The sequence below is a fragment of the Actinoallomurus vinaceus genome (genome assembly GCF_039542055.1).
GTDB lineage: Bacteria > Actinomycetota > Actinomycetes > Streptosporangiales > Streptosporangiaceae > Actinoallomurus > Actinoallomurus vinaceus.
This window is the reverse complement of sequence record NZ_BAABHK010000015.1, coordinates 1-57671: the sequence shown is the minus strand read 5'-3', so window position 1 is coordinate 57671 and position 57671 is coordinate 1. Positions and strand designations below refer to the sequence as shown.

The window sequence follows — 57671 nt, the reverse complement described above, 5'->3', positions numbered from 1 at the left end:
TGTGTCGCCGCCGCTGCCGTAGGGGCCGGGGCCTTCGTCGGTCCAGGCCTTGCTGAGCGCGGTCCAGTGGTGGTCCGGGACGGCCCAGCGGGGCTGCCCGGCCGCGGGCCGCGGGAACGCAGTAGCCGCGCGGTGCGGCTGGGGAACCTTCTCGCCGGGATCCTGGTGCTCTGTACGCCTGACCGCGAGGCCGACGGCGACCAGCGCGGTGGTGACGATCACGGCCCCGCCCACGATGACGAGCCGCATCCGCCCGCGGCCCCTAAGCCGCGACGGTGGCTCCCTGTCGCCGGGGCCGGTCGGCGACTGCGCGGGCGTTTCGGAGGATGCGGCCATGCGGGGAAGATACCGACGCGTCCGAGTGGCCCACCGACGTTTCGAGGGTTGTTGAAACCATCGCCGATCTCGTCGGGAACGCGGGCATCGCAGTGACCGAGAAGGTCTACCGGCACCAGCTCAAGGCGGTCATCACCAAAGGTGCCGAAACGATGAACACTATCCTCAGTCAGTACAAGTCCGCGTTGGGCCGGCTACCGGTTTGGCTACCGCCGACCGACCAGGATTGAAAAAGGGTCCCGGCGTGACCTCCGGAACCCTCTCTGACCTGCTCTCACACTGGGTGGGCGATACTGGGTTCGAACCAGTGACCTCTTCGGTGTGAACGAAGCGCTCTCCCACTGAGCTAATCGCCCCAGGCGGCTCAACCGCTGCCAGCACAGACTAGCGCATCCCCACCCCTCTCCGCGCATCGATGATCAGACGTGCCACGGCAGGTTTAGACCGAATGCCTGGAGGTAGGCCACGATCGCGGCGGCGACGATGACGCCGGCGCAGATGGCCAGGAGCTGGTTCCGGCGCCTGACTCTGGGGTCGAGGGCCTTCTCCTTCGCTTTGCTCGCGGTTTGCTTCGCGGAGGTGAGGGCACGTTGCGCCCAGGCGAACTCGGTCGCCAGGATGGCAAAGCCTACGAAGATCGCTGCCCATCCCGGTCCCGGCAGCACGAGCATGGCGACGCCGGCCGCGAGGACCGAGACCCCCACGGTGAACACGGCCAGACGCCACACGTTGTTGAGCAGGCGGCGTTCGCGGATGCGCTCGCGCCAGGCCTTCAGTGTGTCCTTCATGCGATCGACCATAGATCACCTCGCTTCCGCGCAGGTCAGAGCGGGTATGACTTCGATGAGGTAGGTCACATGACGTACGGGGGGCGGAATGTTCTTAGGACTTTTGACAGTTACCCGTCACAGAGCCAGGGGGACACCCGTTGGAGGGAGCGACGTCCTCACCGAGAAACCCGCGACGCGGGACTGACGCCTGAAGGATGACCGATGAACAGCAGCAGCACCACTGCCTCCGCCGAGGTCGGCCTTCGGCTCATCGTCCCGGATAAAACGATCATCCCGTTGCTCGCGACCTGGGACTACTCCGCCGACGATCCATATGCCGTCCGTGTGGCGTTTCATGTTGGAAACGACGCGCCGGTGGAGTGGATCTTTGCTCGCGAGTTGCTGACCGTCGGAATTGTGCGCAAGGTCGGCAGGGGTGACGTGCGGGTGTGGCCGGCGGAGAAGGACGGCGAACGGATCTTGAACTTGACGTTGTCGTCGCCGTTCGGCCGGGCGCACTTCGAGGTCCCGCTGACCCCCCTCACGGACTTCCTGGACCGGACCTATGAGATCGTTCCGGCCGGCCGTGAAGCTGACTTCATCGACATTGAAGCGGAACTCGACGACCTCCTCTGGCACACCTGAACACCCCCCGCACGGACCGTACGGCCCCGCACCAGGCGCCTCCCAGCGCTGGCCCACACCCATGGCGCGGGGCCGTACGCCTGTCACGGGTCGAGGTCGGCGGCGCCGCGTTCGGCGAAGACCTCCATGGCCTTGCGGGTGACCGGTCCGGGCGCGGCGGGGAAGACCTTGCCGTCGACGGCGCGGATCGGCTGGATGTCGCGGGTGGTGGAGGTCAGGAACGCCTCGTCCGCGGTGGTGAACTCCTCCAGCGGCAGGTCCTCCTCCTCGCCGCCGAACCATTCGAGCACGAGCGCCCGGGTCACCCCGGCGAGGCAGCCGGAGGACAGCGGCGGGGTGGTCAGGCGTCCGCCGCGTACGAGGAAGACGTTAGAGCCGGTGCCCTCGCAGAGGTTCCCGGCCAGGTTGCCGAAGATCGCCTCTGCCCCGCCGCGCTCGTGCGCGTAGTCGAGGGCCTTGGCGTTGTCGCCGTACGAGGTCGTCTTGAGGCCGGACAGGGCGCCGCGTTCGTTGCGGGGCCACGGCACGACGGAGACGTCGGCGGTCGGCGGGAAGGGCTTCTGCTCGGCGACGGCGACGATGGCGGTGGCGCCCTCCGAACCGCGGTCGGAGCCGAGGGGGCCGACGCCGCTGGTGTAGGTGATCCGGATCCGGGCGAGGTCCCAGGACGGCGCGGCGGCGAGCAGGGCGAGCGTGCCCCGGTGGATGGCGTCGAGATCGGGCTCGGCCAGGCCGAGGCCGGCCGCCGAGACGGCGAGCCTCCGGAGATGGCGGGTCAGCGCGAACGCCTGGCCCCGTACGGCCTTGACCGTCTCGAACACGCCGTCACCGACGAGAATGCCGTGATCGAACACTGACACCCGCGCGTTCTCCGGGGCGTACAGTTCTCCATTGATCCAGACCGGGACGTTCCCGTTCTGTGGGCTGATCTCGACCACTGTGAAAGCCACCTCTCCAGGCCGGGCCCTGGCCCGGTCATCCCTGCGCCACCGGGGCCGGCGGCCCCGGCCGATGGCCCCACACTACGACCCGCCGGTGCGCGGTTCGAGTCAATACCCGCCGTCACCCGTCACCGGCCGGGAGGCACGGGTCCGCACATCCCGGCACCAAGACGGGAGAACCGGGAACGCCTGCGGGCTTCCCGACGTCGATGGTCACGGCGGTACGGCCCGTGGCCGCCGGAAGACCTCGAGAGTGAGCGCTGATCACTCGATGAGCGGACGGAAACAGGCATTACCATCGACACGAGACTTCCCCGCAGCCCCAACCGCCCCGACGAAGAAGAGACCGAATGATCGACCAGGTGCCCGGCTACCGCATCCTGGAGCGGGTCGGCGAAGGCGGGTTCAGCGTCGTCTACCGCGCCCAGCAGGAGCGCCTGGACCGCGTCGTCGCGCTCAAGGTGCTGTCCGTGGACGCGGTCGACGCCGACACGATGCGCCGGTTCGAGCGGGAGTGTCAGATCACCGGGCGGCTCACCGGCCACCCCAACGTCGTCACCGTCCTGGACACCGGGATGACGAGCGGCGGACGGCCGTTCATCGCGATGGACTACTTCGAGCGCGGGTCGCTGCGGGACCGGCTGTCGCGGGAGGGCCCCCTCCCCCTGCCGGACGTCCTGCGGGCGGGCGTGAAGATCGCCGGCGCGCTGGCTGCCACGCACGAGGCGGGCGTCCTGCACCGTGACGTCAAGCCGCAGAACATCCTCGTCTCCAAGTACGGCGAGCCCGCGCTCGCCGACTTCGGGATCGCCCGGCTGACCGGCTCGTCGGAGGCGACGCACACCACCGCGTTCACGCCCCACCACGCCGCGCCGGAGGTGGTCAACGGCGAGCAGCCGGATGAGACCGCGGACGTCTACTCGCTGGCCTCGACGATGTACCAGCTCCTCGCGGGCAGCCCGGCCTTCAAGGCGGGCTCGCCCGCCGGGATCGGCGCGCTGATGATGCGGATCCTCAACGATCCGCCGCCTCCGATCTCTCGCACGGACGTCCCGTACCAGGTCTACGACGTCATCGCCAAGGCGATGGCGAAGACCCCGCCCCAGCGCTACACCAACGCGGTCGCCTTCGCGACGCGGTTGCAGCAGTTGCAGGCCGAGCTCGGGTTGCCGGTGACGGAGCTGGCCGGCAGCGACTCGGTCACGGGACCGCCGCCCGCGCCCACCGCGTACATCCCGGAGACCGACCATTCCGGCCTGACCGGACCCGGCTTCGAACTGCTGGCGCAGCAGTACGGTCCGCCGCACCTGCCGGCGGTGCATCCCGACGCCGCGGCACCGGGCACCCCGGCACCGGCCGCGGGATCGGGCACGTCCGCCGCCGCGCCACCCTCGCCGCCCGCGGCCCCGCCGTCCCGGGCCCCGAGCTCCGGCCCGGCCCGGGGACCGGCGCCGCGTCCGTCGGCGGCTTCGCCGGCGCCCCCGCCGCAGTTTCGCGAGGCCACGCCCCGGACGCTGCCGAAGACCGCCGAGCAGCCCGACCTGTTCCCTCCGCGTACGGAGGACCGGAAGAGCCGGCAGGGCGCCGTCGTCGCCGGGGTGCTCGCAGCCGTGGTCCTGGGGGCGGGCGTCGGCATCGGCGGGTTCCTGGTGCTCGGCAACACCGGTGGCGAGAAGAAGAAGCACGACACACCGTCATCGGCGTCGAACTCGACCCCTCCGCCGACGGCCGGTTCGTCCGCCCCGGTCCCCGTTCCGGCCCAGGTGATGCGCGCGGCGAAGCCACGTGACCTGCGGGCCTTCGACAGGGGCCAGATCGTCGTGCTGCGCTGGAAACTCGCCAAGGGCAACGACTACCCGATCTGGGTCCAGCAGTCCGACGGCTCGCCGGTGAAGACTCCCCCACAGGCGTTGGCGCCGCACTCGACGACCGTGACGCTGTCCGGCCTCGACGCCCGGAAGGGGTACTGCTTCACGGTCGGCGCGCTGGTCGCCCTCGGGCAGAGCGACGGGCAGGCCGCGACGATGGCGTGGTCCGCTCCGAAGTGCATCCGCAACGCCACCGCGCAGTGACCCACCACCGGCCCTGACGGCTGCTCGGCGCGGGCGCTGAGCACCCGGAGGGTACGAACGGCGCGTACGGGCGCTCGGAGCGGGCGCGCAGGACCGGAGGGGGAACGGCCCGCCGACCGGGTTCAGCGCAGGCTCAGGGAGCGGGGGTGCAACCGGCGGCCGAGACGCCGGAACGGGCCGGCCGTGCGCCGGACCAGGCGGGCGATCGCGTCGGCATGCCCCCAGGCGGCCTGGGCGGCCGCGGGGGCGGGTGGCGTCGCGGCGTACTCGGACCGGTTGACCAGGTCGGCGAGGGGGCGCAGGTGGGGTTCGGCCCCGGCGACCCGTTCGGCGCCGAACTCGGCGACCTCGTGGGCGGCCAGGGTCGACGTGGCGGGCAGGCCGACCGCGCGCAGTTCCTCGCGGGTCTGCTCCCAGGCGCCGGTGATCCGCTCGGCGGGCGTGTCGCCGCCGCGCCTGCGGCGGCGCCGGAGCACCGGGACGATCAGCACGCCGAGGACGTACAGGGCGGGCAGCGCCGGGCTCGCGGCGAGAACGTACACCCACCACGGCGTCGACGCGGCCGCTGGCGCCCGCCGGGGCTGCGTCGGGGGCGGGGACGCGCCCGGGCCGTTGGCGGATCCGCCGGCCTTCTTCCGGGCCGCGGCGTTCTTCTGCGCCGCCTCGAGCTTCTGCTGCGTCTCCCCTGCCGGCACGCCATCGGACTTGCTCGAGGTGCCGGCCTGTTCGGGCGTGGGGAAGAACGGCACCCAGCCGAGACCGGCGAAGTCCACCTCGGGCCAGACCAGCACGTCGCCGGAGCGGACCTGCCAGGAGCCGTTGCCGCCGACGCCCGGCCGGAAGCCGACGACGATCCGGGTCGGCAGCCCGATCGAACGCGCCAGGACGGCGTACGCGGTGGCGAACTGTTCGGACGTGCCGCGCTTGGACCGGGCGAGGAAGTAGCGCAGCTGCGCGTACGTGTGGCCGGGCAGACCGGTCACGTCGTACTTGGCCGCGGTCCGCAGGTAGTCCGCGAGCGTCGCGGCGCGCTGGAACGTCGTGTCCTGGTCCTTGGTGATCTGCTCGGCGAGCTTGCGGAACGCGGGAACCTGGGCGGTCTTCGCGGTGGTCCCGGGCGACTCGGGCAGTGCGGTGGCGGCCTGGGCCTCGGCGTCCCGGGCGGGTTCGGCCGCGGCGAGCCGGTCGGGGTCGTAGTCGCGCACCATCGAGGTCACGGTGTACGCCTGGCCGGAGCGCAGCGGCTGCCCGGCGGTCAGTACCCCGCTGATGGGGTCGGTCGTCACGCCGAGACCCTCGATGGACCGGGGACGGTCGGCGGCGGGCACCCACACGCCCGGCAGGTCCTGGATGGCGAAGTGCTGGACGACGCGTGTACGGCGGACGTGGTCGTCGTCGGGGATACGGCTGCCGGCGGGGACGAACCGCGCGCCGGAGGTCCAGGTGACGCCGTCGAAGCGGTCGAGGGCGGCGAGCCGCCAGTCCTCGGGCGCGTCGGCGCGGACGGTGAACATCTGCTGGTCCGGGGTCTGCAGCCAGGCCGACACCCGGTCGAGGGGGCTGATGCTGTCGCGCTGCTGCGGCGGCGGGGCCTTGACGGTCGCCCGCGGGTCGTACGCCTCGCCCTTCATGGGCAGGTACGGTCCGACCGCCGCGGCCAGCAGGCCCAGGGCGGCCGCCGCCGGGACTCCGGTGAGCAGCCACAGCGGCCGCCCGCCGCTCCGTACGATCGTGAGCGCGCCGACGAGGCCGACGAGGGCGGCGGCGACGGGCAGGTTGGAGCCGGGGCCGCCCACGCCGAGCAGCAGGGCGACGCAGAAGACGGCGACCGAGGGCAGCGCGGGCGCGGCCTTCGTCTCCGAGCGCAGGGTGAGCTCGGCGCCCGCGAAGCCCGCGAGCCAGACGAGCACGTGCGGCAGGACGAGGAGCTCGGGCCGCCCGGGGGCGGGCAGCAGCGAGGTGAGCGTGCCCTTCCACGAGTCGCGGAGCGCGCCGCCGATCACCGTGAAGTCGCCGTGGAACAGGGTCAGGCCGGCCACGAGTGTCCAGGCCACGGCGGTGGCCACGATCGAGGTCCACAGCGGCCAGGTCCGGCGGCGCGGCCAGGACGGCAGCGCCGCGAGCAGGACGGGCGTGACGGCCGCGACCGTGATGACGGGCACCAGGTCGCCGAGCGCGAAGACCCGGTGGAACGCGAACCCGCCGGTCGCCGCCAGCGCCACGACGATGACGAGCGCGGTGATGAGCCGTACCCGCAGGCCGGGGCCCGGCTTCGGCGGGAGCGGCTCGTCGGTGCGCGGTTCCGCGGGGGCCGTCGTCGTCATCGCGCGGCGCCCTTCCACGCCGCGCGCAGCTCCTCCAGGTCGGAGATCTCGATGAGCGCGACGCCGGGCAGGCCCGGACCGGGCGCCTCGGGACGGATCCGGACGCACACCACGCGGTCGAACCGGCGGCGCAGCGCCCCCGCCCCCGAGATCTCGCCGCGACCGCCGGTGACGAGCACGAGCGCCCCGCCCGCCCGTACGCGGCGCGCGACCTCGACCGCGGCGTGCGCCATGTCCGTACGGGACAGGCGTGCCAGCCGGTCGAGGATGGCCTCGACGTCGTGGGCACCGCCGCGCGTCTCCACCAGCGGCCCCTCGCCGGTGAGGACGCGGACCGGGAAGTTCATGCGGGCCGCGCCGGCCGCGACCGACGCCGCCGCGTCGATGGCGAGCTCGAAGTCGTCCGGGTCGGTGTACGCGGCGGCACCGGTGTCGACGACGATCGTCGTCTGGGGCATGCTCGCGTCGACGAGCTGGCGGACCATCAGCGTGCCGGTGCGCGCGCTGGAGCGCCAGTGGATGTGGCGCAGGTCGTCGCCGACGACGTACTCGCGCAGCGCGTGGAAGGTGACCGTGCCCGCCGGCGCGGTGTCCGACGTGGGCCCTTCCAGATGGTGGTTGCGCCCGGAGGGCAGGAGCGGCAGCGGGATCGTCTTCGGGCGGACCAGGAGCGTCCGCGGCTCGCCGTACTCCCGGACCCGGCGGGCGAGCCCGAACGGGTCGGCGCGGACGAGCCGCAGCGGACCCACCGGGATCTCCCCGCGCCGGTCCGTGGGCAGCCGATAGTCGACCGTCTCGGTCGCGCCGGGCCGCAGAACGGGCACCCGGACCTCGATCCGCCCGTCGCCGCACGCGTCGTACGCCCGCATCCCCGCCCGGCGCGCCCGGCCCGTGTTGGTGACGTGCAGGATGCCGGAGGCCGGCTCGCCGCGCGCCACCCGCAGCGGCGTGATCTCCCGCTCGACGGTGAGCTTCGGCTGCGGGAGCGTCCACAGCAGCGCCGCCGCGACGGCGAGGAGGCCGCCGACCGCGAGGGCGACGGGTTCCGGGTAGCCGAGGAGGGCACCGGCGGCGTACAGCACCACCGACACCGCGGCGACCCCCCAGCCGACCGGCGTGAGCACCCTCAGACCCCGGCGGACTGCGGCACCGGGACCCGGGACAGGGCCTCGGCGACCAGCTCCGGCGCGGTACGGCCGCGCAGCTCCGCCTCGGGCGTGAGCATGAGCCGGTGCGCGATCACGTGGGCGGCGAGGGACTTGACGTCCTCGGGGACGACGAAGGACCGGCCGGCGGCCGCCGCCCGCACCCGTACGGCGCGCAGCAGCGCCAGGCTCGCCCGGGGACTGGCGCCCAGGCGGACGTCGGGGTGGTGCCGGGTCGTCGCGACGATCTGGACGAGGTAGTCGTACAGCTGCGGCGCGACGTGGATCCGGCTCGCGAAGTCGATCATGTTCTTGACGTCGTCGCCGCGCGCGACCTTCGGCAGCTGGTCGATCAGCGGCCCGGTCGGTGTGCCCGCCAGCACGGCGACCTCCGAGGCGTGGTCGGGGTACCCCATCGAGATCTTCATGAGGAACCGGTCGAGCTGCGCCTCCGGCAGCGGGTACGTGCCGTCCATGTCGACCGGGTTCTGCGTCGCGATCACCATGAACGGCCGCGGCACCGGATGCGGCCGCCCGTCCACGGTCACCCGCCGCTCCTCCATGACCTCCAGCAGCGCCGACTGGGTCTTCGGCGAGCCGCGGTTGATCTCGTCCGCGACGACGAGGTTGGCGAAGATCGGGCCGGGGTGGAACTCGAACTGGCTGTTGGACTGGTTGAAGATCGACACGCCGGTGACGTCCGACGGCAGCAGGTCGGGCGTGAACTGGATCCGCGTCCAGCGCGCGTCCACGCTCGCCGCGAGAGCGCGCGCGAGGGTCGTCTTGCCGACCCCCGGCACGTCCTCCAGCAGCAGGTGCCCCTCGCTGAGCAGGCACAGCAGGGCGAGCTCGACGTTCTCCCGCTTGCCGCGGATGACGCGCTCGATGTTGCCCGCGAGCGCGCCGAACAGCTGCGCGAACCGCCCTGCCAGTGCCTCCGCGTCAGGCGCCCCATACGCCTCCGCCGTCATCAGCCGGCACACTCCCAGAGCGGAAGCCCGTTGTAGTTCTGCCAGTCGGGCTGCCGCGGCGTGTTGATCAGGTAGCCGATGATGTAGCCCTGATGGCCGCCGTAGTGGATGTAGTCCCAGAGGCTGCCGGAGTAGTACGGGTCCTTGGACGTGGGGTGCTGGTAGTGGCCGCCGATCTTCTGGCAGTCCACCGTCACGGACTGGTCGTTGTAATTGGTGATCGAGTTGCTCTTGTCGCCGTCGTCACTCGGGACCTTGTGCAGGAAGCTCTTGTCGCCTGGGTTGCCCGCATGCTGACCGACGTAGTGCTGCGCCGGGCCGGTGAGCGTCTGGTCCGCGCTGGCGGACCTGCCGCCGGCGCCGTTGGAGGCGGTCACCTTGATGGTGTACGAGCCGTTCTTCCAGATGCTCGGGATCGTCAGCGACGTGCCGGAGAAGTTGTCCTTGGTGAAGGTCTTCGGGCCGGTCATCTGGACCTTGTAGGTCACGCCCTTGGCGTTCGGCGGGGCCTGCCAGCTGACCTTCGCGCCCTGCGCGGTGCCGGTGCCCGTGATGCCGCTCGGCGCGTCCGGCTGCGTGCAGGAGAGCGTCGGGTCGGTGTATTCGGACTGAATCTCGGACTGATGGTCGCCGTTCTTGTACACCGCCGCGACCGCGAACTCGTACTCCTGGCCGCAGGTGCCGCCCTTGGCGGTGAACGTGTAGTCCGGTCCGTCCGCGGAGATCCGCGCCGGCGTGGCGGTCAGGCCGGCCGGCACGACGAGCCGGTAACCGGTCGCCGCGCCGCCCCCGCCGGGCTGGAAGTCGACCTTGATGCTCCCGTCGGGCTGCGCTGCCGCCCGCAGGTTGGTCGGCTGGTTCGGCGGCGTCACCTTCGGCGGGTCCGGCTTGTGCTTCGGCGGCGTGATCGGCGGCTTCGGCAGCTTCGGGTGGACGGGCAGCCGAGGCGTCGGCAGACCGCCGTCGTCCCCGCCGCCGGTCTTCGGGATCGGGTTCTCGGCGCCGCCGGGCACGGCGCCGGTGTACTTCTGGACCGGCTTGTGCGCGCCGGAACCGTCGACGACGACCGCCTTCGGGTCATTCGGGTTGTTCGCCCACAGCAGGCCGTCCTTGACGAACACGTCCAGCGAGCCCGGCTTGCCGGTGACCGGCACCTGGGCGTCCATCCGGTTGGTCGCGGCGTCGTAGACGAGGAGGTTGCCCGAGCTCTGGTCCGGGATGTAGACCTTCTGGCCCAGCACCTGGGGCGTCCTCAGCTCGTGGTTCGGGAGCTGAAGCGCGACGCTGCTGAGCGAGCCGTTGCCCGAGTTGAGCACGATCAGCGACTTGCCGGCCAGCAGGGGCACCAGCTGCCCGTCCGTGCTCGTCGGCGCGTACACCCGGCCCTTGCCGAGCTGGGACACGACCGAGGGCAGCTTCACCTTCACCTGCACGCCGTTCGCGCCGAGGATGAGGCTCTCGGCGGTGGTGAAGTCGGTGACGACGGCGGATCCGCCGGCGACGGTGAGCGCCAGGTCGTCGCCGGCCCGGCCGACGCCGATGGGCTGTCCGGCACGGCCGCTCTGCACGTTCGCCGCCTGGCCGTCGGCGGGCACCGGCACCCACAGAGTCGCCTTGGCATCGATGGCGGCCGCGCCCAGCGGCCCGGTGAGACCGATCGGGTCGCCCTGGGTGGCCAGCGTCATCGGGTCCAGGCGCTGCACGCTGCCCTTGCTCTGGTCGAGCGCGTACGCCGCCCCGGACCCCGACACCACCTGCATGCCGGCCGCGCCCCGGTAGGCGATGCCCTGGACGACGTTGAGGTGCGCCGGGTCGACGCGGCTGACGACACCGGTCGTCTCGTCGACGATCAGGACGACGCCGCCCTGCTGGACCACCTTCATCTTGTGGCCGGCCGTGCCCGACAACGTCACCTTGCCGTCGACCTTGCCCGACAGGCCGTTGACGTGGACGACCTCGCCCTTCTTCGACGACGTCAGCCAGCCACCCACGTCGGCGAGGTGGTACTTGGCGCTGGCCATACCCACGCCGAACACGACGGCGGCCACGGCCAACGCCCCGACCGCACCGATCGCGATCAGCCCGGTCAGCCGATCACGACGGAAGAACTTACGCTCCCCGCTCACCGCTTTGTCACCTCTCCGCGCCCGTACGTCGCTGGGGCGCATGCGACACCTTAATGTGTCCAGGCCTCCCAAACATCGTGAGTGCCAGATATCGGACGCAACGACGTGACCAGTGGTTCAGCCATTCCCGCGGACAGGCGCGTACGCCGGGCTCCCGAGCGCCGCGCTCACCGTGCCGGGTCGGCGCCCGGCGTGGCCCCGCCCGGGCGCGGCCGGCTCAGCCGAGGACGCACCCGAACACGTCGGCCAGGCGGCCGCGCCCCTTCTCCGTCACGAACAGGGCCCGCCGCGTCGACCCGCGCTCGAACCAGCCGTCCTCGATCATCCGGGCGGTGAGCGCCGCGCCGAGCGCACCGTTCAGATGCGGGCGGCGCTCGGTCCAGTCGAGGCAGTGCCCGGCGAACCTCCGACGCGCCCGGCGGACCGCGCCCACGTCGACGCCGATCGACTCGAGCTGCCGCTCCCCCTTGTCGGTCACCTCGTACGCGGAGTTCGCCGGATCGTCGTACGACGTGTCGACGGCTTCGAGGAGGTCCCGGCTGAGCATCGCCTCGAACAACGCGGAACCGGCCCGGCCGGCCAGGTGGTCGTAACACGTGCGGGCCTCTTGCAGGGCACGCGCCTGCCGCGACTGGCGGAGACTGCGGACCTCGACGTCGGGACTGATCCGGCTGATCGCCTCGATGACGGCGGCCACCTCGGCGCCCTTCAGGCGGTAGTACCGGTGCCGCCCCTGCCGTACGACGGTGACGAGATCACCGTCGAGTAGCTTGGCCAGGTGAGAGCTCGCCGTCGCCGCACTGACCCCCGCCGTCCTGGCCAGCTCCCCCGCGGACAGCGGCCGCCCGTCGAGAAGGGCCGTCAGCATCGAGGCACGGGTCCGATCCGCCAGCAGGGCCGCCACCGGCGCGATGTCCGAGTCGTACGGTGCTCGCATGGTTCGACGGTACGCCCGGCACGCTTCGACGACCGTCGAAGGATCGACCCGCCGGCGCCGCCAGGGCAATCGAGTTGGGGGTTGGGCCGAGTATCCGCTAATGTTTAGCCCGTTGCCGGAGGGGGGACGCCCCACCGACACGCGGACGTGGCTCAGTTGGTAGAGCATCACCTTGCCAAGGTGAGGGTCGCGGGTTCGAATCCCGTCGTCCGCTCGGAGAGGTCTTCCAAGACCTCACTCGGTGGAGTGGCCGAGAGGCGAGGCAACGGCCTGCAAAGCCGTGTACACGGGTTCAAATCCCGTCTCCACCTCTGAAGCACACTCTGCTTCGCGAGGGCGATTAGCTCAGTGGGAGAGCGCTACCTTGACACGGTAGAGGTCACTGGTTCAATCCCAGTATCGCCCACCACATCAATGCAGGTCAGGCCACAAGCCTGGCCTGCATTTTGGGTTTCGGGTGCTAACCATCGGCCGGATTCGGGAGCAGATCGGGAGCAGGGTGCTCCACGGGTGATCGGGACTACTCATTCCGTAGGTCGGGGTCAGTACTTTTCGTGGGTCGGGGTCACCGGGAGCAGTGCTCCGGTCGGGGTCACGGTTGCGATCGCTGGTCGGCGGTGAGGGTGGTCCAGCGTTGCTGGAGCCGGTCCCCCAGGTTTTGCCGCATGGGATCGGTGACATGGCTGTAGACGCCGGCGATGCCGGGCTGTGGGTGCCCAGAATTGAGCCACCGGGCATGACCTGGGGTTTCTCGATCGGCGCGCAGACACGGGCGGGGCGCGGCAGGATACGGATTCGTGGCTTTGCGACTGGTCTATCTGATCTTCATCCGGCTTCTCGGCGGCCTTGCTCTGTTCCTCCGCTCGGACGTCTCCAAGGAAGCCGAGATCCTGGTGCTTCGCCACCAACTGGCGGTGTTACGCCGTCAGGTCGCTCGGCCCAAGCCGTCGTGGGCCGACCGGGCCTTCATCACGGCGCTGGCCCGGCTGCTCCCGAAACGACGCCGGGTAGGGCTGCTGGTGACGCCTGGCACGCTGCTGCGTTGGCACGCTGATCTGGTGAAACGGCGCTGGACCTTCAAGCGCAAGACGCCCGGGCGCCCGCCGACCAAACCGACGACCTGCGCGTTGGTGCTTCGCCTGGCGGCGGAGAATCCGTCGTGGGGCTACAGGCGAATCGCCGGGGAACTGGCCGGCCTGGGCCGGAACGTGGGCGCTGCCACGGTCTGGAGGATCCTGCACAAGGCCGGCATCGATCCCGCTCCGCGACGATCCGGACCCGGCTGGGGCCAGTTCCTGCGTGCCCAGGCGTCCGGGATCCTGGCCTGCGATTTCTTCCACGCCGACACGATCACCCTGGCCCGGCTGTACTGCTTCGCGGTCGTGGAGCACGCCAGTCGCCGCGTCCACGTCCTGGGTGTCACCGCCAATCCGACCGCCGGCTGGGTCGCTCAGCAGGCCAAGAACCTGATGCTCGAGCTGGGTGAGCGGGCAGGTGACTTCAAGTTCTTGATTCGTGACCGCGACGCGAAGTTCACCGCGACGTTCGATGAGGTCTTCCGCGCCGAGGGAATCCGGATCCTGCTCACCGCGCCGCAGGCTCCACGAATGAACGCGATCACGGAACGCTGGGTCGGGAGCGTACGCCGTGAACTGTTGGACCGGATCCTCATCATGAACGCCCGCCACCTGCGCAAGGTCCTCGCCGAATATGAGATCCATTTCAACAACCACCGGCCGCATCGGGCACTGAACCACGCCAGCCCGCTTCGACCGCTGCCCGGCCCCGCCGGCACCGACTTGAAGATCACCCGACAAGACAGACTCGGTGGCCTCCTCCACGAATACGCCCAGGTCGCATAGGGGTAGCCGAACTACGGGCACCCACAGGTGGCTGGTCCCCGTGATGGTGCGCGGGCCCTTACCGGTTGCGATGGTGACGTCGGTGTAGTCGTGATCGTCGTAGGTGACGTGGACGTCGGTGACGGTGTGGGCCTGGTCGCGGGTGCCGGCATCGGTGCCGGGAACCGCATCGGCGATCTTGTCGCCGACCTTGACCTGAGCGATCGGCTTGGAGGTCTCGTCGGCCATCAGCACCAACGTCGCCGCCGCGAAGCTGTTGCAATTTTTGACCAGAGAACGGCCGCCCTGGGCGGGTCTTTCTCCTTCGCGATTACCTCTAACTTGACGGCAAGCGTCACTTCATCGCGTCATTTATCATCGTTATGCCACTACGAATGGCATCGATAAGACCTTGATACTCCGGATCAGCCGATTCACTGGAAGGCTCACCGATGGCAGACTTATAGGAACACCAGGAGGCGTACACTCGCTCGGCAACCTTGCCCTGAAGTTGAAGAAGCTCCGGATATTCACCTTCTCCGAGGTTGCGGCGTTCAGGATTCTTGAACCAGATATTGAGTCTGGCCCCCGCAGAGATCCACTCCCCGATAAGTTCGATTGCGTCATTTCCGATGAGATCACTTACTAGCATAGCGAGAGCAAGATTTCTCGCGGGGGAATGTGTTGGCTTCTTGAGCTCATCGGGAGGCGTCCAACTTGGAGGCAAGTCCCGGAACGCGTGCATCCAGCTAGGGAAATCTTTCATCACTCGGCTCCTGCAGAAAAGTCCGTGTTGAGTAGCCATGAAAGGATCCCGCTCGTCGTCTTGGGAACGCCTTCTACGCCACCAGCCCTCAGGACATCACCACAATAGGTCAGACAGCTCCTAGTCTCCAGATCATAGTCTCCAAGACGGCCGCGTGACTGATAAACCTCCTGTGCAGCAAGAGCGGCCCCGGATCTCGGCAGCGGAATCTCGATCACTCCGTCCGCACCCGGGCCTCCCGTCCAACGCCGAGAAAATGCCCTCGTCCCGATAGTCCCCACCTGATGGGTATGTAGGGTATCTCCCCCGAATTGGGTTACCTCGATCGAAGCGTGCCCAGCCTCACCCGGCGCTGTCGGGGGATGTAGATGGACCCGCGCTACGCCGTCCGGACCGCAGTTGTGTACGAGGACAGGCGTGGTGCCCGCCTCCACATAGTAGGTGTGGAGGTGGTCGATGGTGAGGTTGTAGGTGACCATCGTGGCGGTGTAGGTGCGCAGCGCCAGGATGCTCGCCTGTTTGCCATCGGCCGTCTGGAGGTGGTCGCCGGCACGGAGGTGGTCGGCGGGGGTCCAGGCTCGGGTGGTGATGTCCCAGTACAGGTGGTGGCTGGTCCCCGTGATGGTGCGCGGGCCCTTACCGGTTGCGATGGTGACGTCGGTGTAGTCGTGATCGTCGTAGGTGACGTGGACGTCGGTGACGGTGTGGGCCTGGTCGCGGGTGCCGGCATCGGTGCCGGGAACCGCATCGGCGATCTTGTCGCCGACCTTGACCTGAGCGATCGGCTTGGAGGTCTCGTCGGCCATCAGCACCAACGTCGCCGCCGCGAAGCTGTTGCAATTTTTGACCAGAGAACGGCCGCCCTGAGATACCGCCCTTCGCCCTGCTGATGGAGCAGCATCCTCGGCCGCCCGGGCAACCGCCTTCACCGCCGGTTTCGCGGCCGCCCGCGCGACCGCTCCCCCGACCGGTGCGGCTAGAGCACCACCGACTTCGAGGACTCCGGCCGTGGCAACCGAGACGGCGGCATTGATGGCCATCGATTTGATGGTGCCGGTGAGACTGTGGTCGGCGTTCGGGTCGAGCTGGTTGTTGAACCACCCATAGACGGCCCCGCCGGTTCCGGCGCAGAAGAGTGCCCCCGTGCCGGCGGTTTCGGCGTCGGCTGCCGCGTTGCAGCCGACCTCATAGGCGACCGTGACGACCGTAGCGACGATCGTGTGATGTTTTTGAACGAAGCGCTTGACGCCACACCAAAAACCACAGCCGTGGGAACCGCCCCCACCACCGCCCCCACCACCGCCACCGCCGCCGTTTCCGGAGCCCGAGTGCTGGTAGCTGGGCGGGCCCTGGCAGTCATGGGTGTCGCAGTAGCTGGACGGCGTGGGTGAGCCGCCCATGTAGCCGGTCTTCCCGCAGCCCCCGGCACCGGTTGAGCACGGAATCATCAACCCGGTCGGGTCGCTGCTGGTGATGGGGTTGGAGGCGGCGTAGGTGTAGCCGTTTTGTTCCTGCGGAGACCCCGGATTGAATGCCGGGTCGAGGGAGGCGAATCGGCCAATTGATGGGTCGTACCAGCGGGCGCCGATGTCGGTGAGGCCGGTGTTGGTGTCCTGGGGCTTGTTGAGGAAGCCGTGATTGTCGGGCCAGGTGGACGGCGCCGTGCCGCGGGTGTCGCCGTAGGGGTCTTGCTGACGCCAGGTGGGGGTGGTCAGCGTGGCGTCGAGGCTGAGGTTCGCGGTGCCCTGCTGGTCGCCGAGTTCGAAGCCGTAGGCGGTCCCGGATCCGGTACGGACGGCTTCACCGCCGCCGGGCAGGTTGTAGAAGCGGGTGCCGGTGACCGCTTTGGTGTTGGTGTCGAGGGCGATTTCTTCGTTCGGCAGGAACAGGGTGGTCTTGCCGGGGTCTTTTTGGAGCAGTAGTTGGCCGTCAGCGTCGTAGATGTAGCTCGAGCCGCCGGAGGCGCCGGTGACCGCCGTCAACTGACCGGTGTCGTCCCAGGTCAGTGTTTCCTGGCCATTGGCCGGGGTGGTGCGGGTGGTGGTGTTACCGACCGGGTCGTAGCCATAGGAAGTCGCGGCTGAGCCACCCGGCCCGGTGGTGCTTGTCGAGGCGAGCGTGTTGGGCTGGCCAGTGTTGTAGGCATAGTTGGTGACGGTGTCGGCGGCGCCGTTCAGTCCGTGCCGGGTCTCTTTGCTGCGCTGCCCGAGGGGGTCGAGGGTCCAGGTGGTCCAGTAGGCCCCGCTCGTGATACCGGAACCGACGGTGGCTCCGCCGTTGTCAGATGGATCGGCGGCACAGTTGTCGGTGCCGGTCCAGGCCTGGGTGAGCCGGTCGAGGGCGTCGTAGCGGAAACACTGGGTCTCCGACGCGCCGCCTTGCCGGGTCTCGGTCTGGGAGAGAGGGTTGCCGACCGGATCGTAGGTGTAGGAGGTTTCATCGATCCTGGTGGACGGGTCGGCGGTCTTGGCGAGCTGGCTGTCGGTGAGTGCCCCCGTATGGGGGTCGAAGGTGTTGTTGATGTAGGCGTGGTTGCCCAGATGACTGCCGAGTTCGGCCTGGGCGACCTGCCCGTAGGGCGTGACGGTCAGGTTGGCGGTGTAGGCGGTCAGGCCGCCCATGGTGACCAGGACGTCCATCGCGCCCGAGTAGCCGTGGGTGACCGTTTCCGCGGGCAGGGACCCGCCGGGTGAGGCCGGGTAGTCGTCCGAATCAGGGAGGGCGTTTCCGCTGGTGTAGTGGTGAGTGAAGGTGTAATCGCCGGCGAGTGCACCTTCGCTGTCTGGGATGGTGATGGTCTCGCCGGTCGATTCGCCGTGGGCGTTGAATCCGGCCGCCTGGGTCTTGTAGGCGTTCCCGTCGACGTAGGCGGTCGCGGTGGTCACCTGCCCGACCGGGTTTGTCATGCCGGGGATGGCGTTGTCGGAGTTGTCATACACCCACGACGCGAGCCGGTTCGAGGTGCTCTGGTCGGAGACAGGGGCGTCGTACTCGCCGGTCTTGCGGTTCAGCGGGTCGTAGGCGAAGGAGATCGTCTTGTTGCGGGCGTCGGTGGTCTGGACGAGGTTGCCGGCGTCGTCGTACTCCATGCTGGAGGTGCCGCCGTCCGGGTCCTTCTTCGAGGTGACCTGGCCGAGCAGGTTGTAGCCGCTGTTCCAGTCCTCACCGGTGGCCACGTCCTTGACGTCGGTCTGGTGACCGACGTGGTCGAACTTGTACTGGGTGGCCTGGCTGGTTCCGCCGCTGATGGTCACCTTGGTGATCGGCGGGGTGCCGCTGGTGGCGACCGCGACGGTCGGGGACTGGGTGTAGGAGTCCAGCTCGGTCGTGCGGCCGAGGGCGTCGGTGACGGTGGCCTTGGCGGTCGCGCCGGGGAAGGGCGATCCGGAAGCGTTCAGCGGGACCGTGATGGTCTTGTCGCCCAGGTAAGAGGTCGCCGTCTGGGACTTGATGTTCGAATCGTCGTAGGAGGTGCCCAGGACCGGCCTGCCGAGCCCGTCGAAGGCGGTCACGCTCTGGTTGGGCACCTGGGAGTCCGGGACGGTCAGCAGCGCGTTGCCGGGGGTGCCGCTTGAGTCGTACCAGTCGGTGTTGGTCTTCCACGCCCAGCCGCGGGTGTCGTAGAAGGTGTCGGTGACGAGCCGACCGCCTCTGGGCGTGAGTTTTTGGACCTGGCGGGGTCGCAGGAGCGCGTCGTACAGCGTGGTGGAGGAGGTCACGGACCCCTGCGCGTCGTTCATCGTCTGGGTGGTGACCACCGACGGTGCGCTCGCCGAGATCTGGTAGCTGAATTTCGCGTTGGCCGGCGAGGTGGTGGCCCTGCCGTAGCCCCAGACCGCGATGGTGCGGCCGAGCCCGTCGTAGTGGGTGGTCGTGGTGATGCCGTTGGCGTCGGTCGCCGAGGTCACCAGTCCGCGCAGCGGGTCGAGGCTCTGGGTGCTCGCCTGGTTGAGCGGGTTGGTCGTCTTGATCGCGGTGGTCAGCCCGTTGGCCATCGTGTAGTCGAGATGGGTCTTGTTCCCGAGCGGGTCGTACGAATCGACGGTCCTGCCGTAGGCGTCGTAGACGTTCGCGGAGTTGACCGCGTAGCGGAACGCCCCACCGGCGTATCCCGTGGCGATCTGAGTTTCGGAGGCTTCGCCCTTGGTCGGAGCGGCCTGTGGCCATGCCGAGTTCGACGGCTGTGGCCACGTTGATCTCTGCGGGGGGTCGTCATAAAAGACGCGCTGGTCTGAGACCACATCGTCGGGCCGGGTCACCGAGGTCGGAGCGGTCAGGGCGTTGATCTGGGAGGCCGACGGTGCGGAGGCGCCTCCCGGGTTGGCGCCGCCGCAGGAGGCTGCGTCGGTCTCGACCTCCGCGGGCAGCCCGACCAGGTTCTTGGCGGTGTAGGCGGGCGCGTATGTGGTGACGGTGCAGCTCTGCTGGCTGGTGTCGGACAGGTCCCCGTGGGTGAAGGTCACCAGCGGCAGGCCGAACGTGGCCGAGGAGGTGTCTGCGTCGTAGCTGGTGTCGGTCTCGGTCTTGCGCCAGACGGCAGATCCGCTGCTCGTGACCAATTCGCGGGTCCACGTCTCCACCGGACCGCTGGCGTTGGCGGTCAGCGGTTGTAGCCCGGTACGCGATCGGGACACGGTGGGTGGGGATACCCAGTAGGACGTGATCGTCGACTTGGTGGCCGCGCCACCAGCGTAGTCGTAGGCGGTGCTCTCCAGCACCGAGCCGGCGAGTTGGTCGGTGTCGTCGTGGGTGCCGCCTTGGGAGTCGGTCAGCGGCACCTTGGTGGTGTCGTTGTCCTGCGACATCCCGCGGTAATAGGTGGTCTCGCTCTCGGTCTTGGCGTCGTTGCCCTGACCGGTGAACGTCTGCACGTCTCCGAAGCCGCGCCACTGACCGTAGGTCCGGTATTTGGCCTTGACGACCTCGTTGTCGTCGTAATGCCATGCACCTCCGTGCAGGTACTTGTAGGAGGTGAACATCGTCGGGTTGCCGCCGGTCGGGTCAGCATCGGTGACGGAGACGACCTGCCACTTGTTGAACCAGTCCAGGATCGGCTTGCTATAGCCGTTGGGCGTCCAATACACGGGGTAACAGGACGCGGTGTTCGCCGACGGGGTGATGCTGACGGGCCAAGAGCAGGGATTTACCTGGTCATAGCTGACGCCGATCACTTCACCGGTTTCGGTGGTGACCGACTCGATGCGCTTCCGCGTCAAGATGGGCAGACCGTCGTGGGTGGCGACGCGGTTCTGCAGGTCCTTCGGAGTGAAGGTCACCGACGGCAGCGTGACCGCCGACCCGCCCGCGCTGGTGTCCGACCCGGTGTGCGTGATCTTCGACAGCCACAAGGTCGGTGAGGTTCCATCCCCCGTCGCCGGTAGCGTCTCATCCAGCGCCCAGGAATCCACGGGGCTGTAGGTCGAGCCGTTCCACTGCTGGGTCTTGATCCCGGTCAGCCGCACCGTCGACCAGTGCGACGGTGCCACCACCTGACACGACGACCCGGCGGTGCAGTTCAAGTCGTAGGGTACGTCCGGCCAGTTGGCCGCGTTGGTCTTGTTCAGCGGGTCGCAGGTGCCGGACAGGCAGCGGTCCCCGGTCGTGAAGAAGACCTGGTCGGGGGCGTGGCCGCCGTTGACGGTATAGGCGTTGCCGTCGGTGAAGCCGTAGTCGATGTGATCCAGGTGGGAGTCACGTACGTAACCGGTGGCCTTGGTGGTTTCGCTGTTCTTGGCGTACGCGTTGGTGTCCTGCTTGTAGTAGTACGCCATCGCGTTATCGTGGATGTCCTTGACGTAGTCCAGGTTCCACCGGTACGCCATCGTGCACACCGACGCGGAGAAACCCGACGCGTCATAACACGGGTCCCCTGAATGCGCGGAGAACACCGGCTCGGAGTCCACCGAATTAGTCGTCGTGGCACCTGACGTCCAGCCCGGCAGCTGGTTACGGCCGAAGTAGAACTCGGTGCCCTTCTGGTCGACCACCTTCCAGTAGTCGGTGTTGTAGGTGCCGGACCCGTTACCGGAGTTGGGGACATGGGTGACCACGTCGCCATTACCGTCCGCCGGTGCGAAGGTCTTGTTGCTCGCGTCGTACACCAACTGGGTCGAGCTGCCGTTCAGCGACAGCGTCAGGATCTCTCCGTCCCAGCACTGGTCCGACGTCGACTTCGGCGACGCCGAGCCCTCGGGGGAATCGGAGCACTGTGCGAACGACTGCTCGATGAACGAACGCGGTGTCGACCAGCCGTCGCCCGCCCAGCCGGCCTGAGTCTGAGTCGCGGCGGTCTGCCCGTCCAGCCCCCCGGAGTCATAGCCCAGATCGAGCTTGGGTACGAGCGCGGACGCCGCCGGCGGTACCGCGATCGGATAGTCGTAGGTGAACGACCCGCTGGAACCACCGGCCGACCACGACCCCGAGGCCTTCAACTCGGTCGCCTGGTAACTTCCGGCAGGGCCGCCGCCGTCACCTTCGCCACCCCCGGAGGTGGTGGCCGCGAGCACCATCGGCCGCGCCATGCTCGCCGACATCGCGGTGTACACCGTGTCCGCCTGCGGGTCGTTACCGCTGCGAAGTGGCGTCTGGGTACGGCATACCGGGTCCTGGGGACGGGTCAGCGCACAGTCCGGAAGGGACACCAGGCTCAGCCGCGCCCCGAAGTTCCCGCCGTACGCGTGGGCGAACGCCCGATAGTCGACCCCCACCTCAACCTGACCGGCCGCCTGGCCGGATCCACCACGCGCCGCGGCAGTGAACAGCATCCCGTTAACGCCCGCATTGACCGCGGCCTCATGAGAGGCCACGTTCACCGATACGGACGAGGGGCCGCGGTAGCCGCCCTTGGCCGGAGACAACGCCCGCACCGAGATCGGTGTCCCCCCCACGCGTGTTGCCCGGCGGGTGTCGAGTGCCGCCTGCCCGGAGCCAGCCGACGGCCACGCCACCTTCCCCGGCCGGTAGGGACGAGCAGCGGCATTCTTGGATCGGACCGGTTTCTTGGGCTTGAAAGTCCGTACGCCGTGAGCCGCCTGTGTCTTGGGCACTGCCGGAGCGTCCTGACCTGACACCGCGAAATAGACGGCCGGTACGAGGGTGGCCAGCAGAGAGACCGCGATCAGTCCGATCGCCAGCCGGGATCGGCGCACCTGCGCGACCCAGCCTTGACGTATCCAGCCACCGCGCATGCGCCCACCTTCACCACAGTGATCTCACCCGGTCCGGGCGGATCCCATCGACGGCGTCTTCAGCACCGGCGCGACTCGCGGCATGGGCGAACCCCAGGGGATGCGTCCGGTGGCGGCGGGAGGCGTGGAGCGAAGATCGATCGGCCGAACTGTGCCATAGATCATCCGGAATTGCCTAGATGCCACATCTGGCCACAGACCTCACAAATACCTCAACATGCGCAAACACGACACTTTACTCTCTCTTTACCATTGGTCGCATGTCTGAACTGGGGAGGAGCGTGCGATGCTCCTGGGCGGCCTGGCTGATCATCACCGGGCCGTTCCCACGGCCAGTGAAGGGATCCGCCGCCGTGCGCATGTCAGCTCCACCCGGGTCGCCGGGCCGCATCCGGCGCTTCCGCTCGGGCACGCGGCGCTCCCCCGCGCCGCGTACCGCGCGCGCGTTCGCGGCCGTGACCATCGCAGCGATGTACCTCGCCATTCCCCGCCTATCGACTGGGCCTGCGCTGGCCGCCGACCGACCTCACTCCCACACCAGGACAAGCGCGACGGCGGATTTGGGTCGGCAGACCGCACAGGCGTCCGCACGCGCGAAGGCGACCGGTAAACCGGTCAAGGTGGAGGCGCTGACCACCGCAACGTCGGCAACGACAGCGACACCGCAGGGCACGTTCGTGGTTACCGACACGCTGCAGCCCACCCGGATCAAGCGGGGTGGTACGTGGGTTGACCTGGACGCCACCTTGCACCGCAACAGCGATGGAACGGTGTCCCCGACCGCCACCAGCACCGGCCTGGTGCTCTCCGGAGGCGGAACCGGCCCCCTGGCCACGATGATCGACGGGGGTGTGCGCCTGTCACTGTCCTGGCCGGCCAGCCTGCCCACGCCGACCCTGAATGCCGCCTCCGCCACCTACGCGGATGTATTGCCCGATGTGGACCTGGTGGTCACAGCCACGCCCCAGGGTGGATTCAGTCACGTCCTGGTCGTCAAGACCAAAGCCGCAGCCGCCAACCCCGCCCTGGCCGATCTGGCGTTGCAGGCGCACGGAGAAGGGGTCAGTGTGTCGGCGGACGCCCACGGCTACCTGTCCGCCTCGACCAGCCCCAATGGAATACCGATCTTCGCCGCCAAAACCGCGGTGATGTGGGACTCGGCCACCAACGCGACGCCTACAACGCCGGTGGCGCCCCCAGACCTGCCCTCGGCGCCGGGTGTCAGCGAGCCAGGACCCCGTGCGCACATTGAAGCGATCAAAACCACCGTCACGCCGACCGCATCGGCGCCGACGCGAACCCCGACCGTGCGACGGATGACCCAAGACACGGGCGGCAGCGACTCCACTATCACGCTCTCCCCCGACGCCGGCATGTTGTCCGCCTCCTCGACGGTCTTCCCGCTGTTCATCGACCCGACCTGGAACCCAGCAGGCGGTTCCCGCCAAGCCTGGGCATCGGTGTCCAATGCGCTCGACGCCACCGAGTACGACAACTCCTTCGACCCCAATGCCAACGTGCTGCAGGTCGGCCACGTTAATGGTTTCACCTCCCGGTCCTTCATCCGCTTTAGTGTCTCCTCCGTGCTGAAGGGCGCCACGGTCCACTCCTCCGATGTGAAGTTCACCGTCGACAACGACGGGGATGAGTACTGCCACACCTCCAGTGAAACGGATCTGTGGTGGACCGGGGACATCTCCAAATCGATTTCCTGGAGCAATCAGCCATCCTGGAAAAGCAAGGTCGCATCGACGAACGCTGACAACTGCCCGAACCACAGCGTCGATTTCGATGTGACCTCGTTCATGCAGAAAAACGACACCTCCGGGGCAACGGACTTGACGTTCGGACTGCGCGCGCCGGACGAGAGCACCGACACCCAGTGGGAAGAGTTCTATAGCGGGAACGGCGAAGCCACGATGTCCACCGAATACGACCGCCTGCCGGGCCTGGGCCGCCTGCCGTCCACCTCACCCGGTGGCCTGTGCCAAACCGGCTCGCCTTCCTCAATGGTCATTGGCAACGACGGGATTACCTTCTCCGTAATCCCCAACGATCCGGACGGAAAGACGAACCTCACCACGAAATTCGTGGTTAAGGACTACAAGGGCGCTGTGGTATTCCCAACCGGTGCTCAGACCGGCACGGTGGACACCGCATCCGGAACTCCCGCACGCCTGCCGATCACGTCTGATCAGATCAAGAAATGGCACACCGACGGGGCTACCACGGCACACGCCTATTCTTGGTACGTCAGCACCACCGACGGGATAGGGAGCAGTCCCACCAGCGGTTTGGGCACCAGTTCGAACCCCTGCAACTTCACCTACGACCCCACTGCACCAGGACAACCCGGCCTGCAAGAACCGAGCGGGTCCCTCATCCTGGGCGGGCAGGCCACCGTGACCCTCGCACCATGCATGGATGCGCTCGCCAGCCCGCCGGTCACCTGCACTGGAACCGCACCGACCCGGTATGTGTACCAGGTCAACGAGACCGCCGCACTGTCGGTGACCGCCACCGGGGGGATACAGACACTCACCATTCCGCTGCACCACGTCGGACCGAACCTGCTCACCGTCTACGGGTTGTCCGCCGGAGGGAACCCCGGTGCCATCGCATCGGTGACCTTCAGCGTCGACGGCCCTCCCACCCCGTACCCGGACGGCGACATCAACGGGGACACCAACCCCGACTTCATCACCAACCATGCCGGAAACGCCGGCCTATGGCTGGCCACCAGCAACGGCCACGGAGCGCTCACCAGCCCCATCGACATCGGCGCCCTCGGCACCGGCCTCAACAGCCCAGGAACCCCCGCCGACTGGAACGGCGCACAAATACTGCACGGCGACTTCACCGGCAATCACGCCCAAGACACCGTCGCCTACTACCCCAACACCGGCAACGCCATGCTGCTCTTCGGTAACGGTGACACCACCCCCCTCAGCCCCTACGTCGGTGACCAGCAGCGCATCTCAGCGCCCCACCTCGCCGACACCCACATCAATCCCGACGGCGACAACCCCACCCAACTGGTCGCCGCCGGAAACGCCAGCCTGCAAGGCAACCCCCTCCCCGACATGATCGCCATTGCCGGAGACGCCACAAACGGCTACGAGCTCGATCTCGAAACCAACACCATAGGCCTGTTCGGCGACTACCGATACAACGAACCCCTGGCCGGCCCCAAACAGACCCCCGACGGCACCGGCTGGGAAAACTACGCCCTGGCCACCGCTCAGCCCAACGGGCAGACCGTACTGTTCGCACTGAACACCACCAACGGAAAACTGTATGAGTCCACCAATCCAAACCAAAGCAGCGATGCCCTGATCGGCACCCCCGGCTCCTGGACCACGGCCCCCCTGTCAGTCCCCTGGACCAGCACCCCCCAACTAGTTTCGGCGGACATCAACGCCACCGGAAACATCGAGTTGTGGACCGGCTCCGGCTTCAGCGCAACCGCCTACACCCTTACCGGCACCACCGTCGCCCAAGAGGCCACCAACGACCTGCTCGGCCCCACCCACGAATGGCCACTCGCCGATGGCGACACCGCCACCGCCGCCACCGACTCCCGCGGCGGCGCACCAGTACAACTCTCCCCGACCGGCACCGAATGGCAGCCAGACGGATACCTCCAACGGCCCGTCATCTCCCTGGACGGCGCCAGCGGCTACCTCCAGCCCCCAAACGGACTGATCCAGGCCTCCACATCGCTGACCGTGTCGCTGTCCTTCCAGGCACAGCCCGGCAAAACCGGAATCTTGTTCTCCACCGGGCACGATGCGCCCTCGGCACTGAACACCGCCACGATGCCGGTAATGTACATCGGCACCGATGAACGGCTATACGCCCAGTTCTGGAACGGCTATATCCGGCCGATGGTCTCCCCCGAACGCGTTGACGACGACCAGTGGCATACCGTCACCCTCACCGCCGATGGATACGATCAAAGCCTCTTCCTCGATGATGACCTGCGTATCGGCATGGCCGGCAGCCCACTGATCAAAAACGAAGACCCTCAGAACTTCATCGGCGCCGGGGTCTTCCCCGCCAACACATCCTCCAAGACCTGGGTTAACGCCCCCGGCACCACTACCCAGGATCGTGTCAGCTACTTCACCGGAAAGATCGCCAATGTCGTCTACTACAATCAGTACCTGACCGTTCCTCAGGTCGCGCAGTATAACGTCCCGAAAGCGATCACCGGCACCATCACCTCACAATTGTCTAGCGGTTTGTGTATAGACAATAAAGGCAGCAGCACCACTAATGGCAACGCGATCCAGATTTACACGTGCAACGGGAGCGGAGCACAACAGTGGACCATAACTCCTGATAGCAGCGACCTTGACTACACCATTTCCATTGGAGATCCCGCTAATAATGGCAGCTGTCTGGCGGTCTCGGGCACCCATACAACGAACAGCACACCCATCATCCTATGGAAGTGCATCCCCACCGATCCGGCCCAGAAGTGGCACATCGAGTCCGACGGGCAACTTTGGAATCCGAATTCCGGAAGATGTCTCGCCGATCCTGGATCTTCCCTAACGCCCGGAACTCAACTCATCATCTACGACTGCGACTACGCGAACGAGCAGAACTGGCACACCCCCTGATATAACGCGTACGGACCAGCTTCCGGCCCTGCCCGCTTCAAGCAATGACGGCGCGCAGGGCCGGTGCACTTCAGCCTTGATCGTGGACACATCAAGGCATGGATCATAAGTGGTCAGGAAGAGGAGGCCGCGTTCGAGACCTTCAAGTACCCGGCAGATTTCCGGGCCCACGCGGTGGAGTTGGTCCGCAGGCCGGATCGGCCGGTCGCCAAGAACACCGAGGAATTGGACCTCAGTCACGAGATGCCGAAACCTGGGTTCGTGCGGTCGGCGGCCATCCGCCACCGAGGACGAAGCGACGATGTCGACATAGGCGGGGACCTCGACCCCCGTCCCCCACGCCCCATTGACCGTCAACAGCCCCCACCATCCGTACGGCGGGCGGCAGAGCACATACCACCGCACGCGCCGCTTCATGTCTTTGCAGATAGGTAGCCGACGGCCAGCCGTCAGATGACTTGATCAAAGCCCGCGCCCCCGCCAGAACCGCAATCCCAAAGGATCTCCTATGGACAGGCGTATATGTGCAGCGACGGCCGCCCTGGCGCTTTCGATCGCGACCACATCGGCGGCTCGGGCGGATACCGTCGTCGGACCGCCGACGATATCCGGGCCGAACTGGCCCGCCGACTACAACGGACCGGTACCCGGCCCGTTCCCAACGGGAACCCCAATCGACCTGACGCTCACCCCAGGCACAGGCGTTACGCCGACTAAATACCGCTACCAGGTCAACGACGGCCAAATCCTCACAGTAGAGACAAGGTCGGGAACGGCAAACATCCAAATCGTGCCGACCGGCCGTAACGGCACGCTGAACGTCACGGCTGTATCGGCGGACGGCACCGACAGCCGCAAGGTCTCCGAGAAGTTCATCGGCATCAGCGAGCCGCCCGCAGCCAATCAAGACATCGACGGCGACGGAAAACCCGATCTGGTCACCATCGGTGACACACCCGGACTACCCTCTGGGCTCTGGCTCGCCTCGGGAACATCGGGCGGCCGGATACGCGTTCCCGCCAAGGACATCGGCACCCTAGGTGCGGGGTTCAACTCCCCGCCGGACCCGGCAGACTTCAACGGTGGGCAGGTCGTCGTCGGAAACTACTTCGGTGACGGCTTCCAGGACTTCATCGTGTACTTCACTTCGGGCCTGCAGACCGGCAATGCGGTCCTGCTGAGCGGCAGCGGTGACGGCTCCACACTCAATCCGACCGCCGGGAACCAGCAGGACCTCCGGGATCTCCTCGCCGACTACAATGGGGACAATCCTCTGGAGTTCGCCAACGCCTACGACTCCATGAATTCAGATGGATCCGGCGACGATCTGATCTCGATCTCGGGTGACGCAACGAACGGATATTACCTCAACTACTACGAATGCCGCTCGATAGGCGTCACGTTCGCACCACAGTTCAGAATCTCTACGAATACCCCGGACGGCACACCCGACTGGCAGAACTGGCGGATGACCACCACCCGGGTCCCGTCGGGTACCGCGATGTACCTATGGAAACCCTCCACCGGCGATCTGTACCTATGGGAAGGCGTCACCACCCACGACAACGGCGACACCACCGGGACCATCACCTACACCCAGTACAAGATCGCCGAGAGCTGGAACACGGGCGCGACCTTCTCCACCTTCCAGGCAGCCGACTTCGCCACCAACGGCGCACCCGGACTGTGGACCGTGACCCCGGCAGGCGTCGCCACGGCCTACACCGTCTCGGACCTGTCCACCACCCCGAACATCCACGCCGGCGCGCCACAGACATTGTCACCGGCGAACTGAGTCGACCGCCCGGAAATGACAGTCGGCACGCACAGTCACGCGATCACCGCCGACCCATGGTTGCTCCGTGGTTGCTCGGATGCCACGAAACAGCACGTCAGCGGGCGGCACCTCTTAATCCGCTGGCTCGGCATTCGAGTACTTGCGATCCGCCCTATCGGCAGCTTACGGGCATCCTCGCGACCGGCCCGAGCGCGATAGATAGATTGGAGTCCCTGTCTCTCTCACCGGTCTACGTTCGGGACGAACTGCATTCAAACTGTAAGAGCGACAGGGACCGCACAATCAGGGAGGGCCTTCGATGGAGCCATTCCATCGAAGGCCCTCCCGCCTGGATCGACGGTGTCCTTCCGGCGTGCGCCAGGGCACCGAGGCGCTGGTCGACCCGGCGTCCAAGGGACCCGGAATCACGAGGTCATGTGTGACCTGCGACTCGGAGTGGATGGCTGGGGTCGTCGTGGCTCTGCCATGCGGTTTCGCCGCTGTTAGTGGGAACCGAGGACGAAGGCCCTGGTTCTGACCAGCTGTCATGGTCTGTCACCGAGAGGAAGGCTTCGACCATGCGTGGATCGAGGTGCTTACCCGCGAGGTTGTGGATTTCAGCGACGGCTTGATCGGCGGTGAGGGGAGCCCGATAGGAGCGGCTGGTCGTCATCGCGTCGAAGATGTCCGCGACGGCGATCACACGGGCGTGTTCGGAGATCTGCTGGCCAGCGAGACCACTGGGGTATCCGGTACCGTCATACCGCTCGTGGTGATGCGAGATTCCTTGGAGAGATGCGTTGATGATCCGTTGAGCGTCCTTTTCGATCGGTGCATCGAAAATCTCCGCGACCGCCTGAACGATCTCCGGGCCGCGCGCGGTATGAAGTTTGATGCAGGTGAATTCTTCTACGGTCAAGGCTTCGTCCTTGCGCAGGATGCTGGTCGGGATGTTGAGTTTGCCGATGTCGTGGAACATGGCGGCGAAGCGGATCTCCTCCACCCGAGTGCGCGGCATGTTCAGTTCCCCGGCGACCAGTGCCGCCAGGTCGGCCACACGCTCGCCGTGCGCGCGCGTAAAGGGGTCCCTGACGTCGATCACGTCGAGTAGCAGAGCAGTGATCTCAGCAAGCGTGATGTTCTTGCCTCGACGGTGCCTGAGCAGACGCAGCAAGCGCCTACCGGAGGTGGTCTCTGCCTTGAGCGTGGACGGCTGCGCCGGCCGTTGTGGCGTTGAGGTGTTCATGTGGGCGGTTGCGCCCAGGTTGGTGGCGTTGAGAATCAACCGCTGGCTGGTGAGGTCGGCGGCCCGCTGACGCAACGAGTGCGGGACCGCATCGGACGGCAGGTCTTGCAGAGCGGCCACCAGTGCGGCGGCCTCCTCGATTCCAGCGGCGTCGGCGGACCTCAAAAGCGGTTCGGCGAACGCCTTGTCGCCGTGTTCCAAAGCGGAAAGGCCCTGGCCGTAGGCGGCGTCTTGGGTATCGATGAGATCGGCGAGGTCATGGATCCGCTGCCGCTCCTCCGGGTCGGTGTCGAGCCGATGGGATGCCTGGATGAAGCGGTCTAGGGCCGCGTTGTCCTCTCCAGTGTCCGTTGCGATGGTCATGCGGTGAACCAGTGCATCGATGCGGTCCATCATGTCCCTCCCTTCGCCGGGTCGTCTTGATCTTTGAGCTGTCGCAGGCGTTTGCGGGCTGCGTTGAGCTGGGATTTCACGGTTCCCAGACTCAGATCAAGGATCTTGGCGGTCTCGACTTCACTCAGACCGCCGATCAGCCGCAAGGCCGCGACCTTGCGCTGCTGGACGGGCAGTTGGCGGAACCATCGGATGAGCGTGTCGTTCACCTCGACGGTGGCCGCGGTGTCGCGGGGATCGGGCAAGCCCGCCAGACGTGGCTCGGGATCCCCGCGATAGCGGCGCAGGGCCTGTTTGGCTGCCTGGCGCTGCCACAGGCGCAGCGCCACCTTGTACAGGTAGGCCTTTGGTTTGGCATACCCGCTGACGGTCTCCCAGCGTTCCCGCACGATCAAGAACGCATCTTGAACGATGTCGTCGCTGTCGCACGGAGCGCATCCCTGAGCGATCAGGTAGCGACGCAGTTGATGATGATTGGCCAGGAAGAAGCTCGTCACCTGAGCGTCCCAGGGACGGCCCGCCGACAGCACCGCTGTTCCCGATGATCGGGCCCGCTGTTCGGGTGCGGGCGTCACCGGACCGTCTCCGCGCCGACCCTGGAGCGCGGCCGATGGGTGCCGGCAGTGCGGATCTCCCAGCCGCCGCCATCGCCTGGGTGGTGGATGAAGTCCGCGCCGGGCGGCAGCGAGGCGAGTGCTGAGCGAATGGTCGCCTGCCTGGCCTGCTCCAGTACCAGCGCGGCGCGTGCACGCAGGATCTGACGAAGCAGCGCTGTCCCCTGCCAGGCGAGCGCGGTGAACATGCTGATCACCTGAGGATCACCGCTCATGCGGGGTTACCCCCTCACGGTCGACTATCTGTCACCCGCTAGAGGCTTTCCAGCCCCCAAAGGTTGGACATCGCCATCAGAAACCAAATCCGCAGACAGCCATGCGCTCAGCCAGGCCCGCTTCACATCAACGTTAACTGCCGACGGCGGCACCACGCAGCACACCGCTTAGGCACTTCATAGGCATGCGATCGGCACCCTATGCCGATCGAATGCCCACGTCCTCTCGCCGCCGAGCCTCGGCGCTCATCTGAGAACCGCCGGCTCCCCAAACCATCGACTAACCCGGGCATGACCTGACCGTGCTCCCGGAATGCTCCCCATCCGTGCTCCCGTGCTCCCTCCGGGAGCGGGGAGCACCGGGAGCACGCATGGTCGCTGAACTGTCCTGAACCGACGTCAAGGAGTGTCATTGATACCCGCTGACCTGCTATTTCTCGAAAAGCCGCAGGTCAGCGATTGATCGGGACGACATTGACACGGTAGAGGTCACTGGTTCAATCCCAGTATCGCCCACCACGTGAAAGTGCAGGCCAGGAGCCCTGCTTCTCCTTCGGAGAGGCGGGGCTTCAGGCTTGTCTGGGCGATATTTGGGCGATGATCTTGTCGCCCTGGTTCGCCTCGGCCTGTCGCCGCGCCGTCAGTCGATTGATCTGTTCTTCCATCTGCGGATGGAGCGCGAGGAGCCGCTCCCGCTCCCGGCCTGTGGGTGCCGAATATCGTGTCACAGGGGCTGATCTGGGGTTTCGCTGTGGTCGGTGGCTCGGCTCCGGCAGGATCGCAGGATGGCTCTGCGGTTGTGGTACTTGATCGTCTTACGGGTGTTCGGCTGGATCGCGCTGCTCGCCCGATCACAGGCGTCCAAAGACGCAGAGATCTTGGTACTGCGTCATCAGCTCGCGGTGCTCCGCCGCCAACTTGCCGCTCCTCGGCCATCGTGGGCGGACCGGGCGATCATTTCCGCGCTCGCGCGTCTGCTCCCGCGACGCCGTCGGTACCACCTGTTCGTCACCCCGCGGACGCTCCTGCGATGGCATGCCGACCTGGTGAAACGACGTTGGAGCTACCCCAAGCACGGGCCAGGGCGACCACCGATCCGACCCACCATCCGAGCCTTGGTGCTGCGCCTGGCCGCCGAGAACCCGGACTGGGGATACCGGCACATCGCCGGGCAGATCGCCGGCTTGGGCCGGAAGGTTTCCCCGGCCACCGTCTGGGCGATCTTGAAGAAGGCCGGCTTCGATCCAGCGCCCCGGCGCAGCGACCCGACCTGGGCTCAGTTCCTTTAAGCCCAGGCGTCCGGGATCTTGGCCTGCGACTTCTTCAGCGTCGAGACGGTCATGCTCGCGCGGCCGTACTGCTTCGCCGTGGTGGAGCACGCCAGACCGACTCGGCGGCCTCCTCCACGAATACGCCCAGGTCGCATGAGGCGACACGATATTCGGCACCCACACGGTCGAGGATGGCGGTGGCCAGTACCTCGTCGCCGAAGACCTGCATCACCCACGTCATCCGCCGGTTCGGCAACTGGATCCTCAACCTGACCCCGCCGGCCGCTGCCCCGACCACGCAACTCGATCTCGAAGCCCGCGTCCTGTTCGTCCCATGATCGACGGGCTCGGCGGGGTCGGCGGGGCCGACCAGGGGCAGCGCCTGGTCGGGCATACGCCTGGTCGCGGCGGCCCAGATGACGGCAGCCTTTACGATCCTTGGCATGGCGACGAGACTGGTGCAGATCAATATGAAGGCCCATGACGCCTCCGCGCTCGGCCGGTTCTGGGCGGAGGCGCTCGGCTGGGGCATCGACAGTGAGGAGTACGGCTCCAGCCTCGAGCCCGTCGGCTTCACCTACCCCGACCCCGCCGCCGTCTGCATCGACCTCATCAACCGCCCGGAACCCAAGGCGGTCAAGAACCGGGTGCACCTCGACCTGGCCACCACCTCGGCCGCCCACCAGGCGGAGCTGGTCGCGCGCCTCAAGGAGCTCGGCGCGACCCCTACCGACGTGGGCCAGGGCGAAGTCCCCTGGACGGTCATGGCCGACCCGGAGGGCAACGAGTTCTGCGTCCTGGAACCCCGGCCGATCTATCAGGACACCGGCCCGATCGCCGCGGTGGTCGTCGACTGCAGCGACCCGCGCGCCATGGCCCGATTCTGGGGCGAGGCGACGGACTGGACCCTGCACGAGGTCACCGACGACCACGCGGTCATGCGCTCCGCCAAGGCCGTCGGCCCCTACCTGGAGTTCATCCGCACCCCCGACCGCAAGACCGTGTGGAACCGCGTCCACCTCGACATCAGTCCCTACCCCGGCGACGACATGGCGGCAGAGGAAGCCCGCCTGCGCACCCTGGGCGCCACCGACCCCGGCATCGACCAGACCGACCTCCACTGGAGGGTCCTCGCCGACCCCGAAGGCAACGAGTTCTGCCTCCTCACCCCCCGCTGACCTCATGCAACGGCTCCAGGCGGTTTCGGGTCAGCGGCGGGACCGCGCGGCGGCGGGCTCCTTCCTCGCCGGTACATCGAGCCAGGCTGCTGCGGGCGCGCGGTGGTTTGCATGCACGTAGAACCGGTGATGCCGGCCCCCGACGCCGCGCCGGCCGGGGTGATCGCAGCTTCTTCGGCAAGGAGAAGCAGGTCGATGCCCGCATCGGCACGGCCATGATGGAGGACTCCTATGAGTACGTGGACGCCGGGCGCGGCGACCTGGCGGTGCTGGTCGCCGGCGACTACCTGCCGCAGATCCGGTCGCTGCAGCGGCGCGCGCTGAGGGTCCGGGTGCTGTTCTGGAAGCACGCCTGTCGGGTGCACGCGGTCGCGGATGAGGAATCTGACGTGCTCGGCCCGCTCCCCCAGGCCATGATCAGGTTTCGAGCCTGCTGGGCAACCCAGGCCCCGGTCGGGTTGGTCGTGACACCCATGACGTGGACGGCCCGGGTGAGGTGCTCGATGAAGAACAGCACATGGATCCGCTTGAGAAACACCGTGTCGACGTGGAACAGGTCGCAGGCGAGGATCCCCTCGGCTTGGGCCTTCAGGAACCGGCCCCAGCTCGGTCCGGTCCTTCGGGGTGCGGGATCCAGACCGGCACCTTTGAGGATGTCCCGCACCGTGCTGGGCGGAACCCGGATACCGACGCCGGCGAGCTCGCCGCTGATCCGCTGATAGCCCCAAGTCGGGTTCTCTCGAGCCTGCCGCAGCACCGCTTCCCGGATGTCCCTCCTGGTGGAGGGGCGGCCTGGACGTTTCCGTCCGTAGGTCCATCTGCGGGCGATCAGATCCCGGTGCCGGCGCAGGAGCGTCGACGGCGTCACGAAGAACATCTGCCATGAAGGCCGAGGCAACAGCCGCGACAGCGCCGCCAGCAGGGCACGGTCTGCATCATTGAGATCAGGACGGTGCACCTGACGGCGTAGGACGGCGACCTGATGCCGGAGCGCGAGGATCTCCAGTTCCTTACTCCGGTCACCACGCATCAGCAGGAGCGAGAGTCGGAGGACGTGGCCGAGGATGAGGTAGAGGAAGGACCAGAACACAACCAGCCAGGATGGCCACTACCGCACCGTGCTCGAGCCATCGACCTGCGGATCCGCAGCACTCACCCAGTTTCCGCACCCCACAGGTTCGGGTGGCGTCGATCGATCGGACGGCGTACCCCAGGTTCACGCGTGCGGTGTCGGCGATTACCAGCGGTAATGGAAACAGGTCAGAGGGCGTGGCGATTTTCGCCAGGATCCGGCGCGATTTCCGGATATTCGGTTCGGTATTGACACGTGCTCGCGGCACATTTAGCTTCCGGGTGCTCCTGTCGTGAGGTCGCCGGCGTCGCCGAGATCCCGCGATCACGCGTACGCCGCGAAACGGGGAGGACACGCATGCGTGCTCGTGTACGGGGCCGGATGCCGGGACGCGCCGGCCGCACCGCCGGAGTCCGGGCGCTACCGGTCGTCCTCGCCGTCCTCGCCGTCCTCGTGATGGCCGGCGGTGGCCAGGCCGCGCCCCGTACGGCCGTGGCCGGGGTGCCCGCCGAGGTGCGCGGTTCGTCCTCCGGCCCTCCCGTGGTGCTTCCTAGGACCGACTGCGCGGCCCTCGCCGGGCAGGACCTGTCGGGGACGCCCGGCGCTCCGGCGGTCATCGGGTCCGCGACCGCGACGACCTCGCCGGACGGCTGGGCGGCCTGCGAAGTCAAGGGAACCGCGGCGCCGCAGATCCAGTTCGACGTGCTCCTCCCCACCAAGACGTGGCGGCAGCGGTATCTGCAGACCGGGTGCGGGGCGTTCTGCGGGAGCGTCGACATCTACGCCGACGCGACGGACGGGTGCGTGCCGCTGACACGCGGCGACTTCGTCATAGCCACCGACAACGAGGGGCACGTCGGCGTCTCCGGCTTCGACGGCACGTTCGGCGCCGACCCGCAGCTCCGGGTCGACTTCGGCTACCGGTCCGACCACGTCGTCGCGCTCGTCGCCAAGCGGCTCATCGCGCTCTACTACGGACAAGGCCCGCGCTACTCCTACTTCGACGGCTGCTCGCAGGGCGGCCACGAGGGGATGACCGAGGCGCAGCGCTACCCGCGTGACTTCGACGGCATCGTCGCCGGCGCCCCGGCGTCGTTGCTCACGTCGCTCATCGTGTGGTCCGCGGGCTGGCACGCCACGGCCAACACCGACGCGCGGGGCCGGCCCATCCTGACCGCCGCCAAGCTTCCCGCGCTGCACGCCGCCGTCATGCGCGAGTGCGACGCACGGGACGGCCTGGCCGACGGCCAGATCGACGACCCGCGTGCCTGCACGTTCGATCCGCGGAGCCTGCGCTGCGCGACGGGAACCGACAGCGCGGGCTGCCTCACCGACGCGCAGATCGGTGCCGTACGCAAGCTGTACGTCGGGCCACGCGACGAGCGGGGCCGGCGGATGTACCCGGGGGGTGAGCCCGTGGGCTCGGAAGCGAACTGGGCCCGCTGGGTCACCCCGACCGCCACCGGCGACCCGGCCGTGGCCGAGGGCAACGCGACGAACGCGCTGAAGTACCTCGCCTACCCGTCCGCCCGGCCGTCGGCGACACTGCACGACCTGCACTACGACTCGGCGACGTTCCGCGAGATCTACCAGCGGGCCGGCGTCTACGACGCGAGCGACCCCGACCTGACGGCCTTCCGCGCCTTGGGCGGGAAGCTCCTCCTCTGGCACGGCTGGGCAGACCAGGCAATCTCGCCGTACGGAACGATCGCCTACTATCACGCCCTCACCGAGCGCATGGGTGGGACGGACGCCACGCAGCGGTTCGCCCGCCTGTTCATGCTGCCGGGCGTCGCCCACTGCGGTGACGGTCAGGGACCGGACGCGATCGACGCGCTCACCCCCACCCTCGCCTGGGTCGAGAACGGCGTCGCACCCGACCGGCTCGTCGCCACAAAGCGCCAGGACGACACCGTCGTACGGACCCGGCCGGTCTACCCCTATCCGACCGTCGCACGCTACGACGGGAGCGGCAGCATCGACGACGCGGCGAACTTCGCACCGACACCGCCGCCCACGCGCTACGAGGACGACATCCCCTGGCTCGGGTCGTTCCGCTCCGGCTACGAGCAGACCTGCGGCTGGCACGACGGCCGCTGGTCCTGCACCCCGGCGCGACGGCCGAGCTGAGCTTGGGCGGCTTGGCGTCCTACTCCCGAACCGAAGACGGGGACGCCGTCGTGGTGGTCGCCCTGCCAGCGGTCGGCGTGTTCGTAGGTGCGGCGGCCGGAGATGACGGCGCGGGTGGCCAGCGCCTCGGCGTGGACTTGTCCGTTTGGTCCCGGGTCGTTGCGCCGGTCGAGCCAGTTGAAAAGCCGGAACCCGCCGATGCCCATCGGCGTGTCCGGGCTGTCCTGCGGCCCGGTGACGTAGCAGTCCAGGGATATGGTCATGTACAGCCGGATGAGCGCCATCGTCTCAGCCTCCCGTCCGCACGCGGTAGCGCAGGTGCGTCACGCCCGGTCCGTCCGCGGCACGGAGCAGTTCGAGTTCGATGTGGTCGGGTGGCATGTCCTCAAAAAGCGGTTCGCCCTGCCCGATCAGGACCGGGACCAGGTGAATCTGCAACTCGTCGAGGACGCCTGCGGCGAGTGCCAGCCGGGCGGTGCGGGCTCCGTGGACCAGTACGTCCTTGTCGCCGGCCGCGTCCTTGGCCATGTTCATCGCGGCCGTTACGTCGCTCACATAGGTGACCCCGGGCCATTGCAGCTCGGGATCGGGCTGATGGCGGCTCAGGACGAAGATCGGCACGCCGTCGTGGTGGTCGCCGCCCCAGCCGTCGGCGAGCTCGAACGTCCGCCGGCCGACGACGACCGCCCCGGTGGCCATGGCCTCGTCCATGACCTCACGGTTCACGCCCGCCAGGTGGCTGCCCGTTCTGTGATCGGCGTCGGCGTCCGGCAGAAACCACTCGTGCAGCCGCTGCCCTTTATCGCCGAGCCCGTTGCCCGGCGCCGCGTTCGGCCCGGCGATGAACCCGTCCACCGACATCGACATGTACAGCACGGTCTTACTCACGTTCCTGGTCCTTAATCAGTTCTGGGAGTTGCCATCCGGCAGACTCCTGGTGGGTAGCCGCTGGCAGGTGAGCACTCTTGGGTCCTGGACGTTGAGTCCTGAGAGCTACGACGCTGGTCGCTACCGCTTCGATGGGCTCATCGTCCTTTAGCGCGGCGCCGTCGGCTGCACCGTTCGGGTGACCCGCGCAATGACCTGCTCATCTCGGTGGCCGAGCTGGGGGTCGTGGCCGTCGCCCGCATGCGCCCGCTCAGTCGTCGACGGCCTCTGCCGCGGCGGCGATCGGCTCGAGCCCGGCGATCAGCTCGTCGAGTTCGTCCGTGCTGAGCACGTCGTACGCCGGCGCCGCCAGTTCGTCGGTGAGGTCCTCGATCCGCTCTTTGGTCTCCCGGCCGGCGTCGGTGAACCCGCCGGCGGCGTCCACGAGGCCGCGGCCGCACAGCCCGTCGACGACGGCGGCCAGCTGTGCCTTGGGCAGGTGGTGGATCCGGCCGAACTCCTCCGCCCTCATTCCGAGGGAGAGAGCGAGGAGGACGTGGGCCTCGGTGCCGCCGATGCCGTGGGCGACGAGGGCGGCGTTGTGTCCGTCCCCGCGGTGTTCGCGCAGCAGCGTCGCCGCGTGCCAGAGCCTGGCCACCGGCTCCTCGGGCACGTCGAGCGCCCGGAGCCCGCCGTACAGCGCTCGGCCCTCGGTCGGCGCGCTGACCGCTGCTCGGGTGGCGAGGTCGGCGACCCGCACCAGACCGGGGGAGTCGGCGAGCCCCCCGATCATCTGCCGCAGCGCGGCGGCGCTGCCCCGCTCGCGCACGGCGATCGCCTCCTCCGGGGTGATCTTCCCCCAGACCCACGGGATGTGGCGCGCCACCTCGCCGTCGGCGAAGTTGTAGAAGACCGCGTGCACCACCCCGGCCGGTGCCAGCCCCAGCGGCGCGGCCCGGCCGGCGAAGTATCCGTCCCAGTAGTTGCGCATGCCGAGGGCCAGGAACGCCTCGTTGGGCACCTCGGAGAAGGTAACGGTGGCGATCGGCTCGATGAGCTCGAACATGCGGTGGACCTTGGCCTGTGGGTGCGTCATCGGTCGCATCTCCTGTGGTCGTGGCAGCGCCCCTGGTGGGCGGCCTTTCACCTTTGCTACGAACGACGCGGCCCGGATCCGACAACTCCGATCGATTCTGCCGGGCAGTTTTTTGGTGTCACACGGACTCGGTCGCCGCTTGGTTGCCGTGGTCTGGTTTCTCGCGGCGGATCCGGTCGATGACCTTGCGGTTGGCGGTGGTGGTCAGCCAGGCGCCGGGGCTGGGCGGTACGCCGTCGGCCGGCCACCGCTCGACGGCGGTCGCGAACGCCTCAGCCGCCGCCTCCTTTGCGATGTCAGATCACCGAAGCGCCTGGTCAGGGTGGCGACTACGCGGGCCCACTCCTCATGGTGGGTCCGGGTGACCGCCTCCCGGACGTCGAGCATGCTCACTGCTCCTGGAAGGGACGCACCTCGACCCGCCGGTTGCAGTGCTTGGATCCTTCGGCGGCGAGCTTGAGTGCCACGTCGAGGTCGGGGGCCTCGACGATCCAGAATCCGCCGAGGTACTCCTTGGACTCCAGGAACGGCCCGTCGGTGAACACCGCCTCCCCGCCCCGGTTGTCGATGACGGTGGCCGTATCGGGCGAGGCGAGGCCGCCAGCGAAGACGAAGTGTCCCTCGGCCTGGAGCCGATCGTTGAACGCACCGGTGGCAGCCAGCTCGGCGGGGGTGGGGGAGCTGGACTCGTCGTCGATCACGGAAACCAGGAACTGCATCTGAAGATCATCTCCTAGGGTTTGGGCGGCGCCCCGGTGGGCGGCCGCTCCCCCTTGCTACGAACGCCTCTGGCCCGATCCGACACCGCCGCCCCGACCTCTTTCCGAACCGACGGCGAACACGTCCCGGCGGCGCAGGCGCAGCGTGCAGGTACATCACCGCGCACAGCGTGAACACGGCCTTGTCGACCTGACCCGCGGGCGGGTCGGGGGTGGCGAGCACCGGCGGCCCGCGACCGGGCGTCGTCGCTGCGGTCAAACAGGACCTGACCGAGATCCAGGAGCTCGACCTGGTGAAGGTCGTAGCACAGAAAGCGCATGACGCCTACTCCACGCTGTGAGCCCCGGTGCTGGTGAACGACACCGGCCTAACGTGCGATGCATAGTCATCCAGGCCCAACGGCCGGTTCGGGTGCTCCGTGGGTGCTCGTACGTCGCGGTACCGCCCGGCAGCACCCGGTACGCCATCGGGTCGATACGCCGCGAAGCAAATGGCGAACCGGATCAAATGGCACGTAGTGGCACTGTGAAATAGGACGCGGTAGTGCGTCGAGCAGGGAATTCCTTCAGAACTGTGGACTTTTAATCCATAGGTTCTGGGTTCGAGTCCCAGGCGCCCTACCACTCATCTGGCCGCTGACCTGCGGTTTCTTGGGTCCGGCGGATCTTGTGTTGATCGTTTCGGGGCGGTGGGTGCTCCATGGGTGCTCTTTTGTACCGATCTTGTGCAGCAGGGTTATTGTAGGTATGCATCGTGATGCATACCTAGTCGGCTGCATAGATATGCGACTCGGCGGTGCCGGGTCTCCGCGAGCCCATCCGCAGGACGCGGAAGTCCGCGTAGCCCCTACGGCGACCGACTCACTGGGGCATCGACGGTCCCGCAATGACTCGGCCGAACCGATGTTCAGCTTGGCCGCCACAGCCTTGATCGCTTCGAACTCCGAGTCGTCCTGAGGACGCACCTCAGCGGCCATCCGCACCGCTCGACGGCGCAGTTCCTGAGGGTAGGGGACTTATTAGCCATGAACTTGATCTTCCTTCTCGATCAAGCCTCCAACGAACTCGCTGGGCAAGATGGTCTGGCGCGAACTCATGCGCTCCCAGAAGCCGCAGAAGCCCGGTGACGCGGGCGGTGGGAATCCTGACGAGCGATCGAGCACGCAACGGGCATGGAAGCGACGAAGAGCCTCTTGACGAGAGAAGCCCCAGCGCCTGGGGTTCATGTCCTGGCCTGGGGCTTCGGCCCCTACATCAAAGGCCCGGACGACAAACCCCTGCTGGGAGGGGAAACCGTCCGCGGGCTCACCCGATAGACCACGGCCTCAGCCACGGCGGCCCGAACGCCAGGCCAGCACAGCGCGCGCCTCGGCTCTACGACCTTCCGCTTACGAGGAATACGGATACCCCTGCTCGCCCAGCATCCGCCGAGGTGGACGGTGGTGAAGGTGGCCCGATGGCTGTCCCCGGTTGCCGTCGTTGCCGTCACCGTTGCCGTCACCCGCATCCGCTTCTGCTTTGCGGCTGGCATAGCTGTGACGAGTACGCCGCCGCACGGGACGTGCCAGCTCCGGGAGGGCCCAGGGCACGGTCTGGGTCATCAGCTTCAACTGCACGTAGCCGCCGCGCCGGCCGCACCAGCCGATTCCGACTGACCCTCGGGGCAGTTCAAAAAGACAATTGCCAGCAGTCGACTGGATGGTCACCATAAGGACATGTATGACCAGCTGGACGGCCTCACGGAGCTCTTTCGTGCCGAGATGAACCTGTCGACGTGGGTTGCCGCAGTGCGGTCGCAGTATGACCGGCTGCGCTGGCCGGCGCCGCCGTCGGGGCGTACCGACCACGAGGTCTCGGGAGAGGAAGTCTGGTCGGTTATCACCCGTGCAATCGCGGATGGGTTGATGTTCGTCCTCGCGATGAACCAGGTTGCCGACGCGGCGCGGGCCGTCCGGTTCTACACGCCGGGTCACGTCGTGGAGTCGGTTGATGAGGCCATCGCCAGCTTCGAGGGCGCATGCCCCGATCGGCAGCATCTGCGCAACGCCGTCGCACACTACAGCGACTACCTACGCGGCACAGGGCACAGCCAGCGGGGAGCATCCCCTATGGCGGAATACGGGATTGTCGACAACCTTAGCTCCTTCTACTTCTTCACCGACGAGCACAGCCTGCCTCTAGAGATGGAATTTAGAGAAGCGGTCGAGGCGGCAGAGAACCTAGGACGGGCTATCCAAAACGTGCTTCGTGCAGCACGCAAAGGCAATCGCGCCGACACCGGGGAATCCTAGTGAGGAATTCCGATTCGTTCAGAGCTTTGTCACTCAGTGGGTGCGCGCGCCTGCTAGCGGTCGGCGAACGGACGCTGGGAGGCATGCGGATCACGGCTGCCCCCACAGGCGTTGATGCCTTCGGCCTCAGCGTTTGACGCCACCGCGTATGGCTACGACAGCGAGACCGAGCAGGGCGGGCCGAGTAGACGTGAAGCGATTTAGGTGGTGCGGCGGGTGATAGTGAGGGCTTCGTTTCCGGATGTGTGCAGCAGGGAAGTGGATGAGTCGATGGCGTGGTGCGGGGCGATCCCCCATCCAGGTCCTGGACACGGGGTCACCGCAGTCTCCACCTGGGCACGGATTTACAGAGGGTCGGCGATCTCCGTGGCGCTCCTCCGTTAACGTGGGCGGATGTCGAGCGGAGCATGGTCGAGATGCCCGTTCATCCCGTGCCTGTCTGGAACGTTCATAAGTCCGCGCCTCGCTACTCTGCCAAGGTGCGACGCGTGAAGGTCCCCGAAATGATTAAGCGGGTAACCAAGCATGATCTGGTGAGCCTGAGCGGTAAGGCGCGGAACCTGCACCTCACCGGCCGAGGCCGGGAAGCTGAGCGGCTCGCGGAACATCTGCCTGACGGCGCAACGGGCGTCCTCCGGGCGTTGCTGCCGGAACCCCATCCACAACTGTCCTATCGCTGCTTCGTGGTCATCCAGCGGACCCGCGAGACACTCGACCACTTCCCACTCGACATCCTTCCCCGCGACTTCGAGCAACTACCGGATCTCACTGGTGAGGAACTGGTTCGCCTCACACGCTGGGCACTGTTCCAGATCCCTATCCAGCCCGAGGGGACACCGGCAACGCTCAAGATGCCCACCCTCCGGGGTCAATCGCCATCTGATCCGTAGCAAGATCGGGAGCGTCCACAGCCGTCCAGACTCGTCCGCTGATCTGCGGCCGAACGACTGCGCGGTCCAGGGCCGTCCGCGGCGGTCCAGGGAGGTCGTTAGCAAATCCGTTAGCATCGTCCCCCGGCGAGGTGGGTTGACGTTCAGTGGCAAGTGGCCATGGAGCGTAGCCGGCGAGTCGTGCGCCTGGCCGCCCGTCGGAGAGCAAGATCCCAGGGAGCAAGTTCCCGAGCCAGACTCGGCCGTTCAGGCCGTCCCCGGCAAGACTCGCAAGCGTCGTCCCCATTGACGCCCTCGGTCCACTCATCACACCACGTGCACAGTGCCGCGTCGTATTGCTCGGAGTAGTTCTGCTGGTTGCCGCATCGGGGGCACACGCCGCCCGGACGGAAGTTGGTCCGGAGAGACCGCGGCCGCCTACGCGGCATTAGCCTTTCGGTTCGTCTTCATCCCGGGCATTCTGTCCGTCGCCAGCGCGGCGATCAACGTCAAGCGCAGCGGGTGACGGGAATCGAACCCGCGCTACCAGCTTGGGAATTAAAGGAGGATCGGCCCTCAGCGCGCCTGACCTGCGCTTGCGGCGACCCACGAGTTACGCCTATTGACCCCTGTTCACCCTGGCTAGTTGCACGCTAATTGCACGCGCTCGGGCTCGGTGGGTGTTTCTGACCTGCGACAACGTTGCCCAGGTTTAGACGCATCGGTCCGGAGTGCTCGCGGGTGGACGTGCCGACTTGGCCAGCTATCCGATACCTCTTCATCCCGAACTACCGGCACCATCGAGGGCGGCTGCGGCTCGCCCTCCTGGGACGTGTGGTGACGTGCGATCGCGATAGATGCTGTAGACGGTGTTGCGGTACTTCCCTGCCGTACAGCAGCCGGCCGCGGCCCGCAGGTTGGACCGGTCGACCTACCGCTTACGAGGAACACGGACACCTCTGCTGCTAGGACGGTGCCCGACGTGCGGCCGTGGGTGCTGGTGGCTGCTGTCGTTGCTGTCAGCCTGAGCCGCCACCGTCGGTCCGCGGGGAGGGCCGGCTAGATGGTCTTAACTCAATAGGCCGGATGCATCGGAGATCGGCCAACCGCCGACGCCACCCTATATATCACCGGTAATGCGCCGCATTGGGTCGATCTCGTTCCTCGAAAGACCGTTTAGTTTAGATGCTATCTGCTCTAGGCATCCGAGATAGGCGCGCTGGGCAGCGTGTATCGCCAGACTCTCTGGCGGCGTTCTACCTGCATGCACCATCTCCGAGCGTGCGTCATACACGTCCGCGACGGCCTGCGCGACTATGGGGTCACCCAGCAATAGTTCCACTCGGCGTTTCAGGCGCTCAGTAATTCCACCGGCGTAATGGCTTGTCAATAGCATCTCGAACGCCGTCGCGAGGCTCACTACCGCGTACCAACGGTCGAATCCGAGGCTTCGTCGGAAATAGTCAAGCGACTCAAATATCTTGCGTGCGGTGCGCGCACGCGAATGTTGACCTGCTCGGCTTCTCCGGAACCGTGTTGGGAGTTGTAGATTAGCGATCGTTTCGAGCGGCTGCCATAGCCCTTCCGCGCTATCGACCCCCTTGCTCCAATAAGCCATGTTTAGATCAACGGGCAGGTCGCTGAGTTCCGCAAGATAGCCCGCTTCCACGCTCATTGGTATTGCGTCTCCACGTAGCGCCCCCTGGTCGTCGATGCCACCGTTCATCACAAAGTAGTGATGAACGTCGAGCGTCTGCCAATTGTTGACGCTCCGCGTGGACAAGAGGCGGCTCGCCTCGCTTATAGGCACCGGCTGTCGGACAGCGAGACCTCCGAGGAAGGTTGTGGTGATATGTAGACGATCGAGTAGCAGCCGTTGATTTTCGTAATATGAGTCGCTGAGTGTATTGATGCGCACCACGAGCAGTGGGTTACGCTCTAGCCATGGAGCTCGGCCGCTTCGCCAGTGCTCAAGCAGATCATTCGGAACACGGCCAGTTATGCCGAACCAGCCATGCACTTCATCCAGCCACTCAACTGCCCGCGACAGTCTGTTGTGCTGCGAACACACAGCAATGCCGTACGCCCGCGCTAGCGCCTCGCTGGATACCTCGCTGGGTTGGAAGAGTATTCCTGCTCCGAGCAGGCCGAACGAATGCAGTGGGTAGATGACGTAAGTCGGCTTGCCAAGTGGGCTTCGTCCGAGCCATACCAGTACATCGAGAACAGGATCCTGCGATCGCCGCCGGACGGCCTGAAAGAGCATCTCATCGATTACGGTCACGCCTACAAACAGCCGTCGCTGCCACAGCTCCCGCGCGAGCACTGCACGGACCTGTGTTAGGTGGTAACCTACCGGGCCCTCACCGCCTGTCGCCACCGCCCACTCTTCGACAGAGTTGAAGCCGTCCAACGCTGCGGCGTTTTGAAGAAGCCAGGTGACACTGGCCGCGACCCCAGCTTTGCCGCCCGCCTGGTTGATACGTTGGGCGAGCACATCCGGGCTATCAAGCAACTCCTCGGCAGCATCTTCCACGCGGCACTCCCTGACGGCATCTGATGCCGATCAGGTTACAACGGCACATAGCGTAAGTGGCGGCGGAACAGACGCGCGATAGGTGGTCGAGCAGCGTAATGAGACCCGGGGTTCACCTCTTCAGCATGGCGGTCGAAGGAGACCGGTGCCCACGGGCCGCACGTGCTGAATCGTGCCGGAGCGGGCGGCTACGGCGGCGTGCAGCGTTGCCTTGATCCATCAACGGCCAAATTCAGCAGCGTCCCGTCTTATCCATAGCAAGATCGAAGACGTCCATGGCCGTCCAGGTTTGTCGTCTGACCGGCTGCCGGACTGCTGAGGCGCCACGTCCGTCCACATCGATCCAGGGCCGTCGTTAGCAAAAGCGTTAGCAACATCCGTTGGTGAGACATCCGGTATGCGGGTGCCAAGCCGAGCCGGAGCGCACGGCTGGCTACCGGAAGCCGCGCGGCAGCGATCATCCCAACCCGAGCCGGCCACGCGGGCGAAGCGTCCGCTAAGGCGCCCGAGCTGCGCGTCAGTCGATCGCCACCATTGCCTGCAGCGATCCTCACAGGCTCAACCATGGAAACATTCCGGCTCGGCCGACCGATGGCCATAGCGAAGCGTACCGACAGAATTTGGCTCGGGGAGGAACGACGCAGCGTGAGTGACCTGAAGCTGTTCAAGATCAACAATGGTAAGGCAACTGAGTTGTCCGGAAAGGCATTTACCCTCGAACTCTCGCTGCAGAAACTGATCGACAACAACATGGAGACGCTGTTCGGTACGAGGTTCATCGCTTCGGAGTACTCTACGGGCGCAAAGCACGGTGGGCGTATCGACTCACTGGGACTAGATGAGAATGGCTCGCCAGTCATCTTCGAATACAAGCGGGCCAGCAACGAAAATGTGATCAATCAGGGCCTATTTTACTTGGATTGGCTCCTTGACCATCGCGCCGAGTTCGAGTTGTTGGCTATCAAGACGGTCGGACCGGAAGCCGCCAAGGAAATCGACTGGAAGAATCCTCGACTGGTCTGCGTAGCTGGCGACTTTAACAAGTATGACGAGCACGCAGTACAGCAGATCAATCGGTCGATCGAGTTGGTTCGCTATCGGGACTTCGGCGGCGAGCTACTTGCGCTCGAACTTGTAACCGCTCGCACTGCAGCAGGTTCGGCTGTCGACTCGGCGCCGTTCGGTGGCCTTAAGGGAAGCGGCAGTGGGGCTAAGACCGTAAGCGAATACCTGGATCAGGCGCCGGATACACTGAAGGACTTGTACGCCGAGCTCGAGCGATTCGCGGAAGCTCTCGGCGATGATGTAACCAAGAAGACACTAAAGAGCTACTTCGCATTCCGTCGACTTAAGAATTTCGCTTGCGTCGAGATTCATCCCAAAATGCACACGATGCTCGTCTACCTAAAAGTTGACCCGTCAACTGTCCAGCTTGAGAAAGGCTTCACACGGGACGTGAGGAAGATCGGCCACTTCGGCACGGGAGACCTTGAAGTCCGAATCAGCAATCGAGAGGACCTCGAAAAGGCTTCCTCTCTCATCCAGCGATCCTACGATGAGAGTTAGTTACGTTGCGGGCTGGGTAAATGTGCGCCTCATGTCAGTGGCCCATTCATTACGAGTCATGCTAAGCATCTCCACGGCCGTCCAGATCCGACTCCTGACCAGCCTCTCGCGGCTCCGCGATGTCCAGACCGGTCCAGGACTGCCCGAGGTCGTCGTTAGCGCCAGCGTTAGCAGCCATCCCCAACGCTGCCGGGATGGGCTGGTTCGGAGCGCTCTCCCGCGCGGACGGCGAGGCGGTGTGACAGGCAGTATCGCGCGGGTGAGCACTCCGCCTGGCGGGGGACCGCACAAGCCACACCCAGCCCTCCCGGGCCGACCAACAATTTACGGAGGCCGGCACGCCCGGCCCGAGGGCCGGTCGGCCGCCCGGCGACCGCGTACGGACATCCACCGGTGAATCGAGGCTTAGTCCACGAGAGATGGTTTGTTGACTCTCGCCCGCTTCGTGGCGTACGTACATCGCTCCGGCTGATGTCATTCTCTCAGCCGGCAGCAGTGGTGGGTGCCGATCTTGTTCCTGCCCGGCCGTGTGTTCACGCCGCTTGCCGAGGAGAACTTCCTGGCGCCATATCGGTCCGACCTTTATGCCGCGCACATTACGCCATCTTCTTGCGACGCGTTGTTTAGTTTGCCGGGCGGCCTCATACTGGCAGGTTCGCCATCAGCCGAGGGGAGAAAGGTGAACGTGCCGCGACGCGCCGCGAACGACCCTGACGTCATTGGACAGACCACCGGTCTGATCGGCTTCCTCAAAGAGGTCGTGCAGAGCAGCGACAGCCGTCTGCGCGACGACCGACGCTCACGGGAGCGCCTGTGGCTGGCTAACCTGCCCGCCTCCGTACGGCGCCCTTCGGACCGAGTCGACGGTCCGCTGCTCACGCTCGATTATGTGCCGCAAACGGCACCGCCGCCTCTGCCGGATGTACTGGATGGGTGGGTGTCCGCGGAACAGTGCCGGGATGCGGATGGTGGCGATCCGCCGCTCGCAACCGAGGGCCCGGGGCGGGAGCTGGTGCCAGCCGCGGACGGCCGTCAGTGGTGGGAAGAGACAGAGGATCACACCGTCCGCCGAGAGGATGCAGCCGAAGTGCTGCGGGCCTACGGTCCGTGGCTCGATCGCTGGCGCCGGTGGGCGGAGCGGGAACGCGCGGAGCGAGCCCTTCGGGAGTTGTACGAGCAGGTCTACCGCTGGCACCAGAAGCTGACTCAGCAGGATGACCAGCTCGAACTCGTCCTGGCCGCCGGTCTGTTGACGTGGAGTGATCCGCGCGGTGACGCCGTCCACCGTCATCTGCTCACCCACCGGGTGGAGACCTCAGTCGACCGCAAGACCGCTCGGGTCACGGTTCGGCTCATGGCCGAGGGAGCGGTGCGGCTGGAGGACCAGGCGTTCCTCGACACCCATGATGGCTGGGCTCCCGAGCGCTCGGCCGCGCTCGCGGAAGAGATCGCGGCTCAGCCGCTGCACCTACTCGGCTCGGGAGCCCTGGAGCAGTTGGCCCAGTGGCAGGAGCGGGTACTGCAGCGTCCAGTTGCGTTCAGTGCCGAGTGGCCGCCGCCGCGCGAGCCGGAGGCAGGTGCGCGACTCACCTACGCTCCGGCGCTGGTGTTGCGTCCACGGGACCGCAACGCGCTGCTGAGCTTCTACGATCGGATCGCGGACAGCGTGGCCTCCGAGGCGCATGTGCCCCTCAGGCTCGCTCAGCTGGTGCTGCTTCTGGACTCTGAGGAACGCGCGAACTGGGACGGTCGCAAGATCCCACCCCTCTTCGGGGACGACCCGCTCTTCCCAGGAAAGACCAACGAACGGCAGCGGAGTGTGCTGCGGCGGCTGGAGCACGACACAGGCGTGGTGGTGCAAGGGCCGCCGGGTACCGGCAAGACACATACGATCGCCAACCTGGTCTCCGCGCTGCTCGCTCAGGGGCAGCGGGTCCTGGTGACCAGCGCTCGCGATCAGGCCCTGACGGTCTTGCGGGACAAACTTCCCCCTGCTGTAAGGGACTTGTGTGTCCTGCTTCTCAGCTCCGCACGGCAGGACGGGGTGGACGAACTGGAACGCACGATCAATGCCCTGACCGACCAGGTCGCCGCCAGCGACCCCGAGCAACTCCGGGACGAGATCCGTCGGCTCTCCGCACGCCGGGAAGAGGTGCGGGGAAGGATCGGCACGCTCACCGAGCAGGTGATCGCGCTCCGGGAGGCGGAGGTCTACCAGCACCCGGAAATCGCGCCCGGATACGCCGGCACCCTCGCCGCAATCGTGCAGCGCGTCCACGACAACGCGGAACGTCACTCCTGGATCGGCCTGGTTCCGGAGGAAGGGCCGGCCCCCTCCGTTCCCCCGCTGTCCCCCGCACAGGCAGCAGAATTGCTGAGCCTGCTGCGCGACGGCGCGGCTGAGCCACGCGCGGGCGGCACTCTGCCAGATCCGGACACCGTCCCATCCCCCGAGGAGCTAGCCCAGGCATTCACGGCCAGCCGCGTCACCGATGACGGCCTGTCCCCTGAGGCAGCTGGTATCCGTGACCACTTGGCCCAACTCGACGCTTCCATCACTGATGAACTGACCTCGCTCGCGGGTGACTGCCGTACAGCCCTGCATCACCTCGGTCTACCCCTGTCGGCCAGGCAATGGGATACCGACAAGTGGACCACCAAGGCCATCTCAGACCGGCTCTCCCGCGACAACCTCGCCCTGTGGCGTCGCGTATCCGGACTCGCTGATCAACTCAACGCTGTCTCCCAGCAGTTGGAAGATCAAGGGATGACGCGCGTCATCGTGCCCGAGCAGCTCTCCGCCGAGCGGGCCGATGCGATGCTCACCATGGGCTCTGCACTGCGCGAGTATCTCGCCTCGGGTGGCAAGCTTCGCGCTCGTGGCAGCTTCCGTGCCGCAAAGGCGCAGAAGGCCGCTCAGGAGCTCCTCGACACGTGCACCGTGAACGGCCATTCACCCCAAACCCTGGAGGACCTCGACGCCGTCCTCGCCCACCTGCACGCCCACTCAGCCGTAGCCACACTCGCGAGGCGGTGGGCCCAGGCCGGAGTCCCCATCTCCGAAGGCCCGGTGGAACTCCGCCTGGCCGCCCTGACCGAGGCATACGCACGTCTGAAGCACGTCGACGCGTTCGCCGCCGCACGCGAGCGCATCGATGAACTGCTCGTACGTCACGGCCTGCACATCGCCCTTACCTCCCGCCCGGCCTGGCAAGACTTCACCATGGCTCTGACTGCTCTCTCCGGCCGGCGGGCAGCGGACGAAGCAATGACCCAACTGGCCAAATGGGAGGAGCAGCTCCGTACACCGGTGGCAGGTTCTCACCCCGCCGCCGAAGCGCTCGCCGCCGCCCAAGCTGTTCGGGAGCAAGACATCGACCGCTACACCAAGGAGCTCGAGGCACTCCGGGAAGCGCATCGGCGGGAGCACCGCCGGCGCCGGTGCGCTGTGCTTCTGGACAGCGTTCGCGGGGCGCACCCCTTGCTCGCCGACCAGCTGACACAAGAACCCGACGATCCAGCATGGGAAACGCGGCTGAACTCGCTGGCCGAGGCGTGGGCCTGGGCGGTGGCTGCCGCATTCGTACGCCGCCAGCGCACACCGGGACGCGAACGTCAACTTGACGGCGAACTAGCCCAGTGCGAAAGGAACCTAGAGGATCTGACCGGCGAACTGGCGGCCACCTGGGGTCGGCTGCACTGCCTGCAGCGCATGACCCAGGAGGAGCGTTCCGCACTCCAGGCATACCGCAGCCACATGGCCTCGTACGGCAAGGGCAAGGGCCGCGTCGCGGGCCGCTACCGTGCTGCAGCCCGCGACGCCATGCGGACGGCGCAAGGAGCGGTACCCGCGTGGGTCATGCCCATCTCTCAGGTGGCCGAGATGGTGCCGCCCAAGCGAGACGCGTTCGACGTCGTCATCGTCGACGAGGCCAGTCAGGCCGGCATGGACGCCCTGTTCCTGTTGTGGCTCGCTCCTCGCGTGATCGTCGTCGGGGACGACAAGCAGTGTGCGCCCCCGGTCAGTGGCATGGGCCGTCTCCAGGCGATCCAGGACCGGCTCATCTCCCATCTGCCGGACATGCCGCCCATGCTGCGCCAGCTGTACACCCCCGCCACCAACCTCTACGAACTGCTGGCCACGTTCTTCCCAAAGGTGATCCGGCTGGAGGAACACTTCCGGTGCATGCCCGAGATCATCGGCTGGTCCTCCCAGACCTTTTACGACAACAAGCTGCAGCCGCTGCGCCAGTACGGCGGTGAGCGCCTCGCCCCCCTCGTGACGCATTTCGTCGAGGGAGCTGTCACCGAGGGACGCGACAGCCGACTCCGCAACCCGAAGGAGGCCGACGCCATCACCGACTGCCTGGCCCGACTTGTGGAGGACCCCGCCTACCGGGACAAAACGATGGGCGTCATCACCCTCCAGGGCCCGGTCGGCCAGGTCAGGCTTTTGGAACAGCTGATCAACGAGCGGATTCCAGCGCCGGTGCGCGAGCGCCACCAGATCCGGGTGGGCAACCCCGCGTCATTCCAGGGAGATGAGCGGCACGTCATTCTGCTGTCGATGGTCGTCACCGACCCTCCGCGCATTGCAGGCGGTTCACGCAGCGAACAGCGGGCTTACAACGTCGCCGCGTCCCGGGCTCAGGACCAGATGCGACTCTTCTACTCGGTCCCGCCGGACCGCCTCAAGACGAATGACCTCCGCCTCAACCTCCTTGCCTACATGGAAAACCCGCCCGCCGCTCTTGCCAACTCCGACGACATCGGCGAGGTGTCGAGCGAGGTCCCGCAAAAGCCGTTCGAATCACTCTTCGAGCAGCGCGTCTACCTGCGTCTGAAGGAGCGCGGATATCACGTTGTCCCGCAGTACCCGGCGGGAACCAAGCGCATTGACCTCGTCGTCGTAGGAGCACGTGGGCGTCTGGCCGTAGAGTGCGACGGCAACCGGTACCACTCGACACCTGACCAAATCCGGTATGACCATCAGCGTGATCGCGAACTCCAACGGGTGGGCTGGACGTTCTGGCGCATCCGCGAGAGCGAGTTTCGATTCGACCCTGACGAAGCGATGTCCGGCCTGTGGGAAGAACTGAACCGGCTGGGCATCCAGCCGGCAACGTTCGGCGTCACCGACAACCGGTCGCCCTCGGCCACCGCATCCGCCGGTACGCAGTGGACCCCACTCGACCTCTCCTCCGAGGAGGGGCTGACGGAGTCCCCCGATGACCCCGACACGACCGATCCGGTCGCCGCCCTTGACATGACCGAAGACGACGACACCGACGACAGTACGGGAGGCCCAGCATGACCCCGCAGTCCCCACTCGGCATCCTGGACGCCAACACCCTGGAGGAGCTGGCCCGCGTCATCTGCGGCGATGACCATCTCTACTACCGCAAGGGATTTGAAATCGCCCGCTTCCTGGAAAACGCCGGCTGGCAGCGGGTGCCGGAGTACGACGGCGAGTATCGTCGCGAGTGGACCCTGGCCCAACTCACCGAGCGCCGGGAGAACCCCAGCGAGCTGGAGAAGGTCCTGCTCCGGCTCGCCGACCCTCGCGAATACCTCGACGAACCGGAACAGCTTCCTGCCGTCATCTCCGCCGTGAATACCTTCCTCGTCCACGAGGGCGTACGACTGGAGAACCCCAGCGGTCGTCCCCGGATCGTCGCCTGCGATCCGTCTTTGGCCCACCCAGGCAGCCAAGGCCCGGTCGAGCTCAGCGCAGCCATGGCAGACCTCGTCAGCGACCAAAAAATGGCCGCTCTCCTTCAGCACCGTTTGGACGAGGCGCGCACCTGTTACGCCAACGGCGCCCACGTGGCAGCAATCATCATGCTCGGCAGCCTCCTCGAAGGCGTCCTGTGCCATGTGATCCAGGAACGCGACGCGTCGCTGCTCGGCAGGACGCCCCCAGACAACGTGAACCTGGACACCCTCATCAAAACCTGCCATGACGCGGGCTGGATCGGCGCCGACGTCCAGCGTTTCTGCCATGAGCTGCGCAAGTACCGCAACTTCGTCCATCCCCGCGCCGAGATCCGCCAAGCCCATACCCCGGACCGTGACACGCTGGATATGTGCTGGCCCGTGGTCAACGCGGTCCTGAACGACCTCGCCGACTCCCAGCCCAAAGCGGCCTGACGTACGCCGTGATGTCTCGTGAGAGTCGCCTCCAGACGTCCGACCGACGCGACAGGCAACCATAGGAGGACCCGTAGAAGGGCGGCCCCCTCCTACTGCCGACCGGCAGCCGGGGCTCGGCCGCTACGCGAGCCTTCTGCGGTCGTGCCCGGTGCGATGAGCGCGGCGGTGTCTTCGGCGGCGTCGCGGGCGATCTTGGGGTAGACACTGGTGTAGGTGTCGCGGGTGAAGGCGCTGGTGACGTGACCGAGGGTGTGCTGGACGATTTTGATGTCGACCCCTGCGGCGAGCATCAGGGACGCGGCGCCGTGGCGCAGGTCGTGCAGGCGGATGGGGGGGAGACCGATTTCGTAGGCCAGCCATTGGAACTGGTCGGTGACACGGGCGGGGTGGAGCGGGTCACCGTTCTCGTCGGTGAAGAAGAACTCCGATTCCCCGAGTCCGGCGGCGAGGCGTTCGCGGTTCTGTTTGGCCCGGTGGGCTCGCAGGATCTTGATGGTTTCTTCGTCGAGGTCGATGATGCGGTCGCCGGCGTCGCTTTTGGGTTTGCCGTGGTGGGGGTTCCAGCCGAGCTGGGTGATCTGCCAGCACACCGCGATCGTCCCGTTCTTGAGGTCGACGCTGGTGGTTTGGATGCCGCAAGCTTCCCCGCGGCGCAGGCCGCGCAGGGCGATGAGGCGGAAGAGGGGGTAGAGCCGGTGCCGGGTGGCGCGCTGCAGGAACCGGCTGGTCTGTTCGGGTGTCCACACCATGACCGGGGACGGGCGTGGGGTGCCGATGTAGGCCTCGATGACGTTGATGCGTTTGCCGTTCGCGCGTTCGCGCACGGCCGTCAGGTGCTGGCGGTGGGCGGTTTGCCAGGCGCGGACGCGTTCGTCGGTCCACACCAGCGGTTTGGGTCGGGTCGCGGGCGGGAGTTCGACGATGGCGGCGGGGTTGAAGTCGATTAGCCGTTCTTGTTTCATCGCGATGGTCAGGGCGTGCCGCAGCGTCGCTCGGATGTTGCGCAGGGTTGGCGGGTTGACCACCCTCCGCCATTTGACCTTGGCGCGCAGGGTGGGGTCGTTGCTGGAGCGGGTTTCGCGGATGAGGTCGTTGTACTCCTCGATGGCGTCGAACATCTCCGAGATGTCGGCGACGCGGAGTTCCGCGACGGGGATGTGGCCGAGGTGCGGCTTGAGGTACAGACGGACGTCGCTGGCGTACCGGTTCTTAGTAGTCTCGGTGATCTTCTTCTTGCCTTCAAGCCAGATGTCGAGCCAGTCGCCGAGCAGGATGTTGCGGTTGAGTTGCTGGCCGGTGCGGACCTTGTTCCGCACGGTGTCGGCGTCGGGGAGTTCGCCCATCTTTTTGACGGTGTCGAGGACGAAATCGGTGATCTTGTTCTTGAGGCGCCGATCGTTGCTGATGGCCAGCAGTTCCTGGGCCTTGCTCAGGTCGTCTTCGGCGACCGTCTGGGAGGTGAACCCGCCGCGCCGGAGCGGGTTACGGCGCTTGCCGTCGAGGGTCGGGGGGAGTTCGAGCTGGTAGGACCAGGAGCCGTGCCGAGGGTTCCATTGGCCGTCCGCGCGCCGGAGTTTCGGGCATTTTGTTTCCAGGCGGCGTCCGGTTTCGGTGTCCCGGCAGCTGCATCGCTTGAACGTTCGTCCACTGGCCATCGTGATTACTCACTCCCCGGTTCAGGACCTGTTGGCTGGTATCCGAGCAGGGCGAGTAGCTCCGGGGTGGGCACCAGGTACTTCTTGCCGACGCGGATGATCCGGCAGGGGAACTCACCGGCTTGGGCGAGTTCGTAGGTTTTGGTGCGGCCCAGCCCCAGGGCTTTGCCCGCGGTGACCAGGTCGACCACCGTGGGCAGCCCGCCCAGCTCCGCCAGCGACATCCCGGCCCTCACCACGACCACTCCCCAACTGGAGGGCCGCCGGGTGCGGACACGCTCGCCGCTGGCGCGCCCCACACGGCGGCAGGGACCGTGCGGTCCCGGCGTGCCGGGTCACCGCCCATGGCGTGGACGGTGATGCGGGGCGGGGAACATCGACGCTCGCCTCTGCGGCTGGCATCAAGCCGAATCCGCTGGTCACCGCAGCTCACGACGGCGTGTTGCCGCTGGGTGCTCGGGGGTTGCGGGCCGCCGATCCCGGAACTCGGTTGGGCGCTGATCCGCGCAGCCACGGCGAGAGCAGTCTTCTTCGGCCGACTGGTGCCGGTTGCTCGTTGCCGGGTCACAGCCAGGAGGGGGCGAAGGAAGTGCCCTGGGCGGTGACCGCGGCCTGGACGTCTCTCCGCCGGCCACCACTCCACGCGCGGTGGCCCCATCCGGCTGGCCTGCCGCCCAGGGCACGGCACATGTACGCCCACCTCGATATCGCTGGTCAAGTCGCGCCGGGCCGGGCTGCCGGACGGGGTCGCAGGCGCGTTCGCGTCGCACCTGCCGGGCCGGCCGTAATCACGAAGCCTTCTGTGCACCAAGTCAAGCTGCCGACGGTCAGCTTGTAGGTTCAGTGTGTGGCCGATCAGCTGATCGAAGTTGTCGACTACGACTCTTCCTGGCCCGATCGGTTCGCTGATCAGCAGGACGGGGTCTCGGCGGTTCTTCAGCCCTGGCTGGCCGCGCCCGTGGAACACATCGGATCCACAGCGGTTCGCGGACTCCGGGCGAAGCCGATCGTCGACATGCTGGCCCCGGTTCGATCGCTGCCGGAGGCACAGGCAGCGGTCGAGGCGTTGGCAGCAGTCGGTTGGTTGTTCTGGCCCGATGACCCGTGCCGTCATTACCGCTTGTGGTTCTTGCGCCCGCGACCCGAAGCCAGGACGCATCATCTTCATGTGATCGAGCACGGCCATCCCCAGGCGGTGGCGTTGCTCGGCTTCCGAGATGCGCTGCGTGCCGATCGGGGCTTGTGCGCGGAGTACGCGAGGTTGAAGGAGCGGCTCGCAGAGCGGCACCAGGACAACCGCAACGCCTACTCCAACGCCAAGGGCGATTTCGTCGCTCAAGCGTTGCGCCGGGTCGGTATCGAATCGCCGCCGCGTGATCGTCTGCCCGAATAGCCCCCGGGCGATCTCTGGTGCCCGACAGAGTGTTGGGTGAACGCGAATGATCATGATGACTCCTTAAAGCGACGCCCGAGTTTCAGCGGCGCGGGTCCGGCGGCTCAGACGAGCCTGCGGGTCTCTTCGCGTTTGGTGCGGAGGAAGCTGAGGGGGATATCGATGCCTTCGACCTCGGCGAGCCGGCGTCGGGATCCTTCAGTTCCGCTGAACGCAGTGACTTTGGTGGCCGTCTGAGGATGAGGACTTCCTCGTGGGCGTTGACGTGCAGCGGGAGGCCGGCGGTACGGGCTTTGCGGGTCTCGTGCATGGCGAAGAAGCTCGCTCGCGTCACGAGCCGGTCGTCTTTGATCCCGCACAGCAGCGCCACCAGCCGCTGTACCGGTTCCAGGCCGGCGTCTTGTGCGGCGGCCCACACCTGGGCGGGGAAGTCGACGTACCGGCTGTGCTGCCGGAAGGGGCGGGTGGTGATGGCGACGATCCCGCCGGGCCGTAGCAGCGGCAGGCACCCTGTCAGGATGTCGGTGAACCCGGACAGGAGCCGGTCGTGGTTGCCGCGGGCGAGGTTGCCGGCCTCCTTGCCGTAGCTGTAGTCGCTCTTGCGGACGCCGGGGCGGCCGGTCTCACGACTGGAGCGGACTTGCCCGTGCGTGGCCTGCCCGTACGGGGGCGAGGTCAACAGCAGCGCCACGCTTCCCGCGACGTGCGGATCGGTGAACAGAGCGCTCGCACCTCGGGCGTCGCCGGTGATGACCGCGCCGGTCCCGGACGCACCCTGCTCGCGGGCGTGATCGAGATTGGCGCGGGCCAGGTGCGCCCAGCGGGGTTCACATTCGATCCCGATCGCATCCCGGCCCAGGTGGACGGCTTCGACGAGGGTGGTGCCGATGCCGCACATCGGGTCGAGGACGAGGTCGCCTGGGCGGGTGTAGGAGCCGATGGCGGTGGCGGCGAGCGCGGGCAGCATCTTGGCCGGGTGCGCGGTCGCCGCCGACAGGTAGCGGCCCCGGCGCTGGGTGATGGCGGGCTGCTGCGCGCACGCCCACACCGACAACGGCACCGGCTCGGCCGGGCTAGCGGCGGGTGAGGAGTCGCGGTGGGTCCGATTGGGCCAGCCCAGGCGGTGACGGTCAGACTGGTCAGGGTTGAAATTCATGACGGGTGCTTCTGCTTCCACCCGTCTCGAACGGCACGCACCCCAGGCAACCCGGCCCCGTAGGCACTTCTTAGGCACGGCCCGTGGGCACCCGATCGGCAGACGCCGAAGACACCTGCAGTGATCTTAGGCACGCGGTTAGACGCGGGGCGCATTGCCTTGGGCACGGACATAGGCACGCGGTAGGCAACCATTCAGCACGCCGATGGCCGGGGACGCGAGCGTAGGCACGCCCGTAGGCAAGCGGCCAGGCTCGTAGGCAAGTGGATGGCAACCGATGGGCAAGCCCCTGAGACGCGAACCGCACGTCGGCACGCGGGGTCAGCAAGCCCTTACCGTGTGGGCGGGCCATAGGCATGCGAGTGGACAACCGGTGGGCAACCGTCTGGGGTCATAGGCACGGCTTTAGGCATGCGGCTAGCGGCGGTGAGCACGTCCTCTGCCAGGCGCGCGGCCCTGGTGTCGTCCTTTAGGCAAGCCGTCTGGTTTCGTCGCCGAGATCGGGCGCCAGATGTTGATGAGCGCTGGCACCCCCCTGCCCAACCGCGAAGCGGTGTCGGTGAATTCGGGCACCAGCCCTGCTGCGCGTTGGACCATGGCGCGTCTTCGCCTCTCTCGTCGTATGCGATGAGTGCTTGTACGTGCGACCGGTGCTCGTGGTGGAGCGCCCCGCGTTGGTTGGAGGCCCTGATACCTGGAAGGGTGAGGGGCTATGGCACCCCCGAGGAAGTACTCGTCTGAGCTGCGTGAGCGCGCGGTCCGGATGGTCCTTGAACTACGTGAGC

The 57671-nt window shown here is 67.0% G+C and carries 40 protein-coding genes and 5 tRNA genes (1 of these 45 running past the window's edge); 20 read left to right on the top strand and 25 right to left on the bottom strand.

The genetic code is table 11. From position 1 onward, the window contains the following. The 3 genes from ABEA24_RS39440 to ABEA24_RS39430 all read right to left on the bottom strand — a co-directional run. Positions 1–336: the 5' portion of a hypothetical protein gene (locus ABEA24_RS39440; RefSeq protein ID WP_345438194.1), read on the bottom strand. The gene continues 108 nt to the left of window position 1, outside the view; the window shows 336 of its 444 coding nt (coding positions 1–336); the start codon lies at positions 334–336; the stop codon falls past the left edge of the window. Positions 337–620: 284 nt separating this feature from the next. Continuing rightward, positions 621–692, bottom strand: a tRNA-Val gene (locus ABEA24_RS39435). 63 nt (positions 693–755) lie between these two features. Next, positions 756–1124 (bottom strand): TIGR02611 family protein, encoded by a 369-nt coding sequence (locus tag ABEA24_RS39430; protein ID WP_345438192.1) that lies wholly within the window; start codon positions 1122–1124, stop codon positions 756–758. A gap of 204 nt (positions 1125–1328) precedes the next feature. Between ABEA24_RS39430 and ABEA24_RS39425 the strand changes: the two genes are divergently transcribed. Next, positions 1329–1751, top strand: a complete 423-nt coding sequence (locus ABEA24_RS39425) for an SsgA family sporulation/cell division regulator (RefSeq protein ID WP_345438190.1) — start codon at positions 1329–1331, stop codon at positions 1749–1751. A gap of 83 nt (positions 1752–1834) precedes the next feature. Here the strand turns inward: ABEA24_RS39425 and ABEA24_RS39420 are convergent, their stop codons facing one another. Continuing rightward, positions 1835–2701, bottom strand: a complete 867-nt coding sequence (locus ABEA24_RS39420) for an aminotransferase class IV (protein ID WP_345438188.1) — start codon at positions 2699–2701, stop codon at positions 1835–1837. A gap of 341 nt (positions 2702–3042) precedes the next feature. On the opposite strand from ABEA24_RS39420, the gene ABEA24_RS39415 reads away from it, so the two are divergent. Continuing rightward, positions 3043–4764 (top strand): serine/threonine-protein kinase, encoded by a 1722-nt coding sequence (locus ABEA24_RS39415; protein WP_345438186.1) that lies wholly within the window; start codon positions 3043–3045, stop codon positions 4762–4764. A 122-nt stretch (positions 4765–4886) separates the two neighbouring features. On the opposite strand, the gene ABEA24_RS39410 is transcribed toward ABEA24_RS39415, so the two are convergent. The 5 genes from ABEA24_RS39410 to ABEA24_RS39390 all read right to left on the bottom strand — a co-directional run bounded on the left by ABEA24_RS39410 (position 4887) and on the right by ABEA24_RS39390 (position 12267). Continuing rightward, positions 4887–7106 carry a transglutaminase TgpA family protein gene (locus ABEA24_RS39410; protein WP_345438184.1) on the bottom strand — a complete coding sequence of 740 codons (2220 nt, stop codon included), beginning with the start codon at positions 7104–7106 and terminating at the stop codon, positions 4887–4889. Next, the gene (locus ABEA24_RS39405; protein ID WP_345438183.1) at positions 7085–8212 is read right to left on the bottom strand and encodes a DUF58 domain-containing protein; all 1128 of its coding nucleotides are present in this window, start codon (positions 8210–8212) and stop codon (positions 7085–7087) included. The genes ABEA24_RS39410 and ABEA24_RS39405 overlap by 22 nt, the downstream gene beginning before the upstream one ends. Positions 8213–8214: 2 nt before the next feature. Then, a complete protein-coding gene (locus ABEA24_RS39400; RefSeq protein ID WP_345438181.1) occupies positions 8215–9204 on the bottom strand; it encodes an AAA family ATPase in 990 nt (329 codons plus the stop codon). Further along, positions 9204–11330: a hypothetical protein gene (locus ABEA24_RS39395; protein ID WP_345438179.1), complete on the bottom strand. Its 2127-nt coding sequence runs from the start codon at positions 11328–11330 to the stop codon at positions 9204–9206. Before ABEA24_RS39395 ends, ABEA24_RS39400 begins: the two co-directional genes overlap by 1 nt. A 217-nt stretch (positions 11331–11547) precedes the next feature. Then, a complete protein-coding gene (locus tag ABEA24_RS39390) occupies positions 11548–12267 on the bottom strand; it encodes an ArsR/SmtB family transcription factor (protein ID WP_345438177.1) in 720 nt (239 codons plus the stop codon). Between the two features lie 141 nt (positions 12268–12408). On the opposite strand from ABEA24_RS39390, the gene ABEA24_RS39385 reads away from it, so the two are divergent. The 4 genes from ABEA24_RS39385 to ABEA24_RS39370 all read left to right on the top strand — a co-directional run bounded on the left by ABEA24_RS39385 (position 12409) and on the right by ABEA24_RS39370 (position 14129). After that, positions 12409–12481 (top strand) — tRNA-Gly (locus tag ABEA24_RS39385). Positions 12482–12507: 26 nt separating this feature from the next. Further along, a tRNA-Cys gene (locus ABEA24_RS39380) sits at positions 12508–12578 on the top strand. Positions 12579–12601: 23 nt separating this feature from the next. Continuing rightward, positions 12602–12676: transfer RNA gene (locus ABEA24_RS39375), tRNA-Val, on the top strand. Positions 12677–13064: 388 nt separating this feature from the next. Beyond that, complete coding sequence (locus ABEA24_RS39370; protein WP_345438175.1) at positions 13065–14129, top strand: integrase core domain-containing protein; 1065 nt, start codon at positions 13065–13067, stop codon at positions 14127–14129. A gap of 334 nt (positions 14130–14463) precedes the next feature. Here the strand turns inward: ABEA24_RS39370 and ABEA24_RS39365 are convergent, their stop codons facing one another. Together ABEA24_RS39365 and ABEA24_RS39360 are read right to left on the bottom strand one after the other, a co-directional pair. Next, positions 14464–14874 carry a hypothetical protein gene (locus ABEA24_RS39365; protein WP_345438173.1) on the bottom strand — a complete coding sequence of 137 codons (411 nt, stop codon included), beginning with the start codon at positions 14872–14874 and terminating at the stop codon, positions 14464–14466. Beyond that, a complete protein-coding gene (locus tag ABEA24_RS39360) occupies positions 14874–22061 on the bottom strand; it encodes an RHS repeat-associated core domain-containing protein (protein ID WP_345438171.1) in 7188 nt (2395 codons plus the stop codon). Before ABEA24_RS39360 ends, ABEA24_RS39365 begins: the two co-directional genes overlap by 1 nt. Positions 22062–22321: 260 nt before the next feature. Here ABEA24_RS39360 and ABEA24_RS39355 point away from each other — a divergent pair, with 260 nt between their 5' ends. Together ABEA24_RS39355 and ABEA24_RS39350 are read left to right on the top strand one after the other, a co-directional pair. Then, positions 22322–26689 carry a ricin-type beta-trefoil lectin domain protein gene (locus ABEA24_RS39355; protein ID WP_345438169.1) on the top strand — a complete coding sequence of 1456 codons (4368 nt, stop codon included), beginning with the start codon at positions 22322–22324 and terminating at the stop codon, positions 26687–26689. A gap of 508 nt (positions 26690–27197) precedes the next feature. Then, on the top strand, positions 27198–28484 hold the full coding sequence (locus ABEA24_RS39350) for an FG-GAP repeat domain-containing protein (RefSeq protein WP_345438167.1): 1287 nt from the start codon (positions 27198–27200) through the stop codon (positions 28482–28484). A 415-nt stretch (positions 28485–28899) separates the two neighbouring features. On the opposite strand, the gene ABEA24_RS39345 is transcribed toward ABEA24_RS39350, so the two are convergent. From ABEA24_RS39345 to ABEA24_RS39335, 3 genes are all read right to left on the bottom strand, one after another. Beyond that, complete coding sequence (locus ABEA24_RS39345) at positions 28900–30108, bottom strand: HD-GYP domain-containing protein (protein WP_345438165.1); 1209 nt, start codon at positions 30106–30108, stop codon at positions 28900–28902. Next, a complete protein-coding gene (locus tag ABEA24_RS39340; protein WP_345438162.1) occupies positions 30105–30602 on the bottom strand; it encodes an RNA polymerase sigma factor in 498 nt (165 codons plus the stop codon). Before ABEA24_RS39340 ends, ABEA24_RS39345 begins: the two co-directional genes overlap by 4 nt. 74 nt (positions 30603–30676) lie before the next feature. Continuing rightward, positions 30677–30934: a hypothetical protein gene (locus ABEA24_RS39335; protein ID WP_345438160.1), complete on the bottom strand. Its 258-nt coding sequence runs from the start codon at positions 30932–30934 to the stop codon at positions 30677–30679. A gap of 785 nt (positions 30935–31719) precedes the next feature. On the opposite strand from ABEA24_RS39335, the gene ABEA24_RS39330 reads away from it, so the two are divergent. From ABEA24_RS39330 to ABEA24_RS39320, 3 genes are all read left to right on the top strand, one after another. Further along, the gene (locus ABEA24_RS39330) at positions 31720–32223 is read left to right on the top strand and encodes a helix-turn-helix domain-containing protein (RefSeq protein WP_345438158.1); all 504 of its coding nucleotides are present in this window, start codon (positions 31720–31722) and stop codon (positions 32221–32223) included. A gap of 179 nt (positions 32224–32402) precedes the next feature. Next, complete coding sequence (locus ABEA24_RS39325; RefSeq protein ID WP_345438156.1) at positions 32403–32543, top strand: hypothetical protein; 141 nt, start codon at positions 32403–32405, stop codon at positions 32541–32543. A gap of 105 nt (positions 32544–32648) precedes the next feature. Continuing rightward, the gene (locus tag ABEA24_RS39320) at positions 32649–33383 is read left to right on the top strand and encodes a VOC family protein (protein WP_345438154.1); all 735 of its coding nucleotides are present in this window, start codon (positions 32649–32651) and stop codon (positions 33381–33383) included. Positions 33384–33666: 283 nt separating this feature from the next. Here ABEA24_RS39320 and ABEA24_RS39315 read toward each other — a convergent pair whose 3' ends face one another. Further along, complete coding sequence (locus ABEA24_RS39315; protein ID WP_345438152.1) at positions 33667–34473, bottom strand: helix-turn-helix domain-containing protein; 807 nt, start codon at positions 34471–34473, stop codon at positions 33667–33669. A 339-nt stretch (positions 34474–34812) separates the two neighbouring features. On the opposite strand from ABEA24_RS39315, the gene ABEA24_RS39310 reads away from it, so the two are divergent. Then, a complete protein-coding gene (locus ABEA24_RS39310; RefSeq protein WP_345438150.1) occupies positions 34813–36585 on the top strand; it encodes a tannase/feruloyl esterase family alpha/beta hydrolase in 1773 nt (590 codons plus the stop codon). On the opposite strand, the gene ABEA24_RS39305 is transcribed toward ABEA24_RS39310, so the two are convergent. The 5 genes from ABEA24_RS39305 to ABEA24_RS39290 form a co-directional block, all read right to left on the bottom strand. Continuing rightward, a complete protein-coding gene (locus tag ABEA24_RS39305) occupies positions 36519–36869 on the bottom strand; it encodes a dihydrofolate reductase family protein (RefSeq protein ID WP_345438148.1) in 351 nt (116 codons plus the stop codon). The genes ABEA24_RS39310 and ABEA24_RS39305 overlap by 67 nt on opposite strands. A gap of 4 nt (positions 36870–36873) precedes the next feature. Continuing rightward, on the bottom strand, positions 36874–37473 hold the full coding sequence (locus ABEA24_RS39300) for a dihydrofolate reductase family protein (RefSeq protein ID WP_345438146.1): 600 nt from the start codon (positions 37471–37473) through the stop codon (positions 36874–36876). 250 nt (positions 37474–37723) lie between these two features. Further along, on the bottom strand, positions 37724–38548 hold the full coding sequence (locus ABEA24_RS39295) for a MarR family winged helix-turn-helix transcriptional regulator (protein WP_345438144.1): 825 nt from the start codon (positions 38546–38548) through the stop codon (positions 37724–37726). 118 nt (positions 38549–38666) lie between these two features. Then, positions 38667–38843: a sigma factor gene (locus ABEA24_RS53815; protein WP_425551295.1), complete on the bottom strand. Its 177-nt coding sequence runs from the start codon at positions 38841–38843 to the stop codon at positions 38667–38669. A 94-nt stretch (positions 38844–38937) separates the two neighbouring features. After that, entirely contained in the window at positions 38938–39267 is a 330-nt protein-coding gene (locus ABEA24_RS39290; RefSeq protein WP_345438142.1) for a YciI family protein, read from the bottom strand. 212 nt (positions 39268–39479) lie between these two features. Between ABEA24_RS39290 and ABEA24_RS39285 the strand changes: the two genes are divergently transcribed. Both ABEA24_RS39285 and ABEA24_RS39280 read left to right on the top strand, forming a co-directional pair. After that, entirely contained in the window at positions 39480–39608 is a 129-nt protein-coding gene (locus ABEA24_RS39285) for a hypothetical protein (RefSeq protein WP_345438140.1), read from the top strand. Positions 39609–39800: 192 nt separating this feature from the next. Then, positions 39801–39891, top strand: a tRNA-Lys gene (locus ABEA24_RS39280). A 764-nt stretch (positions 39892–40655) separates the two neighbouring features. Here ABEA24_RS39280 and ABEA24_RS39275 read toward each other — a convergent pair. Continuing rightward, the gene (locus ABEA24_RS39275) at positions 40656–40976 is read right to left on the bottom strand and encodes a hypothetical protein (protein ID WP_345438138.1); all 321 of its coding nucleotides are present in this window, start codon (positions 40974–40976) and stop codon (positions 40656–40658) included. A 6-nt stretch (positions 40977–40982) separates the two neighbouring features. On the opposite strand from ABEA24_RS39275, the gene ABEA24_RS39270 reads away from it, so the two are divergent. Then, positions 40983–41558 carry a hypothetical protein gene (locus tag ABEA24_RS39270; RefSeq protein WP_345438136.1) on the top strand — a complete coding sequence of 192 codons (576 nt, stop codon included), beginning with the start codon at positions 40983–40985 and terminating at the stop codon, positions 41556–41558. A gap of 488 nt (positions 41559–42046) precedes the next feature. Beyond that, positions 42047–42448, top strand: a complete 402-nt coding sequence (locus ABEA24_RS39265; protein WP_345438134.1) for a hypothetical protein — start codon at positions 42047–42049, stop codon at positions 42446–42448. 1099 nt (positions 42449–43547) lie between these two features. Here ABEA24_RS39265 and ABEA24_RS39260 read toward each other — a convergent pair. Next, positions 43548–44963 carry a hypothetical protein gene (locus ABEA24_RS39260; RefSeq protein ID WP_345438132.1) on the bottom strand — a complete coding sequence of 472 codons (1416 nt, stop codon included), beginning with the start codon at positions 44961–44963 and terminating at the stop codon, positions 43548–43550. A 645-nt stretch (positions 44964–45608) separates the two neighbouring features. Here ABEA24_RS39260 and ABEA24_RS39255 point away from each other — a divergent pair. From ABEA24_RS39255 to ABEA24_RS39245, 3 genes are all read left to right on the top strand, one after another. After that, positions 45609–46529, top strand: a complete 921-nt coding sequence (locus tag ABEA24_RS39255) for a DUF5655 domain-containing protein (RefSeq protein WP_345438130.1) — start codon at positions 45609–45611, stop codon at positions 46527–46529. Between the two features lie 502 nt (positions 46530–47031). Then, entirely contained in the window at positions 47032–51843 is a 4812-nt protein-coding gene (locus tag ABEA24_RS39250) for an AAA domain-containing protein (protein ID WP_345438128.1), read from the top strand. Further along, complete coding sequence (locus ABEA24_RS39245; RefSeq protein WP_345438126.1) at positions 51840–52679, top strand: DUF4145 domain-containing protein; 840 nt, start codon at positions 51840–51842, stop codon at positions 52677–52679. Before ABEA24_RS39250 ends, ABEA24_RS39245 begins: the two co-directional genes overlap by 4 nt. 92 nt (positions 52680–52771) lie before the next feature. On the opposite strand, the gene ABEA24_RS39240 is transcribed toward ABEA24_RS39245, so the two are convergent. Together ABEA24_RS39240 and ABEA24_RS39235 are read right to left on the bottom strand one after the other, a co-directional pair. Then, entirely contained in the window at positions 52772–54337 is a 1566-nt protein-coding gene (locus ABEA24_RS39240) for a tyrosine-type recombinase/integrase (protein WP_345438124.1), read from the bottom strand. 5 nt (positions 54338–54342) lie between these two features. After that, positions 54343–54576: a DNA-binding protein gene (locus tag ABEA24_RS39235; RefSeq protein ID WP_345438122.1), complete on the bottom strand. Its 234-nt coding sequence runs from the start codon at positions 54574–54576 to the stop codon at positions 54343–54345. Between the two features lie 608 nt (positions 54577–55184). Between ABEA24_RS39235 and ABEA24_RS39230 the strand changes: the two genes are divergently transcribed. Beyond that, the gene (locus tag ABEA24_RS39230; protein WP_345438120.1) at positions 55185–55730 is read left to right on the top strand and encodes a GrpB family protein; all 546 of its coding nucleotides are present in this window, start codon (positions 55185–55187) and stop codon (positions 55728–55730) included. Positions 55731–55812: 82 nt separating this feature from the next. Here ABEA24_RS39230 and ABEA24_RS39225 read toward each other — a convergent pair whose 3' ends face one another. Next, positions 55813–56886 carry a TRM11 family SAM-dependent methyltransferase gene (locus ABEA24_RS39225; RefSeq protein ID WP_345438118.1) on the bottom strand — a complete coding sequence of 358 codons (1074 nt, stop codon included), beginning with the start codon at positions 56884–56886 and terminating at the stop codon, positions 55813–55815. Positions 56887–57671 lie beyond the last annotated feature (785 nt).

Coding starts and splice junctions, on each gene's coding strand:
- ABEA24_RS39290 (WP_345438142.1), bottom strand. CDS start 39,267: ATGCAGTTCCTGGTTTCCGTGATCGACGACGAGTCCAGCTCCCCCACC.
- ABEA24_RS39390 (WP_345438177.1), bottom strand. CDS start 12,267: ATGCGAGCACCGTACGACTCGGACATCGCGCCGGTGGCGGCCCTGCTG.
- ABEA24_RS39345 (WP_345438165.1), bottom strand. CDS start 30,108: ATGATGGACCGCATCGATGCACTGGTTCACCGCATGACCATCGCAACG.
- ABEA24_RS39350 (WP_345438167.1), top strand. CDS start 27,198: ATGGACAGGCGTATATGTGCAGCGACGGCCGCCCTGGCGCTTTCGATC.
- ABEA24_RS39305 (WP_345438148.1), bottom strand. CDS start 36,869: ATGGCGCTCATCCGGCTGTACATGACCATATCCCTGGACTGCTACGTC.
- ABEA24_RS39310 (WP_345438150.1), top strand. CDS start 34,813: ATGCGTGCTCGTGTACGGGGCCGGATGCCGGGACGCGCCGGCCGCACC.
- ABEA24_RS39365 (WP_345438173.1), bottom strand. CDS start 14,874: ATGAAAGATTTCCCTAGCTGGATGCACGCGTTCCGGGACTTGCCTCCA.
- ABEA24_RS39295 (WP_345438144.1), bottom strand. CDS start 38,548: ATGACGCACCCACAGGCCAAGGTCCACCGCATGTTCGAGCTCATCGAG.
- ABEA24_RS39270 (WP_345438136.1), top strand. CDS start 40,983: ATGTATGACCAGCTGGACGGCCTCACGGAGCTCTTTCGTGCCGAGATG.
- ABEA24_RS39240 (WP_345438124.1), bottom strand. CDS start 54,337: ATGGCCAGTGGACGAACGTTCAAGCGATGCAGCTGCCGGGACACCGAA.
- ABEA24_RS39425 (WP_345438190.1), top strand. CDS start 1,329: ATGAACAGCAGCAGCACCACTGCCTCCGCCGAGGTCGGCCTTCGGCTC.
- ABEA24_RS39330 (WP_345438158.1), top strand. CDS start 31,720: ATGGCTCTGCGGTTGTGGTACTTGATCGTCTTACGGGTGTTCGGCTGG.
- ABEA24_RS39320 (WP_345438154.1), top strand. CDS start 32,649: ATGGCGACGAGACTGGTGCAGATCAATATGAAGGCCCATGACGCCTCC.
- ABEA24_RS39400 (WP_345438181.1), bottom strand. CDS start 9,204: ATGACGGCGGAGGCGTATGGGGCGCCTGACGCGGAGGCACTGGCAGGG.
- ABEA24_RS39415 (WP_345438186.1), top strand. CDS start 3,043: ATGATCGACCAGGTGCCCGGCTACCGCATCCTGGAGCGGGTCGGCGAA.
- ABEA24_RS39225 (WP_345438118.1), bottom strand. CDS start 56,886: ATGAATTTCAACCCTGACCAGTCTGACCGTCACCGCCTGGGCTGGCCC.
- ABEA24_RS39245 (WP_345438126.1), top strand. CDS start 51,840: ATGACCCCGCAGTCCCCACTCGGCATCCTGGACGCCAACACCCTGGAG.
- ABEA24_RS39360 (WP_345438171.1), bottom strand. CDS start 22,061: ATGCGCGGTGGCTGGATACGTCAAGGCTGGGTCGCGCAGGTGCGCCGA.
- ABEA24_RS39355 (WP_345438169.1), top strand. CDS start 22,322: ATGTCTGAACTGGGGAGGAGCGTGCGATGCTCCTGGGCGGCCTGGCTG.
- ABEA24_RS39335 (WP_345438160.1), bottom strand. CDS start 30,934: ATGAGCGGTGATCCTCAGGTGATCAGCATGTTCACCGCGCTCGCCTGG.
- ABEA24_RS39275 (WP_345438138.1), bottom strand. CDS start 40,976: ATGGTGACCATCCAGTCGACTGCTGGCAATTGTCTTTTTGAACTGCCC.
- ABEA24_RS39430 (WP_345438192.1), bottom strand. CDS start 1,124: ATGAAGGACACACTGAAGGCCTGGCGCGAGCGCATCCGCGAACGCCGC.